Here is a 56,522-nt window from a genome sequence, read left to right as displayed (position 1 = left end):
ACCAGGTCTTCATGATCGGGCCGGGTGCTGCACAGTTCAGCGAAGACCTGCTGCGGACTCTGGCCCAGGCGTTCGTCATCGAAGTCATCGGCATCCACCAACCCCGCCTCGACCCGTGCCTGCGCGGCTTGCAGTCGCAAGTGCAGTCGCTGGTCAAACGGACAGGCTGCCAGCGGCAACGCATGCAGCCCGCGCAGCGCGTCGGCCAGCAGTTCCACCAGCTGCTGCGGCGCGAGTTCCGGCGACGAAGCCAGGTCGCGGCCGGGCAGCGCGCTCATCAGCAACCAGCGCCGGCCCGCTTCTTCGGCGGTGGCAATTACCGTTGGTGCCGGTTGTCCCTGTTCCTGCAGCCAGCGCAGGCGCGCGATCTCATCACCGAGCTCACTGAAGGCGTCGATCACTTCCGACTTCACGAAGGCATCGGGCTGGCCTGGTCGCTGCACACGGGCTACATCCGCGCGCGACACGCCGATCGACTGCCGCTCGACGCGCGCATCGGCCAACGCTTCCTGCCATGCCCACGGTAGCGGCATGCCATCAGTGAAAGGATTGGGTGCTTCCATGCCGGGGTGTTCCTGTTGCCGGTGACCCCACCGATTCTCGCTCATCCTGCACGGACCGCGGCCAACAGCAGCGCGGGAAGGTACATGCCCACGCCGAACACGCTGTGCGCCACCAGGCTGCGCAGGCGCGCCTTGCCCGGCGCCGGGGTCTTCGAAGCGGCAATGCCGGCACCCATGCCCGGCTGCAGGATGAGGAACGGCGCGGCAACGCTGAGGATGCCGAAGGCCAGCGCCGGCCACAGGGTAGGTGCCTGCACCCAATCGCTCCCGACCACGACCAGCAACAACGTGGCGAACACCACACCGATCACGTAATGCGCGGTCCAGCCCAGCGCGCGCTCGCCACCGACCGCTGCCGAGCGGCCGATGCCATCGCGACGGAAGCGCCCGCGTGGTAGGTGCCCCAGCCAACGCCCGACCATCGCAAAATCCAACGAGGGAATGCCGAACAGCCGCCGCTGCACCACCGCCCACAGGTCCATTACTGCGGTCGCTCCCACGCCGACTACCACCGCATCCATCACGAATGTCGCCTGGCCAGACATATCGCACACCTTCAATTATTTGCTTGAATGATAGAGCGATGCTAGCGTGTCCCGCATGAACGCTGCAACAGAGCCACCACCCTCACCGCTGGAGGCCTTGGCCGAGATCGCCCGCACGCTCGGCCATGCCCATCGCCTGGCCCTGCTGGAGCACATCGCCCAGGGCGAGCGCGCCGTGGAACGCCTGGCTGAACTGACCGGCCTGTCGGTGGCCAATACCTCCCAGCACCTGCAGCAGCTGCGCCGTGCCGGCCTGGTACAGACCCGCCGTGACGGCAAGCGCATCCTCTACCGCAGCGGTGATGGCCCGCTGGGCAACCTGCTGGCCGCACTGCGCGACTATGCCGACCACCAACGCAGCGAAATGCACGGCGTGATCCACGACAGCCTGCAGCGCCGCGACGCGCTGGAAGGACTGACCGTGGAGCAGCTGCTGGAACAACGCAGCAGCGTGGTGCTGCTGGATGTGCGGCCGCGCGAGGAATTCGATCTTGGCCACCTGCCCGGCGCGCTGAACATTCCCGTTACGGAACTGCGTGCACGGATGGACGAACTGCCGCGTGCCGTCCACATTGTCGCGTACTGCCGCGGTCCCTACTGCGTGCTGTCCAACGATGCGGTGGCGATGCTGCGCGAGGCCGGACTGACCGCGCAGCGGCTCGCCGCCGGTTACCCCGAATGGAAGGCCGCCGGCCTGCAGGTGGACCTGCCCCGGCACTGAGCGAGACACCGGTCATGGATGATGTGTTTGCCCCGTTGATCGATGCGACCTGGCGCGGCGTGTTCTCCGGGCAGCGCACGCTGCGGGATGATCCACAGCTGCAGTTGGCGTGCAGCGATGATTTCGATGAGGGCGAGGACGGCATGCTGCTGCAGCCGGTCGTGGGCCCCGCTCGCGCACTGTTGCGCCCTGCCCTGGCGACTCGCCTGCACCTGCACGCGCAACCGCACTGGACGCTGGCACAGCTGCAACAGCGCCTGCAGCAGCTCGGCCAGCGCACGCATGGTGCGGATCGTGTCTTCTACTTCCCTGCCGCAGAACTTGCGGCCCTGGCCGCGCGCCCTGCACCACCACTTATCCGCCGTCTCGACCCGGCCGACGCCGCCGCGTTCGAGGTGTTCCAGGCCAGCGCCAGCGAAGAGGATCTCGATGCCGCCTGGGTTGAACTGGATCACTGGCAGGTGTTCGGCGCCTTCGATGGCGAGCGGCTGGTTGCCGCGGGAAGCATGTACCCGTGGAGCCTGGATCCAGCCCTGGCCGACATGGGCGTGCTGACCCTGCCCGAGGCCCGCGGTCGCGGGCACGCGCGCCAGCTGGTACACGCCATGGCCGTGTCCGCGCAGGCGGCCGGGCTGCAGCCTCAGTACCGTTGTCAGCTCGACAACACCGCCTCCATCATTACCGCCGAGCGCAGCGGCCTGCGTGCGTTCGCCGACTGGGACACCGTTCTGGCAGCCGATTGAGGCTGCCGCAGTACAACAAGGAAGCAACATGAAATTGATGGTCATCGGCGCCAGCAGGGGCCTGGGTCGGGCGTTCGTGGAAGGCCTGTGCAGTGCGGGCGACACCGTCATCGGCGTTTCGCGCAGCCGTCCGCGCGACCTTGAATGCCCCGAGGGTGTCACCCTGCAGTGGATCAAGGCCGATCTCTCCCAACCCACCCTGGCTGCCAATCACATCGCAGCGCAGGCACCGGCCGATCTGGATGTGCTGATCCACAACCTGGGCATCTGGGAAGAGACCGCCTTCAGCGACGAGTACGCCTTCCTCGACGAGAGCGATGCCGCGCTCACCCAGCTGGTCGACGTCAACATCACCGCGACCCTGGTGCTGCTGCAGCGCCTGCTGCCGCGGGTGCTGGGCGCGCCACGCCCGCAGCTGGTGCTGACCGGCTCGACCTCGGCACTGCCGCGCAGCGGCCGCCCGGAAGTGGCGTTCGGTGCATCCAAGTTCGCACTCAACGGCATCGCCGATGCACTGCGTGAGGGTTTCCGCGATCGCCGCCTGGCGGTGACCAGCCTGCAGCTGGGCTACCTCAACACCGACGATGCGCTGTCGGTTCCGGTGGCAGAGGCCGCAGGGCGCGGCGACGGCGAGCTGGTGCCGGTGCACGACGTCGTTGCGATGGTGCGCGCGCTGCTGCAGTTGTCACCGTCCGGCTTCGTGCGCGAACTGGTGCTGCCGGCCATCGCCGACCCGCGCTACTGACTGCCCCTGCTCAGGCCGGGCTCGACCTCTTCGCGCAACAGGTACCCAAGCACGATGGCGGTCAGCACGGTCGCCATCGCCAGGACAAACAGCTGGCCACGGACGGCCTCCACGTATGCCTGGGCAAGCGCCGTTCTCGAAAGGCCGGGCAATGCCTCCACCGCTCCGCCAAGGTCGCCCATGGACAGCCTGTGCACGGCGGCACGGGCCACGACGCCGGCCTCCAGCATCATGTTCCCGCCAATCCAGGCCGAGAGCATGATGCCGACAAGCGCGAGGGCAATGGAATCGCCTGCCAGTCGCATCGCATTGAAGATGCCAGCGGCCATGCCGGCCTGTTCCTTGCCGACCACGCTGACCGCCAGGCCATCCATCATCCCCCAGGGAAGGCCGATGCCGATTCCGATGACCAGCATCGGCATCCAGCGCACCGACGGGAACTGGAACACCTGCGCCAGCCATGCCAGCCCAAGCGCACCGATCAGCAGGCCCGCACAGCACAGCGTCCGCGCCGGAATCCAGCGCAGCAGGTAGCCGGCAACCAGGGGAACAGCCAGCAAGGGTGCAGACAGCGCTGCCATCGCCAGTCCAGCCTCGGTGGGTCGCAGTCCTTCAACACCGATGAAGCCAGCCGGCAGCACGACCAGAAGGACGACGTAGGAGAACGCAGGGGCAGCGGCCAGAATCTGCACGCCAACAAAACGCCGGTTGCGGAACAGCCCGAGATCCAGCAGCGGTGTTCGATGGGAGCGCTCAACGGCAATGAACACGCCCAGCAGCACCACCGAGAGCGCCAGCAGTACCAGCGTCTGCGGATGCAGCAGGCCACGTTCCGGCAGCACGATCATGGCGTAGGTGAGTGAGCCCAGCGCCAGCATGAAGGTGATGGCCCCCAGCCAATCCAGGCGTGGCGAACCGGCGTTTCTCGATTCGGCGGATGACAGGGCGACCAGCGGTACGGTCAGGGCCGCCAGCAACGCAGGCAGGAAGAACACCCATTCCCAGCCCAGCGCATCGATCAACCCGCCCGCCAGCAGCGGACCGCCTGCGGCCCCTGCACCAAAAGTGGTGCCGATCAGGCTGAACACCCTTGCCCGCGCCTGGCCGTCGAACACTTGCGCCAGCGACGCCATCGCGCCGGCAAACGCTGCCGACGCCGCCATCCCCTGAAGCAGTCTCAGGACATTGATCCACGCCACATCGGGCATCAAGGGAATCAGGCCGGTGACGAGTGCAAACAACGCGCCGCCCAGAATCCAGATCCGGCGCCTGCCATGCAGATCGGCCAGTCCACCGGCCACCAGCGTGGTGCAGCCGTAGGTCAACAGATAGGCGTTGATGATCCAGGACAACGCCGCAGGGGAACCGCCCAGCGCGTCCCGGATGGCAGGAATGCCCACGGCAGGGCTGGCAATGCTCAAGGGAATGTTGAGCGCCGTCAGACAGCCTGCCAGCACCACGCCAAAGCGTGATGATCCGGCCGTCTCAGCAGAGGCAACAGACATGTCGATGAAACTCGAGCGTGGCCAAGCGCCACCGCATTGATGCTATCGACGACGCTATTGCGTAAGAATCCGTCATTCGCTCCATGCTTTAATGACACAAACGTCATCAATGGTCACGTCATGGACAGCTTTGCCGGTCTCAGCCTCTTCGTTCTGGTCGCCGAGGCACGCAGCTTCGCGGCCGCAGCACGACAGCGTGGCATCACCCCTTCGGCCGCAAGCAAGACCATCGCCCGGCTGGAAGAGCGCCTGGGCGCCCGCCTGCTGAATCGCAATACCCGCAGCGTCAGCCTGACTGCCGAAGGCGAGCAGTTCCTTGAACGCTGCCGCCGCATCATGATCGAGGTCGCTGCGGCAGAACGCGAACTGACCGATGCCCAGGCCGCGCCCAGCGGTCGCCTGAAGGTCAGTCTTCCACTCGCCAGCGGTCTGATGCTGCCGGTGCTTTCGGCGTTTGCGCAGCGCTTCCCCGCCATCGAACTCGACCTGCACTTCAGCGACCGCCTGGTCGATGTCATCGAGGAAGGCTTCGATGCCGTCGTCCGCACAGGCAGCCCCGCCGACTCCCGGCTGCACGGCCGCAACCTCGGCAGTACCCGCCTGCTGTGCGTGGGCGCCCCTGCGTACTTCGCCCAGCGCGGCACGCCGCAGCACCCGGACGAGCTGAGCGGCCACGCATGCCTTCTCCATCGCTTTCCCGGCACCGGCCTGATCGAACGCTGGCCACTGCCCGCACGTGAGGGAGGCGCTGAAACCCGGCTGACTGCCGCAATGACCGCCAATCATCTTGAGACGATCCTGCACATGGCCATCGATGGCCATGGCATTGCGTGCCTGCCCGACTTCGCCACGCGTGATGCGCTGGACCGCGGTTCGCTCGTCAGCGTTCTGGACCCATGGAGCACTGAGCGAAGCACCTTCTGGGCCCTCTGGCCAAGCCATCGCCATCAGCAGCCGCGTGTGCGCGCGTTTGTCGATTTCATGGCCGAACACCTCCTGCCCGAACGCAGCCAGCGCAATTGAACCTGCGCGCTGCTGCGACTACGCTGCTCGTCACTGGCCGTCGGTCACAGGCGGGAACCTGCTATGGATGCGCTTTCACGGGTCTCGGCCCAGGTCCTGGACAGCGCCCTGCCCAGCCTGCCGCTGTACCTGCTGCAGGCCACGGCGGTGATCGGCATGATCGGCGTGCTGCTGATCGCCACCCGCCGCGCCGGCCACGCCATTGAAGGCCGCCGCCTGTATGTGGGCGTGGCGCTGGGCCTGATCTACCTGTTCAATTCCTGGTTCGTGGCCCGCTACAGCCAGGGCGTGGTCAAGCTCCACCTGGGTTTCGACATCCTGCTGGTCAGCGGCCTGCTCGGCGGCTGGCGCGGTGGCCTGGCCTGCCTGGGCGCCAGCCTGCTGGCCCGCTACCAGTTCGCCGGCACCCAGTATTTCCTGCCTGCCGGCCTCGAGGCCACGCTGCAGATGCTGGCCGGCGTCTGGCTGCGCAGGTGCCTGCACCCGCGCATGCTCAATGAACTCTCGCTGCGCCTGATCCTGCAGGCCTGGGGCGTTCGTATCGTCGTCACTGCGTTGGGCCTGGCACTGGGGGTAGCAATCATCGGCGTCCATCAGCTACCCGTGGAGGAGTTGGCAATCCAGCGCCTGCTGGCACTGCCACTCTCACTGCTGATGCTCGGCGCGGTGTTCGCACTGGTCTACAACGATGCGCAGATCGATGCACAACGCCAGCGCGAACAGGCCTGGCTGCGCATCGATCCGATCAGTGGCCTGCCCAACATGCGTGCGCTCGGCGAACGCCTGCAGCACTACTGGCGCGACAACGACGGCATCGGCAAGGCCTGCCTGATCGTGGCCGAGATGGGCAACCTGCGCGATCTGCGCCTACGCTATGGTCCGCTGCAGGACAACGGTATCTGGCAGCGCGACAGCACCGAAGAAGTACATCGGCTGCTGCCCTCGCTGCCGTCCGCGCAACTGGAGATCTACCAGTTCGGCGATGCCGCGCTGGCGATCCTGGTGCGCGACCTGACCTTGTCCGAACTGCGCACGCAGCCCCAGATCACCGAGCTGGCCAGCAACCTGGCCGAGCAGGTCGGCCGCGATTGGCCCGGTTTCCGGCCGCTGTTCCGCTGTGCAGTAGTCGAATTGAAGCCCCCCGTAGATGCCGACGAAGGACATCTTCCGTTCCGTGCGATCACCGTAGCACTGAGTGCGATCGAATCCGGCGTCGTGTTCTTCGACGACCCGATCCAGCGCGACAGCGAGATCGACGCCCTGATCGAAGTCGCTCTCGAACGTTGGCTGCAGCAGGGCGACGCACCGCTGTGCTACCAGCCCAAGCATCGCCTGCAGGATCGTCAACTGGTCGGCGCCGAAGCACTGCTGCGCATGCGCGACGGCGAGGGCCGGCTGATCGCGCCGATGCGGGTGATCTCCCTGCTGCGCCGGCAGGGGCGATTGGCTGAACTGGAATGGGCCACGCTGCAGTCGGCCATCCACTTCCTGCAGCAGTGCCGACGCGATGGCTGGCAGCTGAAGATCGCAGTGAACGTTTCGGCCGAGTCACTGCGCCTGCCCGACTTCGGCCTGCGCCTGCAGGAACTGCTGCAGCTGCACGATGTGCCTGGCGTGATGTTGCGCCTGGAGATCGTCGAATGGACCGAGATCGTCGAGCGCGACGTGGTAGATGCCAACATCGCACAGCTGCTGGCGGCAGAGGTCACCCTGTCGCTGGATGATTTCGGCGCTGGCTATTCAACCCTGATCCTGCTCTCGCAGCTGGCCATCGCCGAGGTCAAGATCGAACAGGCGCTGATCGCCACACTGTCCGACGCCAAGTCGCAGTCGATCGTGCGCTTCATCGTCGAGGTTGCGCACCGCTGCGGCGCGATCGTGGTGGCCGAAGGTACCGAAACCCTGGCGCAGGAGCAGAAGCTGCGGGCCCTGGGCGTGGATGTCGGCCAAGGCTATCTGTACTCGGCGGCGCTGCCGGCCGACGAGTTCCTCCGCTTCGCCGCCAGCTAGACCGCGTAGAAACCCAGGAACATCGCCACCGCCGATTCGGCCACGCGTGCACGCTCCTGTGCGTTCAACGGCGCCTGCCCCATCGTAACTTGGGGCCAGAACGCAAAGCTCTTCACCAGCCCGTGCAGCTGGTGGCCAGCAAATTCCGGATCGACCTCGCGCAACCGGCCATCAGCGATGGCCGCGCGGATCCATGCACTCTCGCCGCTTTCCTTTTCACCCATGCGGCAGACGATGGCCTGCGCACGCTCCGGTGAGTGGATGATCTCGGCCATCGCCACCCGCGCAAGGTCGATGAAGTTGGCATCGCTGAGCAATTCCAGCTTCTGCCCCAGCAACTGCAGCAGCTGCGCCTGCAGCGGCTGGTCGGCGCGGTACGGCAATGTGTCGCTGGCCACGCTGCGCTCCCACAGCTCCTCCAGGATCATCGAGAACAGCGCTTCCTTGCTCGAGAAGTGGTTGTAGACGGTGCGCTTGGAGACCCCGGCCGCCTCGGCAATGCGGTCCATGCTGGTCGCCTCGTAGCCCGCGGCACGGAACTCCTCCACCGCCGCGCGCACGATGGCTTCGCGTTTGCGGTCGGTCAGGCGTTGCGGGGCACGGGGCATGGCGGGAACCGGATAACTGAACGGATGCCTCCATTTTACACTCGGCAGTGTACTTTTGGAAAATCCGAAACTACACTGTGCAGTGTACTCAGCGGACGTCACCCATGAAGCGCCTGCTCCTTGTCCTCCTGCTTGGAATCCTCGCCGTGACCGCCTACACCTTCTGCAAGTCCTGGTCCCTCCCCGACTTTCCCGAGTCGCCGCAGTACCGTGATGGCAAGTTCCGCAATGCCCTGCCCCGTCCAGCGATGGGCCTGCGCGACGGCCTGGAGATCTGGTGGACGTTCCTGTTCAACAAGCCCAAGGGCACCGTCCCGGCCCACCCCATTCCGGTGCAGCCGCTGGACCGCGCCACCCTGGACGCCGCGCCGGACCGCAGCCTGTTCCGGCTGGGGCACTCCACGATCCTGCTGAAGCTGCGCGGCCAGTACTGGCTGACCGACCCGGTGTTCTCCGAGCGCGCCTCGCCGGTGCAGTGGATGGGCCCGGCGCGCTTCCATGCGCCGCCGATCAGCATCGACGATCTGCCGCCGATCGCCGGCGTGATCCTCTCGCACAACCACTACGACCACCTCGACCATGCAGCGGTGATGCAGCTGGCCGGCAAGACCGCGCGCTTCATTGCACCGCTCGGCGTCGGCGACCAGTTGATCGCCTGGGGCATGGACGCCAGCAAGGTCGAACAGCTGGACTGGTGGCAATCGACCGAGGCCAATGGCCTGCGCCTGACCGCCACCCCCGGCCAGCATTTCTCCGGCCGCGGACTGGGCGACAGTGATCGTAGCCTGTGGGCGTCATGGGTGATCCAGGACGATGATTTCCGCATTTTCTTCAGCGGTGACACCGGCTACTTCGATGGCTTCAAGGCCATCGGCGAAAAATACGGTCCGTTCGACCTGACCATGATCGAGACCGGTGCCTACGATCCGCGCTGGGCGTTCGTGCACATGCAGCCGGAACAGACGCTGCAGGCGCACCTGGACCTGCGCGGCAAGTGGCTGCTGCCGATCCACAACGGCACCTTCGACCTGGCCCTGCACGAATGGCAGCAGCCGTTCGAGCGCATCACGGCATTGGCGGCCGCAAAGAATGTGCCGGTGGCCACGCCGATGATGGGCGAAGCACTGGACATGCAGGCGCCGCAGGCGGGTACGCGATGGTGGGAGACGGTGGAGCTGTAACGGCATGACGGGGTGTCATGTGCTCCAAGGCCCGGTAGAGCCGTGCCATGCTCGGCTGCGCCTACAACAGAATCGGCCTGCGGCGCTGCAGTGCGTCATGTAACCGGTTACAGCCCTTGCTAGCGTAGCGCTCGCCCGATTCCGGTCGATCCTGCGAGGCTGCCAGTAATGACGTTGCGCGCCGAACGCTCCAAGGTCTCTACCCCGCTTTTCCCGTTGCGCCCTGCCGCGGCCCTGCTGTTGGCCGCCCTCGCCTCCAGCGCACAGGCACAGACCCTCCCCCCGCGCAGCCAATGGCAGGCCAGCAGTTCCTCGCAGCAGGTGCCGGCGATGGCAATCGGCCACCTGATCGACGGCGACCCGAAGACCGTGACCGGCGGCGCCTTCAGCCCCGGCCACTGGTTCCAGATCGACCTGGGCGCGCCCACCCTGCTGGTCGGCGCGCGCCTCACCTGGGATGTCTCCAATCCGGAAGGCTATTCGCTGCAGACCTCACTGGATGGCACGCAGTGGCAGACCGCGTACACGATGGCCGATTCACTGGGCGATGTGGAAACGCTCTACTTCGCGCCGCGGCAGGCGCGCTACCTGCGGCTGGCCAGTCCGCAGCGCACTTCCGACTGGGGCGTGTCGATCTTCGAGATGGAGCCGCTGGACAGCACGCTCAGCGCACGCATCAGCGGTATCGATGCAACGCAGGCAGCAGCGCTCTGGCAAGGCGGCGGCACCGTCCCGATTCCGGCCGGGACAAATGGATCCCATGCGTTAGAGATCACGCTGCCGCAGGCTCAATCGACGGCTGGTCTGGTGGTCGACTGGGCTGATGGCAGCCGCGGCCCTGCCCGATTGCAGGTTCAGGATGCACAGGGCCGGTGGCAGGACCTCGCGCACGATGCGCAGGCGGCCAGCCACCGCCAGAGCTGGCTGGCCGCCAATTCCGCACAGGCCGTGCGTGCATTCCGCCTGAGCGTGGATGGATCTGCACCAAAGGTGGCACGCCTGCGCCTGCTCGGCCCGAAAGCCGTGATGACGCCAATGAAGCAGTACCAGATTGCCGCCAGTGGTGCGCAGCGCGCGTTGTTCCCGGCCTCGCTGCAGATGCAGCAGACTTACTGGACCGCCGTCGGCGTGCATGCCGGGCGACAGAAATCGATCTTCGACGAGTACGGCAATCTGGAAGCATTCAAGGGCGCGCCGCTGGTGCAGCCGATCTGGCGCAGCGCCGATGGGAGCACTGCGGGTGCGGCCGGGCAGAACGTGCAGCATGCATTGCGGGACGGCTGGAAGCCGATGCCCTCCGCTACCTGGTCACCGCAACCCGGCCTGGAGCTGCGCAGTGAAGTGTTCGCCATCGAGCGCAACGGCCAGCCGGTAACGTTCCTGCGTCATCGCCTGCGCAACACCGGCGGCACCAGGATCGACGGCACGCTCAGCCTGATCGTGCGCCCGATGCAGATGAATCCACCGTGGCAGAACGGCGGGCTGTCACCCATCCGCGATGTGGCGATCGATGGACAGGCCGTGCGCATCAATGGACGCACGCTGCTGCAGTCGCTCACGCCGGTGACTGCGTCCGGCGCGGCGCCGTTTGGCAGGGATGGCGCAACGGAAATCACCGCGACCCTCGCTGCCGGCCAGCTGCCCTCCACGCAACAGGCGCGCGACGACGAGGGTCTTGCCTCGGCTGCGTTGAACTACCGCGTCTCGTTGGCGCCGGGAACCAGCGATGCCATCGTGGTCGCGTTCCCGCTGGGTACTGCCACCGCCGATAGCAAGGGCGCACTGCCCGAGGCGCCCGCGCTCGATCTGGCCACGCTGCCCCGCGATGCCAATACGGCGTTCGATTCCCTGGCCACGCAGGCCTCCGCGGACTGGCAGGCACGGCTGGGCCAGGTCGGGCTGCGCCTGCCCGATCCTTCGCTGGTCGACATGCTGCGCGCGCAGGCCGCCTACATGCTGATCAACCAGACCGGCCCTGCCATGCAGCCCGGGCCCCGCAACTACAACCGCTCTTTCATCCGCGACGGCATGGCCACCTCGGCGGTGCTGCTGCGCATGGGCGAAGCACGCGTCGCGCGAGACTACCTGGCCTGGTACAGCGAACACGGCGTGCATGCCAACGGCCTGGTCTCGCCGATCCTCAACGACGATGGCAGTGTCAACACCGGCTTTGGTTCGGACATCGAGTACGACAGCCAGGGCCAGTACGTGGCGTTGGTGGCCGATGTCGCGCGCCTGGATGGCGGGCCCGAGTCGGTACGTGCCTATCTGCCGAAAGTGAAAGCGGCGCTGCGCTTCCTGCAGGAACTGCGCGAGCGCACGCTGCTGCCCGGCTACAAGGCCGACCAACCGGCGCCGGAGCGATTCGCGGGCATCCTTGCGCCGTCGATCAGCCATGAGGGCTATCCGTCGCCCACCCACAGCTACTGGGATGACTACTGGGGACTGAAGGGCTGGCACGACGGCGCGTGGCTGGCCGAGTCGCTGGGCGACCATGAAACCGCCCGTTGGGCGCGCGAACAGTACACGCTGCTCTACGACGCGCTGCACGCCTCTATCCGGGCGACGATGGCGTGGAAGGGCATCGACTTCATTCCCTCCTCGGCCGACCTGGGCGATGGCGATCCAACCGGCGTATCGATCGCACTGGACCCCACCGGTGCGCAGAGCGTGCTGCCCGCCGAGGCACTGCGGACCACCTTCGCGCGTTATCTGGAGGATGTGCGCAAGCGCAGCCAGCCCGATGCGCTGTACGCCTATACGCCGTATGAGATCCGCAACGTGCTGAGCTATGTGCACCTGGGCCAACCGCAGGTTGCCGATGAGCTGCTGCAGGGACTGCTGCATGATCGGCGCCCGCTTGAGTGGCAGGTACTGGCCGAGGTCGTGCACTCGCGGCTGCGTTTCCCCCGCTACCTGGGCGACATGCCGCATACCTGGATTGGTGCCGAGTACGGCCGCACGCTGTTCAGCATGCTGATGCGCGAAGACGATGATGCGTTGTCATTGCTGCCGGGCACGCCGCCGTCGTGGGTGGCGGGCGATGGGTTGGCGGTGGAGCGGCTGCCGACCGCGTATGGCACGTTGCAGATGCAGGCGCGGCAGCGCGACGGCACGCTGACGGTCACGCTGGGCAAGGGGTTGCGCAGCGGGACGGCAGTGAAAGTCTGGTGGCCGGCGCGCACCATGCCGAAGACGGTGCGTGTGGATGGGCATAGCGTTTCCGACTTCGATGCCGAGGGTGTGCGGCTGGCGAAACCGTTCAAAACGCTGGAGGCGCGCTGGTAAAGCAGCCGAGCAAGGCTTGGCTCTACAAAGCGGGGGGTCACCCGGGCCACGCCCGGTGTCATTGCAACGTTGGCAACCCCGGCGGATTGGTCTGCGACTGCGGCACGGCCTCCTCGGCCACGTTCCATCGCTTCAGCGCCTGCGCATAGGTACCACTGGCAATCTGCGTGTTCAGCGCCTGCGTCACCGCATCAGCCAGGCCGCTGCCCTTGCGGGTGGTCACCGAGATCGCCGCAGCGTTCGGCCATCCGCCGGGGAACAGGCCCACGCGCCGCACCTTGCCGTCGCGTGCCGAGTACGCGCCGGTGGCATTGGGCTCGAACGAGACATCGGCCCGCCCGGTGATCACCGCCAACCGGCCGACCACCGCGTCATCGAAGTACTGGTACTCCACCGGCTTCAAGCCGGCAGCGATGTTCTGCTGGTCCCACTGCCGCAGGATCTGGTCCTGGTTGGTGCTGGCACCGACCACCACCTTCAGCCCGGCAACGTCGGCCGGCTTTTCGATCTTCTGGATCGGCCCATCAGTGCGCGTGTAGATGCCCAGCAGGTCGTAACGGTAGCTGGAGAAATCGAACTTCTTCTTTCGCTCCTCGGTGACCGTCACGTTCGACAGCACCGCATCGTACTTGCCCGATTCCAGCCCCAGCGGCCAGTCGGCCCACGCCACCGGCACGATCACCAGCTTCAGGCCCAGCGCATCGGCGATCAGCCGCGCGATGTCCGGCTCGATGCCGACTACGTCCTTGCTGTCGGCGCCGTAGTCGGCCAGCGGCAGCTGCCCCGGATGGGTCGCCACGGTGAACGCCCCCGGCGTGACGAAGCGGTAGCCAGCCGGAATCAAGGCCTGCGCCTTCGGGTCGAGCGTGCCCTTCAGGATGGCGGTGTTCGCGCCGGCCAGGCTGGTCGCGGCCACGGCGCCGGCATCCGGGGCCTGGCGCACGCGCGAATAGACGATGCCGGCGATGCCGATGACCAGCACGCCTGCGATCAACAAGGTGCTGCGTGAGGGGCGACGGGGTGCTGCAGGGCTCATGGCATTCCTTGAGGGTTACAGGGTCTTGGCCAGGAAATCGGCGGTGCGTTGCTGCCGCGGGCGCTCGAACAGGGCCTCGGGCGTGCCCTGCTCGATCACCCGGCCCTGGTCCATCATCACCACGTGGTCGGCCACGCGGCGGGCGAAGCTCAGCTCATGGGTGACGATCACCAGCGTGGTACCCGAACGGGCCAGTTCTTCGATCACGCTCAGCACTTCAGCCACCAGCTCCGGGTCCAGCGCCGAGGTCGGCTCATCGAACAGCAGTACCTTCGGCTGCAACGCCAGCGCGCGGGCAATCGCAATGCGCTGCTGCTGGCCACCGGACAGCTGGCGCGGGAACGCATCGGCCTTGTCGGCCAGGCCGACCCGTTCCAGCAGCGTGCGCGCCTGCTGCTCGGCCTGCGGTCGCGGCACGCCGCGCACCGCGATCGGCGCCTCGATGATGTTCTCCAGCGCGGTAAGGTGCGGGAACAGGTTGAAGCCCTGGAACACCATGCCCACTTCGGCACGACGGCGACGGATCTCGCGCTCGGGCAGTTCGTACAGGGTGTCGCCATCGCGGCGGTAGCCGATCAGCTGGCCGCCCACGGTCACATAGCCGCTGTCGGCGCGTTCCAGATGATTGATCAGCCGCAGCAGCGTGGACTTGCCGGCGCCCGAAGGGCCGATCAGCACCGTCACGCTTCCAGCGCGCAGGTCCAGGTTCACGTCGTCCAGCACCGGCTGATCGCCGAACACCTTGCCCACACCATGCAGCGACACCGCAGCGCCCTCGCCCGCTTCAACCTGGGTGGCGATGCGCGGGCGGTTGGCCACGCGCTGCGCGGCATCGCTCTGCACACGCGGAGGCGATGACACCCGCGACACCGAGCGCTCGCGCTGCAGTTGGCCGCGCGCGAAGCGCTGTTCCACGCGCCGCTGAAGCAGCGACAACACGGTCAGGATCACCAGGTACCAGACCGTGGCCACCATCAGCAGCGGCACCACTTCCAGGTTGCGGCGGTAGATCACCTGCACGGTGTAGAACAGCTCCGGCAGCGCCAGCACGTAGACCACCGAGGTGCTCTTGGCCAGGCCAATCACATCGTTGAACGCGGCCGGCAGGATCGAACGCATTGCCTGCGGCAGGATGATGCGGCGCACCTGGCGACCGCGCGGCAGGCCGAGTGCGGCCGCGGCCTCGTACTGGCCGTGGTCGACCGAGAGGATGCCACCGCGGATCACCTCGGCCGAGAACGCGGCCTGGTTCAGGGTCAGGCCCAGCACCGCGGCGGTGAACACACCGATCAGCTGCGTGGTCGGGTACGAGAACAGGCTGATGCCGGTGAACGGCACGCCCAGCTCGATGGTGCTGTACAGATAGCCCAAGTTGTTCAGCAGCAGCAACAGCACCAGCAGCGGGATCGAGCGGAACAACCACACGTAGCCCCACGACACCGCCGACAGCAGCGGCGAACCAGAGACGCGGGCCAGCGCAAGCAAGGTGCCCAGCGCGAAACCGAGACCGGTACCGAGCGCGGTCAGCAGCAGCGTGCGGCCCAGGCCCTCGAGCACCGGGCGTGCGAAGAACCACTCAGCGAACGTGCCCCAGCCCCAGCGCGGATTACCCAGTACGGACTGCAACCCGATCAGGATCAGCGCCAGTGCCAGTACTGTGCCGAACACCTGCAGCGGATGCCGGGCCGGCACGATCTTCAACGCGGGCGCTGGCGCGGGCCGGGTTGCAATGCCATTCAGCGCGGTCGAAGGCGTGCTCACGCGTGGGCTCCTTGCAGCTGGGTCTGCGCAGGCACGATGACGGGCGCCGCTGCCCGCAGGTGCTTTTCGAACGGCAGGTGCGCAATGGTTTCGGGATCCGCATCCAGATCGAACAGCGCGGTGTAACCATGGCTGAGGTACAGGCCAACCGCTTCAGGCTGGCGGAAGCCGGTGGTCAGGAACACCCGCCGGTATCCTTGCCGCGCCGCCTGGTCTTCCAGCTCCTGCAGCACGCGCCGCGCGATGCCCTGGCGGCGCAGCCCGGGCAGCGTCCAGATCCGCTTGAACTCGGCGGTATCCGGATCGCGGTGCGGCATGAACGCGCCGCCGGAGATCGCCACGCCATCGCGCAGCAGCAGCACGAAGGCACCTACCGGGGCAGCAAAGGCCTGCGCCGGGTAGCGCTGCAGTTCCTCGCGGGCGCTGCCGCCGATGCGTCGGCGCACGTCGGCGTAGCGGCTGTCGTACTCCTGTTCCAGGCCATCGAACAGAGGCCGTGCCAGCGGATCATTCACCGAGGTGTAGAAGAAGCGTTCGTTGCTGCTCATGCCACCTCCTTCACCAGATAGTCTTCGGCCAGCCGTGCCCACAGGCTGGCGGCGGGTGCGATTGCGGCGTCGTTGAACACGTAGCGCGGGCTGTGCAGCGGCGCGCTGTCGCCGTTGCCGACGAACACGAAACTGCCCGGCCGCGCCTGCAGCAGGAAGGCGAAATCCTCGCTGGCGGTGCGCGGCGCGAATTCGGGCACTACGTGTTCACTGCCGAAGCCCTGCAGCGCCACCTCGCGGATGTAGGCAGTCTGCTGCGGGTGGTTGATCACGCTGGGGAAACCGCGCGGGAACTCGATCTCGGCGCGCGCACCGAACGCGGCAGCGGTCTGCTCGGCAATCCCGGTGACCCGGCGCCGCAGGGTGTCGCGTACCTCCGGCAGGTAGGCGCGCACGGTCAGTTTCAGCTCCACCACGTCCGGAATCACATTGGCGGCCTGCCCGCCGTGGATCGAGCCGACGGTGACCACACCCATCTGCCGTGGATCGACGTTGCGTGACACCACGCTCTGCAGCGCAGTGATGATGTGCGCGGCGACCAGAATCGGATCCACGCTGCCCTGCGGCTCGGCACCGTGGCCACCCTTTCCGATCACCTTCAGCCGTGCCCAGTCCAACGACGCCATCGCCGGGCCATCGACAAAGCCGAAGTGGCCCACCGGCACGCCCGGCCAGTTGTGCAGGCCATAGATCGCGTCCACCGGGAAGCGCTCGAACAGGCCGTCGGCAATCATCTTCGATGCGCCCGAACCCGTCTCCTCGGCCGGCTGGAACACCAGCTGCAGGGTGCCGTCGATATTGCCGTGATGGGCCAGGTAATGCGCGGCGGACAGCAGGATGGCGGTATGCCCATCGTGGCCACAGGCATGCATCAGCCCTTCGTTCTGGCTGGCGTAGGCCAGCCCCGAGTCTTCGTGGATCGGCAGTGCATCGATGTCGGCGCGCAGGCCGAGACGACGGCCGCCCTGCCCGCGTTGCAGCGTGCCGACAACGCCTGTGCCACCGAGCCCGGTGGTGACCTCATAGCCCCACTGTTGCAGCAGCTCGGCCACACGGGCGCTGGTGCGATGCTCCTCGAAGGCCAGCTCCGGATGCCGGTGCAGGTCATGGCGGATCGCGATGGCCGCCTCGGCGCGTGCCGCGATTTCGGGCAGCACGCCGATTGACGCGGGGTCTCGCCGGGCATGGCCGGGCGCTACCGAATTCTCTCCGCTCATCGCCCTACCCCGCCTTCCGCGCCGGTTCGGCATCGGCCGCATACCGGCTGGCCTTGTACGGCAGTCCCAGATGCTCACGCAGGGTCTGCCCCTGCAGCTCACGCTGGTGGTAGCCGCGGGCCTGCAGGATCGGCAGCACCTGGGTCACGAAATCATCCAGGCCTTCGCGCTGTGCGGCAAAGCCGAGAATGAAGCCGTCGCTGGCACCGGCGTCGAACCAACGGATCAGCTCATCGGCCACGTGCTCCGGCGTGCCGATGAAGTTTGGTCGCGGGCTCACCGCTTCAAGCGCCACCTGGCGCAGGCTCAGCCCCTTCTCACGCGCATCCTGCTTGATGCGGTCGGTGGTGGAACGGAATGAGTTACTGCCGATGTCACCCAGCTCCGGGAAAGGTGCATCCGGATCGTACTGGCTGAAATCGTGGTGATCGAAGAAGCGCCCCAGGTACGCCAGTGCATCCTCCAGCGTAGCCAGTGCGGCGATCGCCTGATACTTGGCTTCGGCCTCCTCGGCCGTGCGGCCGACGATGGGACCGATACCCGGGAAGATCTTCACGTCATTGCCGCTGCGGCCGTGCGCGATCGCCGAGTTCTTCACCTTCTGGGTGAACGCGCGGGTTTCTTCCAGCGATGGCGAATGGGTGAACACCGCATCGGCGTACTTGCCGGCCAGCGCGATGCCATCATCAGACGAACCGGCCTGGAAGATCACCGGCTGTCCCTGCGGCGAACGCTGGATGTTGAGCGGGCCTTCCACCTGGAAGAAGCGGCCTTTGTGGTCGAGCCGGCGGAACTTCTCCGGCGCAAAGAACGTGCCGCTGTCGCGCTCGCGCACGAAGGCGTCGTCATCCCAGGAATCCCACAGTCCCTGCACCACCTCCAGGTACTCGTCGGCGATCTGGTAGCGCAGCGCATGCTCCGGGTGCGGCCGGCCATAGTTGCGACCCGAACCTTCCAACGGTGAGGTCACCACGTTCCAGCCAGCACGACCGCCACTGAGCAGATCCAGCGAGGCGAACTGGCGGGCCACCGTGAACGGGTCGCTGTAGGAGGTCGACAGCGTGCCGGCCAGGCCGATCTTCTTCGTTGCCGTGGCCAGTGCCGACAGCAGCGAGATCGGCTCGAAGCGGTTGAGGAAGTGCGGAATCGACTTCTCGTTGATGTACAGGCCGTCGGCAACGAAGCCGAAGGCGATGCCGTTGTCCTCGGCGGTGCGCGCAATGTCGATGTAGAACTGCAGGTTGACGCTGGCATCGGCCGGGTTGGACGGATGCTTCCAGGCATGCATATGGCTGCCGGGGCCCTGCAGCATGATGCCGAACGGAATGTGGCGCGGAGTGGTGCTCATGGAATCGCTCCTGCAGGTCAGGCCACCGCCGCGCGCGGCGCGGGCGACAGCAGTTCAAGGGATGTCAGGCGTGCGTCGAGGTCGGCCACCGGCGCATCGAGGATGAATTCACCCACGCCGAAGCGCCGGTGCAGCGCGTCCAGTTCGCCGCGCACGTGCTGCGCATCGCCGGACAACACGCTCGGACGTGTTTCCTCGATGCGGAAGTCGGCCACGCCCACCTGGCGTGCGTACTCGGCAGCCGCCTCTGGGCTGGGCAGGTTCACGGTCTGCCCGGGACCGAGGTGCAGCTTGTAGACGCGCAGCGCACCAATATGACGCGCAGCGGCTTCGGCAGTCGGCGCGGCGAAGGCCACCGTAGCCAGCAGCGGTGGCTGCGAGGAGACGCTGCGGTAGGCGTCGAACGCGGCCTCGATGTGCTTCGGGTCGCCGTCGAAGTGCGCGGCGTAGACGAAACGCCAGCCCAGCTCGGCCGCCTGCCGTGCACTCTGCGGGCTGGCACCGAGCAGGAAGCGCTCCGGCGCCTGCTGCGGAATCGGCCGCGCCAGCACATCGGCTTCGGCGCCGGACAGATAGCCCTCAAGATCGCGCAGTTGCTGGTCGAAGTCGGCAAACGCCGGCCGCCCCGCTGCCAATGCAGCGGTAGATGCCGGCAGGCCGCCGGGCGCCTTGCCCACGCCCAGATCCACGCGCCCTGGCGCCAGCGCCGCCAGCAGGTTGAAGTTCTCCGCCACCTTGTACGGCGCGTAGTGGCGCAGCATCACCCCGCCACTGCCGATGCGGATGCGCCGGGTCTGCGCCAGCACCCAGGCCGCCAGAACTTCCGGTGCGGGGCTGGCCAACGTCGGCGCGGCGTGGTGCTCGGCAAACCAGTAGCGGTGATAGCCCAGCTGTTCGGCGCGCTGCGCCAGCTGCAGGCTGTTGCGCAGCGCCTGCTCCGGCGAGGCGCCTTCGGCCACCGGGCTCTTGTCCAACACGCTGATCTGATAGCTCATGGTCGCGTCCTCGCTCAGGGATGGGCCACGGGGATGCCGAGCAACCCGTTCAGCGCGGCCAGGATCGGTTCGGCACCGGAGATGTACTGGCGGTCCTGGTGCACGCCACTCGCGAGGTCACTGCGCACGCCCTGCGGCAGCACCAGCTTCGGCAGCGACTGGTCCTGCTCGCCGATTTCGGCGATCACCTCCCGGCGCGGCCGTGCGAAACCGATGCGGCGCACGTCCAGCTGCGCGTCCAGGCCGTCGATGCTCGACAGCGCACCTTCCAGCAACAGGCTGTGCCGGCAGAAGAAGCGCTGGCCGGGAATCTGTCCGTCCTCGAACTCACGGTCGAGCAGGAACAGGATGGGCTTGTCGGTTGCGTCCAGACTCACGGGGTCGTCCTCATCGGGGGGCGGCAATGCGATGCCGCTTCGATATCGATGCTAGAGATGACGGCGGTCGGCACGGCGATGCCAGGCGACAATCGGCGGTCAGATCCGGCCATGCAGATGCGCCTTGGCCATAAGCAAAGCGCCGCCGGTTATGCCGTCAGGCGATCCTTCGCAGCGGCGCCGGTACCGCCAGCGCCTGCGAAGCCAGATGCCCTGCCGCGCGCTCGGCCGCCAGTGCGATGCGCGCCTGCAAGGCTGCACTGTTGATCTGCTCGCCATCGAAGTCGGCAGGCGTGGCATACACCCCGATCGGCAGCGTGTGCGCCTGCAGGAAACTGAACAACGGCCGCAACTGGTGGTCGATCACCAACGCATGGCGCTCGCTGCCACCGGTCGCCGCCAGCAGCACCGGCGTATCCACCAGCGCTTCCAGCCCGATGAAATCGACCAGGTGCTTGAACAACCCGGGATAGGAACCGCGATACACCGGTGCCGCGACCACCAGCAGACCGGCCGCCTCGATTGCCTGCAGTGCCTGCTCTACGGCTGGCTCCGCTTCATCGCGCGACAGCGACTGCCCCAGCGAACGCGCGATCGGCGCCAGCTCCACCAGCTCCACGCTGGCATGCACCCGCTGCTGCAACGACGCCAACAAGTGCCGCACCAGCAGCAACGTGCGCGACGTCGCCGAGCTGGTCGGTGATCCCACCACTGCCACCACCTTCAATGCAGAAGACATGAAATGCTCCTCGATGATGCCGAACCACGTCCGGCCGCCTTTGGCGTGAACCTCAGAACCGGTAACTGACCCGCCCGTACCAGTACGCGCCGACGTTGCTCAACACGTCGCCGTTGTCCCAGGTCGTCTCGATGCTCGCCACATCGGTGGCACTGCGCGCGTACTCCGGCACCTTGCGCGTGCGCTTGTCGAACACGTTGTTGATGCCCAGCGCCGCACTCCAGCCTGCGCCCAGTTCCACGCCACCGGAGAGATTGGTCACCAGCACCGGCGGCTGCTTGTACTCCACGCCGTTGTTCAAGCGCTTGATCGGGCCGTAGTAGGTGAAGTCGACGTTCGAGCGCCAGCGCCCGTTCTGCCAGCCCAACCCCGCCACCTGCGTGTAGCTGGGCGTGCGGAAGCGCAGCGCGTACTCGCTGCTCTTGGTCAGCAGGTTGATGTTCGGCAGCCCCTGCAGCGCCGCCGGAATGTCGCTGACCTTCTGGATGGTGGTGCGCCCCACGTTGGCCGCGTAGCTCCAGCGCAGCTTGCCCCAGGCCGTTTCCTGGTTCGCTTCCACGGTCAGCTCGACACCGCGCGTGCGGGTGTTGCCCACGTTGGTGAAGTAGCTGGCGTAGAACGCATCACCCGGCAGGATGCTGATGCCGGCCGAACCCAACAGCGCATCGATGGTGTTCTTCTGCGCCGCAGTCAGCACCGTGCCGCTGTTGTCGGTGACGCGTGCAGGATCCTGCGCGTTGTAGCCGATCTGGCTGGACTGGCCGAGCTGGCCGCGGATGTCGATCTGGTAGGCATCCACGGCCAGGTGGAACGCCGGGCTCGGGTCCCAGGTCACGCCCAGGCTGTAGTTGGTGGCTTTCTCGGGCTTCAGCGGCGTAGCACCCAGCGCAACCGCTGCCGGCGAAGACACCTGCGCCACCAGCGTGGTACCGCACGGGCAGCTGCCAGTGGCCTGGTAGAACTGCGCGCCCAGGCTGGGCGCGTGGAAACCGTTGCTGACCGTGGCACGCACGCCCAGCGCATCGGTGAAGTCGAAGCGCGTGGTCAGGCGGCCGGTGGAGACACTGCCGAAGTCGGAATGGTCTTCCCAGCGCGCCGCCGCATCCAGATACCAGCGCGAGGTGATGTTGCTGGCCGCGCCCACATAGACCGCCTTGCTGTTGCGCGTCGCCTTCACCGCATCGGCGGTGGAGTAGCCCACGAACGCCGCGGCACCAAAGCCGGTGTACGACTCCCACTGCCCTGCCCCACGCTCGTATTGTTCGTGCTGGTACTCGGCGCCCGCGCTCACCTCCAGCGGCGACGCAAACGCCGCCACCTCGAAGCCACGGCGCAGGTCCAGGTTGGCGATGCCCTGCTGGTAGTCCAGCTTGCCGTCATAGAAGTCAGTGGGCGATCCGGGGTACGGCAACGAGTAGTTCACCGAGTTGCGGGTATAGGTGCGCACCGTGCTGCGGTTGCCGGTAAGGCTTGCGTCGTAGTCCCAGCCTGCGATCTGGCCTTTCACGCCCGCGGTGCCGGTGTACTGCTTCTCCTTGGTTTCCAGCACGGGCAGGAAGCCATCGGGAAACACGCTCAGCACCCCGGGCGCCTTGTAGGTGGTGAAGATGGTCGCCGGCAGGCGGAAGTTCTGGATTGCCTGCGCGGTGCGATCGCTGGCCGTGGCGTTGGCGTAGAACTGCGCGCTCTCGCCCAGGCCACGGCCCACGTTCACCGCGAACGCCTTCAGCGCATACGACGGGGAGCTGAGGATGGTGTTGGCCTCGGCATTGCGGCTGGCTTCGGCCGGGTTCGGCGATGCGCCGGCCGGCAACCGGTTGTTCGGGCGCAGTGCGACCAGATTGCCGCTACCATCCACCGCCGGGTAGCTCAGATAGCCATCGATGTAGCGGCGGGTGCGGATCGCATGATGCTGGCGGGTGGTCTCGCCGGAGAGGTTGACGAAGCCATCGGCACCCCACGGCAGGCCCACGTTGGCACGCACGCTGGTGCGCGAGCCATCCCCATCGATGCTCTGCCCGCTCTCCACCGACACATCGCCACCGTGGGCCTGCGACTTCAGGATCACGTTGACCACACCGGTAATCGCATCGGAGCCATAGATGGCCGACGCACCATCACGCAGCACTTCCACGTGGTCGATGGCCGACACCGGAATCAACGCCAGGTCCGCCCACGCATGGCCTGGGAAGCCGCCCCCATTGGCACCGCTTACATAGGCACTGGCATTGCGGCGCTTGCCGTTCACCAGCACCAGCGTGTAGCCCGGTGACAGGTTGCGCAGCTGGTAGCCACGGATCAGGCTCTCCTGGTCGCTCTGGTAGCCGCCGATCTGGCTCAGCGACGGCAGGCTGCGCTGCAGCGCTTCCAGCAGGTTGCCCTGCCCGGTCGCGGCAAGGTCTTCGGCGGAGATCACATCGATAGGCGTGGAGCTGTTCTTCACCGTGCGCGTGCTGGTGCGCGAGCCGGTCACCACCACCGCATCCAGCGTGGACGCGGCCACGTTGGCCGTCGCAGCGGCGGCAGCAGGATCCGCATCGGCTTCAGCCGCATGGCTGGGTGAAGCGGCAAGGACGGCTGTGATCAGAACAGCGAGAGTGCTCAGGACAGGGGTGTGGGCGGCAGGCATGGGGGCTCGTGGGGGTGGGCCGGAAACACGCTTCCATTCAAGGGCCTGTTCACCCACGGCAACAGGCGGGATCGCGTCACCCAGCCGTAACATCCGGCCACCCACATGACTGCTGGTAATGACGTTAGGCAGCCCTGCGCACCACGCCCATGGGATGGCGATGGGCAATCGACGCTGGATGATGTGCGGCGGGCGGCGGGCGGTGGGTGATGGGTGATGGGTGATGGGTGATGGGCGGCGGGCGGCGGGCGGCGGGCGGCGGGCGGCGGGCGGCAACCTACGGGGGTAGAGTCGACTGTCAGTCGACTATCGCGCGCAGCGCGGGCTTCCAGGCGGTATCGCCAACAGCAGTCGACTAACAGTCGACTCTACCCCGTCGGGTGCCCCAGGCCAGACGAATGCCCCCGTGCACATGCTCCACAGGCATCACCTCATGCCCTCGCACCACGCAGCGCACCGCATCTGCATCCGTAGCATCAAGCCATGCCCAGCCCACCCGCCGATCCCAGCGCACCGCTCGTCGCCATCGTTGCCTGCCACGGCCAGGGCCTGTTCGAGTTCGGCTGTGCGGTTGGCCTGTTCGCGCCGGTGCGGCCGGAACTCGGCGTGGCCTGGTATCGCACCCAGCTGTGCGCGGGTGAACCTGGTGCGCTGCGCATGCTTGGCGGAACGCAGGTGCAGCTTCCCTATGACCTCAGCACAGTCGACGACGCCGACATCATCGTCATTCCCGGTTGGCGCGAGCCCAGCGAGCGCCCGCCTCAGGCGCTGCTTGATGCACTCATCCGTGCCCACGGCCGTGGCGCGCGCATCGCTTCGATCTGCTCCGGTGCCTTCGTGCTGGCCTGGGCCGGGCTGCTCGATGGCCGCCAGGCCACCACCCACTGGCGCCTCACCGACGCGCTCGCACGCGAGTTCCCGCGCATCGATGTGCGCGAAGATGCACTGTATGTGGATACCGGCAGCATCATCACCTCGGCCGGCTCGGCGACCGGCATGGACATGATGCTGCACATGGTGCGCAAGGATTACGGCGCGCGCGTGGCCAACCTGGTGGCCGAGCGACTGGTACTGGCGCCATGGCGTGATGCCGAACGCAGCCAGCGCGTCAGCCGCGCCATTCCCCATGGCGAGCCCACGCGCCTGGCAAAGCTGATGGAATGGATGCGCCGCAACCTGCGCGAGCCACACTCACTGGGCAGCCTCGCCGAGCAGGCCGCACTCAGCCAGCGCACCCTGCAGCGGCAGTTCCTGGAGGCCACCGGCCTGTCGCCCATCGATTGGCTGATCCGCGAGCGCGTGGCCTACGCCCGCGAGCTGCTGGAAACCACCGACCGGCCGCTGCAGTGGATCGCAGAACAGGCTGGCTTTGGTTCGCAGGAATCGTTCCGTCGTCACTTCCGTGGCCAGGTCGATGCGAGCCCTACCGAGTACCGCAACCAGCACCGCAGCGGTCTCGGTGCCGACCGCCTGGTGGGCTGTTGACCCAGTGCGCGGTGCCAGGCGTGGCGTGAGCAAAGCCTCACGACGGTGCGAGCTTGCGTGCGTATAGTGACGTGCGTCACACGAAGCCCCTTCCATGCTCCACGCATTTGCTTACTCCAGCCACATGTCGGCTGGGCTTTCCGATGAAACCCTCCGCCAGATCGTCTCCGGCTCTGCCGCGTTCAATCGCCGGGTGGACGTTACCGGAGCGCTGCTCGTCGACGGGCAGCGGTTTTTCCAGTACATCGAAGGCCCGCCCGACGGCCTGGAGGCGGTCAGGCGCCGCATCCAGGACAGTCGTTCGCACGCCGCCGTCACCCCGGTACTGGACATGGCAATCGGCGCACGCGCCGTACCCTACTGGGCGATGACCCGCATCGAGACCGGGCAGATCGTCGTGTCCGGGCTGGTCAATGCGCGATGGGACGAATTTGGCCATTCCGTTCCAGGCATGGATCAGCTCGTTGGCCTGCTGCGTCCGCATTTCCCACGCATCGGCACCGTCGAGCCGCCACGCGCCCCCGCCTGATACAGACTGAACCGACGCCTTGCGTGCGCCTGCCGACGCGGCCGTGCGCTACGTTCGGGCGTCATCATCAGGATCCTCCTTCCCGCTGTCTTCGCCACGCCCATCGCATGCCAGTACCCGCCCCACCTGCAATGGAAAAACGCGCATCGCCCGCCGACCTGTTCGAGATCGTGATCGTGCGTGCAGGCACCGCCCTGTTCGCGATCGACATCCAGGCTGCCGTCGAAATTCGCGGCCTGGAGGCATTCGGCCCTGCAGACCGCAACGGCAGGCCGACCCTGGAAGTCCGTGGGCAGCCATTACCCGTGGTCGATCTGCGCCGCATGAGCGGCCAAGCGGCATTCGACGGTGGCAGCCCGGCCATGCTGTTGATCAATGCCGGTACCGCAACGCTGGCGCTGGCCGTGGATGAGGTGCTGGAGATTGAGACACCGGACGCGAGCGCACGCGTCCCCGAGCGTGCCGCAGGCCGATCGTTCGGCTTCTGCAGCCGGCACATTCAACTTGACCCGGCGCGCTCGGCTGCACTGATCGAACCGGTGGCACTGCTGGGCGCACTTGCCGCGCCGGAGTGACCGGCGGCGTCTCAGGATCGTCCTGCCAAGGCACGGTTTCGCAGCCTCCAGCACTGCGCGGCCACGCCGATCACGAACACCACCAGGCAAACCAGCAGCGTGTGCAGCACCACCGGGGCCATCGGCGCGGCAGCAATCGGATGCGCTGCCGGCACGCGGGTCAGCGTTTCGTTGACGCCGGGCACCAACGACAGCAGGAAGCTGAAAGACAGCGCAAACGTCGATGCATAAGGTGCTGCGCGCCCCAGCCAGCGCAGCCGCGCGGCCAGCACGCCGCCGAATGCCACCAGCAGCACGATCACCCCGAATGCGTGGCCGGGGTTGATCCCGCCCGTGCTGGACACGGTGAACGAGGTGGCCACCGACAGCACCAGCCCCACCAGGTACAGCTTGCCCGCGCGCGTGGCGGGATCGATTGCGCGATGGCGAATGAAGGCATACAGGCCACTCAACACCGGGATCAGGCTGACAGCGGTATGGATCACGCCAAGCGTGGACAGAGGGTGGGACATGGGACATCTCCAGGGATAGAATGAACCTACTAGTAGGTAGGCATTGGACTCAAAAAGAAGGCCCGCGTCGCCGCAGGCCCACCACACATCTCTCAGAGCGCCGCACTCACCCGCGCGATCGCCAACCGTGCCAGTGCCGCGAAGGTCGCCGCGTCACCAAAACCGCGCGCGGCCAGCATCGCGCCGTGCACCGAGGACATGAACGCCCTGGCCTCGTCCGCAGGGGAACCCTGCAGGCGCAACTGGCCCAGCGCCGCGCCCTTCTCCAGCGTCACCGTCAGCCACCCGCTCAGATCCTCGAAATGCCCGCGCACTTCATCGGCAATCTCCGCAGGGATCATCGGCGCCTCCGCTGCCAGCATCGCGCAGATGCAGAACGACGACGTCCCCCCTGCAATGCAGCTGGACCAGTACTCCACATAGGCGTTGAGCTCCTGCAGCGGGTCGTCCAGCTGCCGGTCCAGCAGCGCCAGGCCTTCGCGCGCCTCGGCCCGGTACAGTTCAACCACCGTGCGCACCAGGTCCGCCTTGCTGGGGAAGTGGTGATGGATGCTGGCCTTGCTGATGTTCACCCGCGCGGACACGTCGGCGTAGCTGAAACCGTTGTAGCCACCGGCCTCCAGCAGCGAACGGGCATGGGTCAGGATCTCCTGGGCCTTGGGCGAGAGCGACTCTTTCATGTCACCAACCTACTAGTAGGTTGAAACGCTGTCAACTACCCGCTGCCGGGCTCGCCGGGCATGGCCCGGCGCTACCCACGCCCCGCTCAGTCCTCCTGCACCAGCTTGAACTCGCGCAGCAGACCACCGATCTGGGTCTTGTCCAGCTTGTTCATCAGCAGGTTGCGCAGGAACGCTGGCCCGGGAATGTCCAGTTCCTTGCCATCACGCAGGCGCCCGGTCGCGGCCAGCAGCGAGCGCACGTCATACGTGGAATTGAACACCTCCGGCACGCCACGCTCGATCCCCAGCAAGGTGTACACCGCCTCCATCGGCGTGCGCACCGAGTACTCGGTGGTGAAGATGCAGTCGCGCTGCTTCGATTCGGCGAACTGGCCGATGAAAGCGAAGTTCACCGCACCTTCCGGCACCACGTCCGGGCGGTCACCTGCCTGGCGTGGCATGAAGAACGCCGTGATGTACGGCATCATCACCGGCACTGTCTTCGCGCCGGTCGCGGCCAGCTCATCGATCTCTTCCACCGGCACGCCCAGGTGATACAGCCATTCGCGCGTGATCTCCTCGCCGGTGCAGTCCTGCATCGGCTTCTTCACGTAGTCGCCGGGCGTATCCACGAACAACGAATACACCCAGACCACGATCTGGTCCTTGGGCTGGTTCTTGAAATGTGGCTGGCGATTCACCGTCCAGCTCATCAGCCAGCGCGAGTCGCGCACGCTGACGATGCCGCCGGTCACCACTTTGCCGCTGAAGGGATCGCGCTTGGCGATCTTCTGGATGTAGGCCGGAATGCGCGCATCCAGCGTGGTCACCGTTGCCGATTCCCACTTGGTTTCTGGAATGTGCGCGCCGAACACATCCGGACGCCCGAACGCGTCATCCTTCGCGGCAATGCGGCGCCACAGGTCCCAGGCAGGCGCCGGGCCTTCGTTCAGGCGTGCCGCAGTGTGGTGGTCGCCATTATCCGAGTTCTCGGTCAGCGAACCGATGGTCATGAACAGCAGATCATCCGCGCCGAGTTCCACGCCACCGGCTACACCGTCATGCATCCAATGGATGCGCGTGGCCTGCTTGCGGTCCGGCTGCAGATCAAAGTCGACGTCGGTCACCTCGGTACCGTACTGGAACACCACGCCCTGGTCCTGCAACCACTTCACCAGCGGCAGCACCAGCGATTCGTACTGGTTGTACTTCGTGAACTTCAGCGCCGAGAAATCCGGCAGGCCGCCGATATGGTGGATGAAGCGATGCAGGTACAGCTTCATCTCCAGCGCCGAATGCCACTCTTCGAACGCGAACATGGTTCGCCAGTACAGCCAGAAGTTGCTGTCCAGGAAATCACGGCCCAGTACTTCGTTGATGCGCTTGTTCTCCATCTCCTGACGGGTGGCCAGGAACAGCGCGACGATGTCCCTCTGTGCCTGCTCGGTCAGCGTGAACAGGCCATCGGTGTGTGCATCCTCGCCGCGATTGATGGTGGCGCGCTGCAGCGAATAGTTCGGGTCGTCCTTGTTCAACCAGTAGAACTCGTCCAGCACGCTGGCATCTTCGATCTCCAGCGACGGTATCGAGCGGAACAGGTCCCACAGGCACTCGAAATGATCTTCCATCTCGCGGCCACCACGGATCACGAAACCCTTTTCCGGCACTTTCAGGCCGTCCAGCGCGCCGCCCGGAATCTGCTGCTGCTCAAGGATGGTGATGCACTCACCGGCCATGTGGCCGTCGCGCACCAGGAACGCGGCACCGGCCAACGAGGCCAGGCCCGAACCGACGAACCATGCACGCTTGCCATCCACACCGGCGGGCTTGCGCGGGCGCGCGAAGGCTTCGTAATTGCCACTGCTGTAGTACATGCGCTGCTCCTTCCCGGAGGGGATCATCAGGAACCCGCAGTGGAATGACACAGCCATTCCATGCAGGTCATGGCCCTACTCTAGCACCGAACCGATGTACCGTTTCCTGCACGCACGCTGCGACCGAATGACGCAGCCACTTCAGAGCTGGCGGCCCAGCAGCATGCCTGGCCAGCCGTCCATGTTGAACGGCGCAATTCGCGTGTAGCCGCAGGACTCGTAGAAGCGCACCAGATCACCGCTGCCTCCGCCATAGCAGTCCACGCGCAGATGGTCGAGGCCGGCAGCGCGCGCCTGCTCATCGGCAAACGCCATCAGGCGACGGCCAATGCCGCGCACGCGCGCATCACGCGAGGCCACCAATACCCGCACGTACAGCTCCGGCCCATCGGGCGCCGGCACATAGGGCATCGACTCGCCCAGCGCCAGGAACGCACGCACCTCACCCTGCTCGTTCTGAGCCACCCATGCGCCAGGCAGCGCGCACGCATCGGTCACCTGGGTGATCCGGCGTGGCACCGTGGACCATGGCTCGCTGCCCCATTGCTGCAGATTGCCGATCGACACGAACCATTCGATCACCTCGTCGAACAGCGCCAGCACCGCAGGGGCATCTGCCGCACTGGCGCGGCGGATGGTCAAGGTGTCCTTTCCTGTTTCAGTCATGCACGTACTCCTGTCAACGCGTCAATCAGCTGTCACGAGGATGCCGGCCAGCGGCCAGCACTACCAGGGTCGGAAGTCCCTGGGCCGGATTTGACATGCAGGCATTTACCTGCATATAGTCCATCCCAAGGGCGGCGCCTGCCGGCCCATCGCGAGGAACCTGCAATGGTGGATATCGCACACAGGGTCGGCATCAAGGCCCCCGCAAGCCAGGTGTACCAGGCCCTGGCCACGCCCGAAGGCGTCGCCGCCTGGTGGGCCGAAGACACCCGGGGCGACCGTGAGGTCGGCGGCACGGTCAAGGCGCGTTTCACCAACAACGGCCAGGAGATCGGCGCGATGGAAATGAAGCTGGAACAGCTCATTCCAGGCGAGCTCGTGCTCTGGCGGTTCATCGCCGGTCCCGCCGAATGGATCGGCACCCACGCGCGCTTCGTGCTGAAGCAGGAAGGCGATTACTGCATCGTCCTGTTCACCCATGAAGGCTGGAAGGAGCGCGTCGAGTTCACCTCCCACTGCAGCACAAAGTGGGCGGTGTTCCTGATGAGCCTGAAGGCACTGCTGGAGACCGGCAAGGGCCAGCCCAACCCACACGACGTCAGGATCGACAACTGGAACTGAAGACACCCCGCATGAATGCAGACAAGGTGTTCAAGGCCTTGGCCGACCCCACGCGCAGGACGCTGCTCGACCTGCTCTGCGAGGACAACGGCCAGACCCTGGGCCAGCTGTGCGAGCACCTGGACATGGCCCGGCAATCGGTCACTCAGCACCTTGGCCTTCTGGAAGACGCCAACCTGATCAGCACTGTGCGCCGTGGTCGCGAGAAGCTGCACTTCATCAACCCGGTGCCGCTGCATGAAGTCTACGAGCGCTGGGTACGCAAGTTCGAGCAGCAGCGCCTGAGCCTGCTGCATGACCTGAAACGCGAACTGGAAGGAGAATGACGATGTCCGCAGAGTCAACCCGCTTCATCCACGTGATCTACATCGCGTCCACGCCACAGAAGGTGTTCGAGGCCATCACCCGCCCCGAGATCGCCAGCCGCTATTGGGGCCACGAGAACGTATCGGACTGGAAGCCCGGCTCGCGCTGGCAGCACGTGCGTGCCAACGAAACGCGCTCGGTCGAGCTGGTCGGTGAAGTGGTGGAAAGCACCCCGCCCTCGCGCCTGGTCATCACCTGGGCCGCCGCCTCGCAGGCCGACAACCCGGATGCTTACAGCCGCGTCACCTTCGACATCGTGCCCTATCAGGACATGGTGCGGCTGACGGTTACCCATGAGGAGCTGGAACCGGGCAGCGGCATGGATACCGGCATCCGCCAGGGCTGGCCGATCGTGCTGTCGAGCCTGAAGTCGCTGCTGGAAACCGGCAAGGGATTGGACGTATTTGCGAAGCCGAACTGAGTCGTGCCGCAATCGGCGGCGGAGCGCCATCCGCCGCTGGCGCTCCCCATCCGGTCAATCGCTCAATCTGCGCGCACGTCCATAACTGCCGTGCACATCCTGCTTGATCCAATCGGCCAGCAGGCGAAGATAGCCGTCGGTGATCCGCGTCGACACCCGGTTGCCCTCGGCATCGGTGCGGAACTCGACCATGCCGTGGTCGGTATCCGGGAACAGGTAGGTGTCGATCGGTTGCCCCGACGCGCGCAGGCGCGACAGGATCGAACGCGTGGCGGCAATCGGCGCGGCGCGGTCCTGCTCGGCCAGCACCCACAGCAACGGCACCTTCAGGCGGCGCAGCGCGGCCTCGGCGTCGTAGTCCCAGATCAGCTCCAGGTTGTCGAATCGCGCGCGGCCGATCCGGCGCAGGTCGGCTTCACTCATGCGCAGCATGTCGCCGCTGTATTCGCCGCTGATGTTCTTTGCCCACGGTGCGGCACCGATCTGCGTACGCACCTTCGCCAGCGCCTCGAACCCTTCATTGAAATGCGTGCGCATCAACTGCGCGGTCGCGTCTGAAAGCTGGCCGACCTGCTTCATCGCCGTTGCATCCAGCTGCATGCGGCGTGCCTCGTCGAACAGCTGCTCGCGGTCCTCCTCGATGGGTGACACCACCAGGCCGAAACCGATCGCCACGAAATCCGCCTGCGAGCGCGTCGCCGCCAGCGGCGCGATCCACCCGCCCTGGCTGCCACCGAAGTAGCCGGCCCGACCGAAACGCCCCGCCGCCAGCTCACGTGCCTTGGCAAGCGCCGCCGCTGCATCGTCAGCCAGCAGCTCAAAGTTCTGGGTGTACTCGCCTTCCGAATCGCCGGTGCCACGCTTCTGGTAGGCGAACACCGAAATGCCCTGGGCCACCAGCATGCGCTGGTAGATCGCCGCCACCGCCATCGTGCGTTCCGAGCCGTGCACCAGCACCACCAGCGGCCGCGTCGGGTCGGCCGGCCCTGCCGGCTCGATCAACTGCCCAACCAGCGTGGTTCCCGCGCTGATGAACGTTGCATCGGTATCGCGGGTCGGCAGTCGCCGCCAGCGCTGCGTGGCTCCCGCAGGCGTCCTGAAGCTGACCACGTCGCCGCTGCAGCTCACCGGTGCGTTGGCATCGCCGGTGGCGCCACGTCGCCCGTCCAGCATCAGATAGCGCTGGCCCGTGGCCGGCACCGCAGCGGGTGCGCCCAGCACCGCCAGGTTGCCCTGCCCGTCACCGTAGGCACTGACCGTGCACAGCTCGGCGGCTGCAACCGGCAGGCCAGAACACACCAGCGCCGCGCTCAACAACGAACGACTCCTCCACCCTGCCATGCCCTTCCCCGGTATCGTGAACCCGCCTCGTGCGGCCGCCCGGCGCAGCCTAGCGCGTTCGCTTGCCAGATTCATGCTGCATCTGCTTACTGTTGGCCTCTCCCATGGCCATACTGGGCGGACGATACGAACTTCAGAGCGCACGATGCACACACATGTCGAACAGATCGGCAGCACCCGCGTCCTGCGCAGCGCCGATACAGGCCCGCTTCTGGATGGCAACGCCCTGCGCGACCTGGTCGGCGATGCCCTTGGGCATCAGGCCGAGTGGATCGCCGTGCCGGTGCAGCGCCTATCGGCAGACTTCTTCGAGCTGCGCTCCGGCATGGCCGGGCAATGGCTGCAGATGCTGGTGAACTACCGTCTGCACTTCGCCGTCCTGGGCGATGTCAGCGGCTACCGCGCACAGAGCGAATCGCTGGACGCGTGGATCACCGAGTGCAACCGTGGGCACAACGGCTGCTTCGTGGCCGACTGGGACGCCCTGCTGGCACGCCTGCCGGCCCCCGCCAGCAACGGCTGAACGCCGCCCCCACGCTCACCCTCACCGAACCCGGTTCCGACCGCGCTCTGACGCCCGCCGCCACAGCATCGCCCACAGGCATCCCTGGCGACGTTCGATGCGTGCTTCAGACGCAGATTCCCTGCACAGCAAAGTGGCGGCGGTCACCCTCGGCTTCTGGGTGATGAAGATCGCCGCCACCACCCTCGGCGAGACCGCCGGCGACCTGCTGTCGATGACGCTCAACCTGGGCTACGTGGCCAGCTCGGCCATCCTGCTGGCGATCTTCGCCGGCCTGCTGGGCATGCAGTTGTCGGCGCGGCGCTTCCACCCGGTGCTGTTCTGGTCGGTGGTGCTGGCCACCAGCACCGCCGGCACCACCCTGTCTGACCTGATCGACCGCACCCTGGGGCTGGGCTACGCCACCGGCGCCAGCCTGCTGGCCGGCTGCCTGGCGCTGGTGCTGCTGGCCTGGCGCATGTCGGAGAAGTCGATCTCGGTCAGCAACATCGAATCACGCCGCGCCGAAGGCTTCTACTGGACCGCCGTGCTGTTCTCCAACACCCTCGGCACCGCGCTGGGTGATTTCCTCGCCGACGATTCCGGGCTGGGCTTCACCGGCGGCGCACTGCTGATCGGCAGCCTCATCGCGCTCACCGCACTGGCCAGCCGCATCACGGGCATCAACCGGGTCATCCTGTTCTGGATCGCCTTCGTGCTCACCCGCCCGTTCGGCGCCACCTTCGGCGATCTGCTCACCAAGCCGCTGGAAAAGGGCGGCCTGGGCTTCGGCACGGTGGGCTCGTCGCTGGTGCTGTTCACCATTCTCGCCACGCTGGTGGCATTGCCCATGCTGCAGCGTAAAGCACAGCCAGCCAGCTAGCGCGCCGTCCAGCCCCCATCCACCGGCAGCGCCGTGCCGGTAATCTGCGCAGCGGCGTCCGAGGCCAGGAACACCACCATTTCTCCCAGCTGCTCAGGCGTCACGAACTGCAACGACGGCTGCTTTTCAGCCAGCAGCGCACGCGCGGCGGTCTCCTGATCCGTGCCTTCGCGCTCGGCCAACGCGGTGATCTGCTGCTCGACCAGCGCCGTCCGCACCCAGCCCGGGCAGATCGCATTGGCGGTGATTCCCGTGCCCGCATTCTCCAGCGAGGTCACCTTGGTGAACCCCACCACGCCATGCTTGGCCGCCACATAGGCCGACTTGTTCACCGAGCCCACCAACCCGTGCACCGACGCAATGTTGATGATGCGGCCGGCGCGCTGCTGCTTCATGTGCGGCAAGGCCGCCGCCGTTGCATGGAACACCGCCGAGAGATTCAGCGCCAGGATCGCATCCCACTTGTCGACCGGAAATTCCTCGATCGGCGCGGTGTGCTGGATGCCCGCGTTGTTTACCAGGATGTCGATGCGGCCCATCGTCGCGACGGCATGCTCAATCATCCGGCGCACTGCCTCGCCACGGGAAAGATCGGCGCCGTCATGCGCCACGCGCACGCCGAACTCGGTTTCCAGCTTGGAACGGATGCGTTCGATCTCCGCCGCATCGCCGAAGCCGTTCAGCACGATATCGGCACCTTGCCGCGCCAGGGCTATGGCAATGCCAAGACCGATACCGCTGGTGGAGCCGGTTACCACCGCAACTTTTCCACTGAACATGGGCGAGCTTCCATCGGGGTAGGCCGCCAGTGTAGCGCCACCGGCCGCCGCACCCACTTCCTACGCGTCCACGTTCAATGAATACGCCAGCAGGAATTCCCTGGCGTACTCATTCCCAGCCTGCGCCGAAGCGCGGATCAGGTACACCGCACGTGGCACGTCGCTGGCGACACCCTTGCCATGGAACAACGCCAGGCCAAACTCGTACATGGCCGACGGATAGCCGGCCTCCGATGCCCGCTCAAAATGCGCGGCCGCACGCATGACGTCCTGCTCGACGCGGTCACCGGTCAGCAGGCACAGCCCTATCGCATGGATTGCCGGGATATAACCCTTCTCTGCGGCCTGCTTGAGGGTCGCGAAGCTGTCCGCCTCGGCATGTGCGTCGTCCTCCCCCACAGGCATCGAAGAAGAGAGGAACAACGCTTCAGCACAGCCGCGTGCAAGCTGCGGGGCCAACAGCCGCCGCGCCTCGGCAATGTCACCACCGTCGAGCATCGCATCGAAGTCGGTCGTGAGCTGGGTTGGCATGTTCGTCATGGCGCAGGCGTCCGTCCTGTTCGCGGGCATCCGTTCGCCCCGCTGGCATTATGCCTGCACCAGGCCAGGGCATTGCACCAGCCCCACAAGGCCGGGTGACCAGAAGACTCTCCGCGTCCATCGATGTTGGCCCTATAGTCAACGCCATCCACCCAAGGATGGCCCAATGAACCCCTGCACCGCCCTGCTGCCTGCCGCCCTGACCGCACTGCTCGCCCCCGCCACCAGCGTGGCCGCGCCGACCGCGCAGGCGGCCACGCCGCTCACCACCGGCAGCGTGCGGCTGGATATTGCCAGCGGCCGCGTCGAAGGCAATGTCTGCGTGTCCAACCTCCCAGCCGAATCAAGGGGCGCGTTCGTACTCAACGCCGGCCTGAACGTCGCGCGGGTCACCGACGGTGACGGCAAGCCGGTAGGGTTCGATGGCTGGTACGACCCGGGCGTGGATGGCGAGGCGCGCGTCTACACCCTGGCCGAGCCCACCGCCACGCTCTGCGTGCAGTACGTGGGCGCGTTCCCGCTGTACCCGAAGCACGATGCCATGGGCGACTTCAAGGGCATGATGGCCTTCAACGGCGACAGCGCCCGCTTCACCGAACAGTCCGCATGGCTGCCGCAGGCATTCGACCCCAAGGCCCGCGTGCGCAGCAACGAAAGCCGCTACGACCTGCAGGTGGACTGCGCCGGCTGCCGCATTCTGTATCTCAACGGCAGCCCGGCCATCGAAGGCGCGCAGGGGCGATTCCGCAGCGACAACGCACGGCCGATCCTGCTGTTCGGCGGCGGCGGCCCGATCACCCGCACCGCGCAGGTCACGATCCTTAACGAGACCCTGCCCTCGGCCAAGGTCCAGGCACTGTCCAGCACACTGCAGAAGGTAGCCGATGTGCACAGCCGCTACATGGGCATGCCGCTGGCCGACCGCCCCACTTTCCTGCGCATGGTCACGCTCAACCAGATCGAGCGCGACCGCGAAGGCAGCGAGTGGGGCTTTGCCACCTGGCCCACCATCGCCATGAGCGGCAGCATCGGCAATGTGGCCGACTCCCTGCTGGCTGGTGGCGAACATGCTGAACGGCGCGTGCAGTACATCGCACACGAAATGGGCCATTACTACTTCGGCACGCTGAACCGTCCGCAGGGCCCCTACTTCTGGGTTCTGCTGGAGTCCAGCGCCGAGTTCCTGTCGATCAAGGCGCTGCGTGAGATCAGTGGCGATGCCGCGGCCGATCGCTATATTGCGCGACTGCAATCGGCCATCGACACGCAGGACACGCCGCTGCCGGCATTCGATGCCATCGACAGCAACTCCGATCTGGGCGAGATGTATCGCTACGTCTATGCCCCCTTGCTGTTGCTCTCGCTGGAGAAACAGGTGGGCGAAGCGAAGATGCAGGCCTTCATGCGCGGGCTGCTGGCCGCACCGTCGCCGAGGAACTGGGCCGAGCTGCAGGGCATTGCGCTGAAGGCCGGCATCGATGGCAAGGCCTGGGAGAATTGGCGAGCCAGCTGTGTGGCAGGTGGGAAGACAAGCTGTAGATCCACACCACGCGTGGATTCACCGCCTCAACGCCCACACATCTGAATCATCCAGCACCGTATCCAAGGCAACGGTGCCACCTTACCCCAACCAACTAGAGCAGCAGCTGGAAAATCTTAGAAGAACAGACCTGCCTGATCGACGGTTGCCAGTGGATTGGCCTTCCGCACCGCCTCCAGGAACAGCAGGAAGTCGCGGTTGAACAGCGTCAGGTTGTTGGTGAACGTCACGCATTTTCTGCCCGATGCCTTGCTGAAGCACACCTGCCAGACATAGCGCCCGTAGATCCTGTCGGACGTTCGTGTGACCGAGGTGATCTGCGAGAGCGGAACGGCCGTAGGCACCGGGCCCCGCCGCAGGTAGAAGGATTCTGTATCAAAGAAGTAGTGCTCCCGATCCTCTTTCCCATCCACCATCACCAGGGTCATGGACTTACCGGAAATCCGGCGAGGGGGATTCAAACGCAGCCCTGATCCCAATGCAGAACGTGCGGTCGCTGACATTCGCCGAAGAATGAACCAGAGGATCACCAACGGAAGTGCCGCGAGGACAATGAAGCCTACGGTCTTCAGAACAGTTTCCAGCGTACTTGGCACACAGATCTCCAACATGAACGTTCAGGCATTGGCGATGCCCAAGTAGATCCACGCCATGCGTGGATGCTCTGGCTTCAACGCCTTTTCACTTCCAATGATCCGGCCCCAGGAACGGCAGGCTTAGCACAAACACCGGCACCGCCACAGGGATCAGCGCCGCGCCGAGCACCTTGCCCGCCGCCGAACCCGCACCCGGCTTGTCCTCCCTCTCCGGCAGGATCCGCTGCGCCCGCGCATTGAGCGGCTGTGCAAGCTTCCCTTTCTCCGCCAGCGCCGCAGCATCCGACAACTGCACTCGTTCGCCGTCGCCCTCGAACAGCGCGCTGTAATAGCTGCCGCCCTTCCTTGAAAGACTGCAGGCGCGGTCAAACGCCAGCGCGTAACGGGTCCGGTCCATCGGCAGGTAGTAGCGCGCCCGCTCCTCCACGGCCTTGGCCTCACGCGGGAGCACTTCAATCCGCTCCAGCTTGAACTGTCCGGCCAGCTCTGCCGTCACCTGCTCCGGCCGCAGCAGCAGCGCATAGCTGCCGTGCACCTTGGCCTTGTTGGCCGGGTCGCGCCTGTCCTCATGGAAGTACATCTGCGCGCAGACCACCGCCTCGCGCAGCGGGCTGTCCATCAGCGCGCGGTACTCGCGGAACGGCGCGGCATTGAAGCGCATCGGCTCGTCATAGCGCGGCAACAGGTACAGCTGGCCGTCGTCGGCCACGAACGCACTGGTTATCTCGCGGCTGGAAGCGTGCTCCTCCGGGCCACTGGCACAGCCGGACAGTAGGCCAAGGCACAGGGCGGAGAGAATGAAAAAAGACGTTCGCATGTCGTGTTCGAGGGCTTCCCTGGGAAAACGGCCCCGCCCGGAAGGACGAGGCCAGCCCATCATGGTGCCACGGCACCGCATGCGATGCAGAACCCGCCCTACTTCAACCGCTCAACCAACCGCTGCCCCACCTCCAGCGCCGAGGCCGGGTTCTGCCCGGTAATCAGCTCGCGATCCACCACCACATGCCCGGTCCACGGCGTAGCGTTGCTGCTGAACCGCGCACCCGCCTGCTGTAGCGCCGTCTGCGGGTAGAACTTCATCTCACCGCCCCCCAGCAGCGGCTTGGCCTGCTCTTCCTCCTGGTTGCTGATCACCGTCATCTGGTAACCGCTGTAGATCCACTTCGGCGTAGCGGGCATCGCACCCACCTCCAGCTTCGCCACGAACCCAGCCGCATCCGGCAGCGTGGACAGCAGCGCGATCGATCCGTGGCAGACCAGCGCGGTGGTCTTGTTGCGCTGGTGGAAGTCGGCCAGCAGCCGGCCCAGCGCCGGGCTCTTCAGCAGGTCCTGCATCGGCGCGTGGCCGCCGGGAATGTAGACCGCATCGAAGCGCGCGTAGCCCTGCTGCTCGACCCGCGCCAGGCTGACCACCGGCGAGGCGGTCGGCGAGGTCAGCGCCAGTTTCTCCAGAAGGTCCTTGTGCAGTTTCAGCTGCGCGGCATCGTTGCCGAAGTACGCCGGCGTCACCGAAGACGCGTCCACCGTTGGCGCCCGCCCGTGCGGCGTGGCGAAGGTCACCTCGTGGCCCGCGTCCAGCAGCAGCTTGACCGGCTGCATCAGCTCGTTGAGATAGAAGCCGGTGGACAGCACCTTGCCGTCCTTCAGGTCCAGGTGGTTTTCGTCGGACAGCACCACCAGCACGTTGGCCGCATGCGCGCCGGTTGCGGCCAGGGTCAGGGCCAGCGCTGCGGCCAGCCGGGTCATCAGTTTCATGGGGAACTCCTATCGGGGAATGGCGGCCACTTTATTCATCGCCGCAGCGGCGATAAATTGGCCTCATCGCAAAACATCTGTTCCCCGGAGAGCAAAATGAGCCGCAAGTTCGACTACCTGGGCGATGTGGAGGTGTTCCTGGCAGTGGTCGAGCACGGCTCGTTCACGGCCGGGGCGGTGGCGCTGTCCACCACGCCCTCGGTGCTGAGCCGCGCGGTCACCCGCCTGGAAGCGCGGCTGGGCCGCCAGCTGCTGCAGCGGACCACCCGCCGCGTGGGCCTGACCGACGCCGGGCGGCTCTATCTGGAACAGGTGCGCACCGCCTTCGGCCTGCTGGACGACGCCGAGCGCGACGTACTGGCCCAGGACGGTGCGCTGGCCGGCCGCGTGCGCCTGAGTGTGCCCACCACCTATGGCCACTACCGGCTGCCGCCCGTGCTGGCGCGCTTTGCGCAGCAGTACCCGCAGGTGCAGGTGGAACTGAACATCACCAACCGCAACGTGGACCTGGTGGCCGAGGGCTTCGACCTGGCCATCCGCCTGGGCCAGCTGCCGGACAGCGGGCTGGTGGCACGAAAGCTGGAGGACGCTCCGCTGGTGCTGGTGGCCGCACCGGACTACCTGCAGCGACGCGGCACACCGCAGACGCTGGACGACCTGCAGCAGCACCTGTGCCTGCCCTTCGTCATGCCGCGTACAGGGCGGCTGGCGCCATGGGTGTTTCGGGATGTCGGGCGGGATGTGGATTGGGTGCCGCGTTCGTCGATTGAGACTTCGGACGATGTGCTGGGCGTGGTGTCGCTGGCCGAACAGGGCATCGGCATCTGCCAGAGCTACGAGTTCATCGTGCGCGAGCGGCTGCAGCGTGGGGAGCTGGTGGAGGTGCTGCCGCAGTTGCGCGGGAGATCGCGCCCGTTCTCGGTGATCTATGCGCCGCATCGGCGGCAGTCGGCGGCGGCGCGGGCGATGATTGAGTTGCTGGTGGGAAATGCGGCTGAGCCTGGCGTTGTTTGAAGCTGCGAGCTTGTTAACAGTGTCGGGTTTGAACCGATTTTCGGGGTGTGTAGCTGATCGCGCGCCGTTGCTTGGCGAGGCGAACTAAGAACTGTTGCAAAGAAGGCCGTCGCGCTATTCGCTTGTGGCATGGGCGATTGCGCCACTTTGATTCGCCATCAGCAGAGCAGCTGCGCGAATGCGTCGACTGGCGTCGCGTGCTGCACGAAGGGTGCGTGCAACAATAGTTCTTCGCTCTCGGATTCTGCGATTCCTTCGCGAATTTCTATTGGCATTCGAAGCGGGTGCGTAAACACCATGGCGCGCCACCGAAAACGGGTGGCTCGGGTCTGCAAACCCGAAGAAAGCGATGTCTGTAGTTTGCGCTTGCCCGTCGGCACCGTCCTTAACCGGTGCCGGCGGGCAATCCGTCGGCCTTTCTGGCGGGCGGTGCGTGGGGGCTTTCGGGCCCACCGGTTTATGACATCGCTTCTTCCGGTTTGCAGCCACGCATCGTCCGCCACCTCTTCGCGGTGGCGCTGTTAAGCACAGCCACGGAAGCCGAAGCCATGAACGAATCCGACAGCTTTTCCTCGTACACCATTGTTGAACCCATCAACGACGACACTCCCCTGCCCGACCTGAACTCCCTGCTCGGCATCCTCAAGCGCATGCGCGGCTGCGAGGGCGCTGATGGGCACCCTTGGCCGGAAACCGATGTGTCACCCGGCCGCCGTGTGAGCCTGGCGCGGAGCGAGCGTGCGTTGGTCGGGCTGCTAACGGTGCTGGAGGTGCTCCACTCGGCGGACCGCTGCCGGGTGGCAGCGGACCCGGAGCGGCATTTGGATGAGGGGGTGGTTGATGGGTTGTTTCTGGCTTGCCGGGGGTTGGTTGAGTGGGCTTGCCACGAAGTCAGACCGGAGTGACGAACTCACAGACAAACATCAGCCGCGCAGTAATCCCGCCCCCCCTCCCACCCCCAAAGAAGAACTCCCGTCGTCCAAGCCCTCTCCTTCTGCCGAAAGCTGCCTACAACCATCTCTTCCGGGTCCACCTCGCTAGCTGATGGGCCGCACGCTGCCCCGCCTCAAGGATGACGCCACGAAGTGACCCCATAAGTACTTGCTCAAACGAGCCTGAATGAACACCTTGTTTCCTAATCGTCAGCAGCCTGAGTTCAATGACACTCAATTGCGTACTGCCCACCAATTCAAGAGCATGGCGTTGCAGAAGATCGCAGATACGATCTCCACTACCCGGCAGCTTTTCTCGGCAGGCAGGCAAGACCCGCGCCCGCGTTAGCGACAAGACGTTACGAATTCTCTCGGGCCGTACTACCTTGCGGGATGCCTTCGTCATCAACACGCGTAGTGTCTTGGAAGAGTTTTGGGGTCGTGACGGTTCGCCTAGATCGCGGATGATTCGCCCTGATTGCCACATCAGCCCTGGAAGGTGCATCCCAGCGCTAGTCAAAAATTTGACGGAAGACTTCAAGCGACTTACAGAAGAAGAACTTTGGAATGAACTTGAGTTACCCTATGACGAAGTTAACAAGTAACGCGATCATCCTTGGAGGACACGTACTGATGACACCAGTGGCTAGATACAAGCCTTCGTTAAAAGTCCCCAGATCAATAAAATGTGCGACAGAGCCTTTAAAATTTAAAATCACCCCGCATGCATCAAAATGGCACCGCTAGCCTAGTGGTTCAAACTTATCGACTACGCCAACGGGGATCAAGTAATTGGCGCGCAGAGCACTATGCGCGAAGGCACAGAATCAATCGGGATCACTCATGACAAATGCCATGATGCTGGCTTCAACCTATATCCTCCTTGCCGGAAGCATCTCGAACACCACCGAGAATGAGCTCATCGATAGAGCGCACGCTTTTGTCGATACCCTTGTTGAGGAAGTCCTTAAAGCTGGTGGCGGCTTTGTCGTTTACGTCGCAGCCGAGCCGATCAATGGAGATGGGAAGGCGCTCTTGTTCGACTGGACGGTCGCTAAAGCGGTAGACAGATTAACGCCCGGCAACAGCTCTGACGCTCGTCTAAAAATCGTGGCTTCGCAGGAACGCCTTCAAGTCAAGGCGAATCCTGAGCAACGTAAGTTGCTCATGGGCATGGTCGCACGAGGAGTCGCAGAACTCGTCCCACTGGAAGAGGAGGTGCTGACAGGCGGCAACGTCGGCGATGAGCAAGTTGAGCATGCTACTGCGATGGTGGCCCTGGGCGGTGGCAAGGGTGTACTGGATCGCGCGCGCAAAATGACCAAGAAGCTCTTGCCTGTTCTACCGCTTGATTTGCAGTTGGGTGCAAATAGCGAGGACGGTCTGGGTGCGATTGGTGTCCTTAAGAATTTCCAAGCCAACCCTCTGACATACATGCCGAATAGTGGAAATAGGGTTGTCAAATTTCTTCCCGCTCTTTCTTTGCAAGAGCCCGTACTTACATTGTCAGAAATATGCACTCGTATCGTAAGTGTTTTCTATGAGGAAGAACTAGCCAGAATTGATGCCCTTCCTCCTGATGTATTAGTGCTAACTGCTCTAGACGTGGAGTTGGCCGCCGCCAAGCAAGCTTTTGGTATTGCGGAGGATGCTGAACACATCACTACTGAGAACGGTCTTCACGTTTGGAAAGCACCTGTTGCCAAGCGTGGTGGAACGACAGCAAGCTGCGCTTTAGCTTGCTTCGCGGGTGCAGGCAACGTAGATGCAGCGTCAGTAACTAGCATGCTGTTAAGTAATCTGCGACCTGGCAGCGTGATCATGCTGGGCATTGCGGCTGGTCTGCGAGAAAAATGTGCGCTGGGAGAAGTGGTTCTGGCAGAACGTATCGTCGCCTATGAGGGCGCGGGACTTGTTGAAGGCGGCCAGAGTGAGGCACGGCCAGAGATCACTAGGCTTACGATGCGTGTTCGCCAAGACGTTAGCTCCTATTTATCCAACAGGGCAGGCCTTGAAACTCGCCTCTTGAAGAGTTACCAAGCTCTAGGCATCGAATTCCCCGAAAAAGTTGAGGCTGGTCCTGTCGCCAAAGGCGTCATACCTAAGACGGCGACGGTCGCCAGCGGCGAAAAACTCCTTCGTGATCCAGAAAAATTTCTAGGGATGCGAGAGATTCACGGAAAAATAGAGGTCGCCGAAATGGAAGGCGCAGGCTTATTTGCTGCATGCGCTAATTTTGGCAAGCCGGTACTGATGGTGCGCGGCATTAGTGATTTTGGTGACTCAAAAAAAGATAATAGATTTCATCTACTGGCCGCACAAGCAGCCGCCGCCGTCACTGTTGATTACATTGCAAATGGCATGACATTATAGGAATGAGAGAAGTCGATTTTCTAAAAACCAGGAAAAAAAATGCCGCTAGCAAATTCAGATCTTGAATACTTCGACCACAACGTACTGCGTCTTCCAGGCGAGAAGCGCAAAGAGTATCACGCCCAGGTGGACAATCTTGTTTCTGAGCTAAAGAAACGCATCACCGACAAGTCAAAGATAAAGGTCACAAAGGTCGTTAAGGCTGGTTCGTTTGCAAAGTACACAATTCTTCGAAGGGTTGATGACTATCCTACGGATGTTGATGTTGTCTTTTATGTCACAGGCGTCGATGAAGACGGAAAATCGTACGAAAGCCTTTGCAATAAAATATACGATCTTTTAATAGACATTTATCCGACAAAGAAAGTTGAGGACTTCGAGATTCAGCGTCGCGCAGCAAAGGTGACTTTCGTCAAAAGTGGCCTAGAGGTAGACGTTGTACCTGTTCTTCAAGATAGTTTTGATGCTGACCACGGCTGGCAGTTCGACATTCAGAGCGGCGCAAAAAATCTCACTTGTGCGCCGTGCCACATTCAGTTTGTCAAAACCAGGAAGGATAAGGATAAACACTTTAGGACGTTGGTCCGTTTAGCATAACGGTGGAAACACTTTCACGACGTTCCAGGCCTAAAGTCCTTCCATATCGAACTAATCTTCGGCTACCTACTTGATAGAGATGGTCCCGCCGAGTCTATTGAGAAACGCTTCAGAGAATTCTTAGGGTATATCGCCAGTACAAAACTTGGGGAACGCATTGACTTTCCAGAAAATTGTGGAAAGCCAACTAGCAATTTTGACACCCCTGTAATTATTGTTGACCCTGTGAGTCCAGAGAACAACGTAGCATCCCGCATTACTAAGGATGAGCAGATCCTTATAGCCAAGGCAGCCGAATCCGCTTTGGATACGGCAACATATGCATCTGTCGAAAATGATAACGAAGTATGGAAAGAGATTTTTGGCGGTCGCTTCAAGACCAAGGACTAAAAATTGAGCACTTATTCGAGCACTAGTAGCTACATAGTTGCAGATGTTGAAAAGGTCATGCGCAGCGTCAAAGCCGACTTGATCATCATTGCAACCACCACCAAGGCTATGACCGAAGATGAGGCATCAAACTATGCTCACGACATAGAACTATTGGCGAAGAAGGATTATCTCGAATATGCTGACGTGACGCTCATGAATGGCACATCAGAAGTGCGCGCCATCAAATATGAATTCCAGAAAGAGGGCGCCACGGAAACCGAGCGGCCTGGCGGCGTAACATGGCCTCTGACACCAAAGGACAAAGGAGGGTGGATTCGAATTCATTTACGCTATACCGATTCGTCATCCTCGGACAAGCGCGCGAGTCTCCCCCTAAAGATTTCATGGGTACCTTCGTCTACGGACACCAGTCACAAAGGCCTAACCTCTTCCGCGGGGCGCGGATACAGCAGCAATGGCTTTGGCACCAACAGGAAGGATTTTTCATGAGCAGCTCATCCGTATTCGAGGTAAAGACAAACCTTCCGACGACGCAGCTTGATATCCTATCCAAGAAACTACTAGGCTTTGAAGGGCGTTACCAGCGCATACAAAAGCGCCTCCAGCTAATTCTGCAATCTAATGAACTTGAGCGATGGAGTCAAAAGCATCATGACAAGAAGCTCGCGGTCATTGAACTACTAAATGAACAGTATCCATTAGCTATTTTCCATGGCGATGTGGGAACGGGGAAAACTGCAAATGCAGAGGCGATCGCAAATCGCCTTGCTCGCGACGCTAAAATTGAAGACGCAATTCTCTACAAGCTGAGCAACAAAGTTCGCGGAACCGGCAAGGTGGGTGAGATGGGAACACTCATCACCCAAGCATTCGAAGATATTTCCAGATCTATTGGGCCGGGAAAGGGTCGAGCCTTCCTCATTATTGACGAAGGTGACTCTTTAGGGGCATCCCGCAGCCAACATCACAGTCACCATGAAGACAAGGTCGGCGTGAACACCCTGATTCAATCTATAGACGGTATTCGGAAGCATGGCGGGCGCATCTTCGCCATCCTTTGCACAAACCGATTGGCAGCTCTTGATGCAGCAGTCATTCGACGTGCGTCGATTGTTGAGGAGTTTACACGCCCCACTGATGAAGAGCGAAATGAACTGTTCACAAGCGATTTGGGGGACATGGGTCTTTCGGCAACCGAAATAAAGAAGTTGGTCGAGGCGACATCCGCAAGTGAAAATCGACCCGCTTGGACTTATTCTGATATTCGTACACGCTTGTATCCGGCAGCTGTATCCATGGCGTTTCCAAACTCCGCACTAAAGGCCGAACACTTTTATCAGGCTGCTGCAGAATTGGAGCCACCCCCTGTCATGGCCGGCTGAATAAAAACCGATTACCGGATGAGAAAATGAACAAGAAACCTGAAGTTTTTATATCGGTTGACATTGAAACTGCTGGCCCTGTTGTCGGAGAGCACAGCATGCTTACTGTGGGCGCCTGCCTGGTGTACCAGCCAGAAATATCATTTTCGGCATCGTTAAAACCAATTAGTGATAAGTCGGTTGCAGAAGCGCTGGCGATCACAGGCCTTACTTTGGAGCAGGCCGAGAATATAGGGGTAACTCCAACTGAAGCCATGACGGAATTTTCATCCTGGATCACCACAAATACCCCCAAGGGCAGCATTCCAGTTTTTGTTGGATTAAATGCCCCATTTGATTGGGGATTTGTAAATTACTATTTCCTGAAATATCTTGGATATAATCCATTCGGCTTTACGGCCCTAGACATCAAGGCGCTCTTTATGGGCGCTACGGGTTGCTCATGGTACGAAACCAGATCAAGCGCTATTGATAAAGTTGTGCATCCCAAGAAAAAGGGAGATCATGATGCTCTTCACGACGCAGAATATCAGGCCGAGCTATTTAGATTGGTTCGCTCCCTGACTGAAAGCAGTGACTAATCCGAGTAAACATAAATAATCTTAATCAGATGCCTGGTGCTGGATAAATAAAAGTGGGCGAAAACTCCAATACTAGATCAGTCCTTGCTCGGCGAATGAGCCCCCCTCCTCCTGGCGCACCTTGACCAGCCACCCCTGCGCCATCGTCCGCACCTCATCGACCGCCCGTTCGCCCTACTAGCTCCGTGGCGGGTTTGCAACACTCGCTTGCGTTCGTGCGCTACTGGAAGATGAATACGACCCGTTGGATTGAGCTTGCACAAGAAGCCCGCCGCCACAGTGTGCTGCAGCTCAATGGCCCTGTCTTGGGGGTAGTGCCGCATCGACTGCCGACGTGGTGAGCTTGATTTTCGCCATGATGACTCCTCGGAAGACGCGGTTTCCAAGAGTCCCATGTGAGCCCCGCAGGGGAAGCCAGGTCATGCCTCGGAAAGCACCGACATATATTGAACTCGCCCAAGAAATTGATAAACCTGCGATATAGAGCCGTGGCGTAGTCCAGCGAATTGCGGCACTGGAGTCATCGTGAAAGAACGCTACCATGACTGCTGAGCACCACACCCATGCTCTTCCGAGTGTCGGTAAAGATTTCAATGTCTTGCAGTGGGATCATTTGGACTCTCTCGCTGAAAGGAAGTGAGTGGTTGATGAGCCACTGAAGAGGATTTGCCCTGCTTATCCAAAAAGCAGTGTATAGCGCCCCGCTCCAGAATAGAGCGCGGCGTTGTGGCAGCCGAATCGGACCAGACGCATGTAGTGACTTGAGACGTCAATATCGATCGAAATGGAGAGGTGATAGATTCTATAAAAATAGAGAGCGCCTCTCGGCGCCCTCGTTCTTTCAACTCATTCCCACTCAATAGTCGCCGGCGGCTTCCCCGAGATGTCATAGACAACCCTTGAAACCCCCCGCAACTCATTGATGATCCGGTTGCTCACCGTCCCCAGGAACTCATACGGCAGATGCGCCCAATGTGCGGTCATGAAGTCGATCGTCTCCACCGCGCGCAGCGCAATCACCCACTCATACGCCCGCGCATCGCCCACCACGCCCACCGACTTCACCGGCAGGAACACGGCAAACGCTTGGCTGGTCTTGTCGTACAGGTCGGCCTTGCGCAGCTCATCAATGAAGATGGCATCGGCCTTGGCCAGCAGTTCGGCGTATTCCGGCTTTACCTCGCCCAGGATGCGCACGCCCAAGCCCGGGCCCGGGAACGGATGGCGGTAGACCATGGTGCGCGGCAGGCCGAGCTCAACGCCCAGGCGGCGCACTTCGTCCTTGAACAGCTCGCGCAGCGGCTCCACCAGGCCCAGCTTCATGTGCTCCGGCAGGCCGCCCACGTTGTGGTGGCTCTTGATCACATGCGCCTTGCCGGTCTTGCTGCCGGCCGACTCGATCACGTCCGGGTAGATGGTGCCCTGCGCCAGCCACTTGGCGTTCTTCAGCTTGCTGGACTCTTCGTCGAAGATCTCAACGAACAGGTTGCCGATGATCTTGCGCTTGGCTTCCGGGTCGCTCACGCCTTCCAGCGCGGCGAAATAACGGTCGGCGGCGTTCACGCGCACCACCTTCACGCCCATGTGCTCGGCAAACATCGCCATCACCTGGTCGCCTTCCTGCCAGCGCAGCAGGCCGGTGTCCACGAACACGCAGGTCAGCTTCTCGCCGATGGCCTTGTGCAGCAGCGCAGCGACCACGGACGAATCGACGCCGCCGGACAGGCCCAGGATCACTTCGTCATCGCCCACCTGTTCGCGCACGCGGGCGATCTGGTCGTCGATGATGTTGGCGGCGGTCCACAGGGTCTGGCAGCCGCACACATCCACCACGAAGCGGCGCAGCAGCGCCTGGCCCTGCAGGGTGTGGGTCACTTCCGGGTGGAACTGCACGCCGTACCAGCGCTTTTCTTCGTTGGCCATGGCGGCCACCGGAATGCGGTCGGTGGTGGCGGTGATGGTGAAGCCCGGCGGTGCAACGGAGACGTGGTCGCCGTGGCTCATCCAGACATTCAGCTTCGGCTCGCCGCCGTGGTCGCTCAGACCCTTGAACAGTGCATCCGGGTTGATCACGTTCACTTCGGCGTGGCCGAATTCGCGCTGGTCAGCGGCTTCGGTGGCACCGCCCAGCTGTGCGGCCAGGGTCTGCATGCCGTAGCAGATGCCGAAGATCGGCAGGCCACTGTCGAACACTTCCTGCGGCGCGGCCGGGGCGCCCGGCAGCGTGGTCGATTCCGGGCCACCCGACAGGATGATGCCCTTGGCGCCGAACGCGGCGATCTCGGCCGGGTTGTGGTCCCACGCCCAGATTTCGCAGTAGACGCCCAGCTCGCGGATGCGGCGGGCGATCAGCTGCGTGTACTGCGCGCCGAAATCGAGAATCAGGATCTTGTCGTTATGGATGTTGGTCATGGCGCCCTGGCAATGCAGTAGGGAAAACGAACTCGGAATTTGCGGCGGCAGATGGAGAAAGAGGAACGGGAATCAGCTTCCTCGTTCCTCTTTGCTCGGCCCGCGTCAGGCGCGGTAGTTCGGCGGCTCTTTGGTGATCGTCACGTCGTGGACGTGGCTCTCACGCTGGCCGGCGCCGCTGATCTTCACGAACTTGGGCTTGCTGCGCATGTCTTCGATGGTGGCGCAGCCCACGTAGCCCATGGTGGCGCGCAGGCCGCCCATCAGCTGGTGGATGATGCCGCCCACCGGGCCGCGGTACGGCACGCGGCCTTCGATGCCTTCCGGCACCAGCTTGTCGGCGGTGGCGGCGTCCTGGAAGTAGCGGTCCTTCGACCCCTTCTCCATGGCAGCCAGCGAACCCATGCCGCGGTAGCTCTTGTACGAACGGCCCTGGTACAGCTCGGTCTCGCCCGGCGATTCCTCGGTACCGGCCAGCAGGCCGCCGACCATGATGGTCGAGGCACCGGCGGCCAGCGCCTTGCCGATGTCGCCCGAGTAGCGGATGCCACCGTCGGCGATCAGCGGGATGCGGTCCTGCAGGGCCTCGGCCACCAGATCAATAGCGGTGACCTGCGGCACGCCGACGCCGGCGACGACGCGGGTGGTGCAGATCGAGCCCGGGCCGATGCCGACCTTGACTGCGTCCGCACCGCTGTCCAGCAGCGCCAGTGCGGCTTCGCCGGTGCAGATGTTGCCACCGATGACCTGCACGTTCGGGAAGTTCTTCTTGACCCAGCTGACGCGGTCCAGCACGCCCTGCGAGTGGCCGTGCGCGGTATCGACCACGATCACGTCCACGCCGGCGGCGACCAGCGCTTCCACGCGGCGATCGGTATCGCCACCCACGCCGACGGCAGCGCCGACCAGCAGGCGGGTCGACAGATCCTTGGCAGCGTTCGGGAAGTCGGTGTTCTTCTGGATGTCCTTGACGGTGATCAGGCCACGCAGTTCGAACGAATCATTGACCACCAGCACCTTCTCGATGCGGTTGCGGTGCAGCAGCTGCAGCACTTCGTCAGACGCGGCGCCTTCCTTGACCGTGATCAGGCGATCCTTCTTGGTCATGATGTGGCGGACCGGATCGTCCAGCTCGGTCTCGAAGCGCATGTCGCGGTGGGTCACGATGCCGGCCAGCAGGCCGTCGCTGCCCACCACCGGCACGCCGGAGATGTTGTGCGCCTGGGTCAGGGCCAGCACGTCGCGGATGGTGGTTTCCGGGCCGACGGTGATCGGGTCGCGGATGACACCGGCCTCGAACTTCTTGACCTTGGCCACTTCTGCGGCCTGCTGTTCCAGGCTGAGATTCTTGTGGATGGTGCCCATGCCGCCGAGCTGTGCCATGGCGATGGCCAGGCGGGCTTCGGTGACGGTATCCATGGCTGCGGACAGGATCGGAAGCTTCAGCTTCAGGTCTCGGGTCAACCGCGTTTCGAGGTTGACGTCCTTGGGCAGGATGGTCGAGTGGGCGGGGACGAGCGAGACGTCGTCGTAAGTGAGTGCTTCAGCCTGGATGCGCAGCATCGGCATACCCGAGATGTGGGGAAGCGCGACATTTTACCCCTTTTTCGCGCCGCGTGGCAGGGGGTAGATGCGACGCAGTGTCGCGCGGGCGGTGATTGGCTCAGGGGGCCATCCGGGCCGGCGGCATACTGCCTTTGGTAAGTGCCAACCTTGGTTGGCGCCTACCAGGAGCGAGTCACCGGCCTGCCTTTGGTGGGTGCGGACCGTTGGTCCGCACTACCCTTCAGACACCTGTGCTCCTGCATTGTGCCGACCAACGGTCGGCACCCACCTTAAGAGGATCACTCGGGCCAGTCCTGGAGCGCCTTTGGTAGGTGCCAACTTTGGTTGGCACAAACAGCCAGAGGCCTTCACCCCACCTGGGGTCCAGGTGCCGGACGGATCGTGCCAACCAAGGTTGGCACCTACCAGGAGCGGGTCATCCGCCTGCCCCGGCATTGTGCCGACCAACGGTCGGCACCCAACAACAGCAGTTCTCCCCAATCGCAGGTCAGCTCAGCGCTTCCGCCGCTTCCAGGGTGTTCTGCATCAACGTGGCCACGGTCATCGGGCCGACACCACCCGGCACCGGGGTGATCCAGCTGGCCCGCTGGGCAGCGGCCTCAAACCCGACATCGCCCACCAACCGGCCGTCATCCAGCCGGTTGATACCCACGTCGATCACCACCGCGCCCGGCTTCACCCACTCGCCCGGCACGATGCCCGGGCGGCCCACCGCCACCACCAGAATGTCGGCGTTGCGCACGGCCTGCTCCAGCACGTCCTTGGGGGTGAACTTGTGGCAACTGGTCACGGTGCAGCCGGCAATCAGCAGCTCCAGGCCCATCGGCCGGCCGACATGGTTGCTCACGCCAACGATGGTGGCGTTGCGGCCGCGTACCGGCTGGTCGGTGTGGCCCAGCAGCGTGGTGATGCCGCGCGGGGTGCACGGGCGCAGGCCGAACTCGCGCAGGGCCAGGTGGCCGACGTTTTCCGGGTGGAAGCCGTCCACGTCCTTGCGCGGGTCGATGCGCTGGATCAGCCGGCGCGCGTCGGGGATGCCCGGCAGCGGCAGCTGGATCAGGATGCCGTTGATCTTCGGATCGGCGTTGAGCTGGTCGATCAGGTCGAGCAGCTCGGCCTCGGTGGTACCGGCCGGCAGATCGTAGTCGTGCGCCTCGATGCCGACCTTCTCGGCGGCACGGCGCTTGTTGCGCACGTACACCGTCGAGGCCGGGTCGCCACCGACCAGCACCACAGCCAGGCCCGGACGGCTGCCGCCAGCGGCGACGCGGGCGTCGACGCGCACCTTCAGGCTGTCGAGCAGGGCCTCGGCGATACGGCGGCCATCGAGGATGCGGGCAGGATGCTGGGGGGCGGAATCGGTCATCGGGAGCGGGCGTGGGGCGGCGGGGACGCTATTGTCCCTGATTCAGGCCCCCTCGCCCACCGCCGCGCGCCGACACCGCGCACCGGTAGTGCCGGCCGCTGGCCGGCAACTCCATGACGTCGGAACGTTTCCGTATCTGCCGGCCAGCGGCCGGCACTACCAACCAAAGGCTTCGGCAATTCCCCACACGGGTAGTGCCGGCCGCTGGCCGGCAACCTCATGACGTCGGAACGATTCCGTATTTGCCGGCCAGCGGCCGGCACTACCAACCACCGGCTTCGGCAATTCCCCGCACGGTAGTGCCGGCCGCTGGCCGGCAACCCCACGACGTCGGAACGTTTCCGTATCTGCCGGCCAGCGGCCGGCACGACCAACCACCGGCTTCGGCAATTCCTCACACGGTAGTGCCGGCCGCTGGCCGGCAACCCCATGACGTCGAAACGTTTCCGTATCTGCCGGCCAGCGGCCGGCACGACCAACCACCGGCTTCGGCAATTCCCCACCCGGCAGTGCCGGTCGCTGGCCGGCAACCTCATGACGTCGGAACGTTTGCGCATCTGCCGGCCAGCGGCCGGCACGACCAACCGCCGGCTTGGGTAATCCCCACACGGTAGTGCCGGCCGCTGGCCGGCAACCTCATGACGCCGGAACGCTTCCATATCTGCCGGCCAGCGGCCGGCACGACCGGGCTTTACTCTTCCTCTTCCGGCACGTCCTGCGGGTTCAACGTCTTGCTTGCCCGCTTCGGCGCGGTGAACGGCGTCGGCGTCGGTACGCCCTGGCCGGAGTTGCCAAACACCATCTTGGCGCCGGCATTCAGACCACCACCGGCAATCTCCAGCTCGAAACGCTCGGCATCGCGGCGACGGATCTGCTCGGCAATCTCGATCGCGTCGTCCTCATCCGCACCCAGCTCCACCAGCGCGGCCTGGCCGAACAACACTGCCGATTCAAACGTCTCGCGGATCTGGAAATCGACACCGGCATGGATCAGCCGCAGCGAATGTTCGCGGTCGAACGAGCGCACCATCAGCTTGGCCTGCGGGAACTCGTGTGCCACCAGTTCAACGATGCGGTCGGCGGCCTCGGCCTTGTCCACGCACACCGCAATCGCACGTGCGGTGGCCGCGCCCGAGGCATGCAGCACGTCCAGTCGCGTACCGTCGCCGTAGTAGATCTTGAAACCGAAACGCGAGGCGCTCTGGATCATCTCCACATCGTTGTCGATGATGGTCACGTCCACGTCGCGCGCCAGCAGCGACTGGCTGGCGACCTGGCCGAAGCGGCCGAAGCCGATCAGCAGCACACTGCCGGACAGGCCCTCGGCCTCGTCCACGCCGTCCATGTTCACCGTCGGCTTCGGCGCGATGCGCTTGTAGACCAGCACCACCAGCGGGGTCAGCGCCATCGACAGCACCACCACGGCGGTGAAGTTGGCATTGATTTCCAGATTGATCACGCCGGCCGATGCGGCGGCAGAGAACAGCACGAAGGCAAACTCGCCGCCCTGCGCCATCAGCACGCCGCGATCCAGCGCCTGCGCGTGGTCGCTGCCCATGATGCGCGCCACCACGTAGATGCACAGCGCCTTGGCTGCCATCAACGCCAGCACCAGGCCGAGGATCAGCTGCCAGTTGCCGGCCACCACGCTCAGGTCCAGCGCCATGCCCACGCTGAGGAAGAACAGGCCCAGCAGGATGCCGCGGAACGGCTCGATGTCCGCTTCGATCTGGTGGCGGAAGGTCGATTCACTCAGCAGCACGCCAGCCAGGAATGCGCCCATCGCCATCGACAGGCCGGACAGCTGCATCAGCAGTGCCGCACCCAGCACCACCAGCAGCGCGGCGGCGGTCATCACCTCGCGCGCCTTCGACTCGGCCAGTACGCGGAACAGCGGGTTGAGCAGGAAGCGGCCGACCAGCACCAGGCCGACGATGGCACCCACGCCGATCGCCACCGACAGCCAGCGCGAACCCCCGCCATCGGCGCTGCCCGCGCTCGGGCCCATCCACGCCACCAGCGCCAGCAACGGCACGATCAGCAGGTCTTCGAACAGCAGGATGGAGACGATCTTCTGCCCTGACGGCAGCGCGATGTCACCGCGCTCGGCCAGCAGCTGCATCACCACCGCGGTGGAGGTGAGCACGAAGCCGGTGGCACCGATGAAGGCCACCTGCCAAGGCAGGCCGAACAACTTGGCAATGCTGGTCAGCACCACCGCACAGGTAACGATCTGCAGCGTGCCCAGCCCGAAGATCTCCTTGCGCAGGCTCCACAGGTGCGAGGGCCGCATTTCCAGGCCGATCACGAACAGGAACATCACCACGCCGAGCTCGGCGGTATGCAGGATCGCCTGGGGGTCGGAGAACCAGCCCAGCCCGAACGGTCCGATCGCCAGGCCAGCGGCGAAGTAGCCCAGCACCGAGCCCAGGCCGGCCCGGCGGAACAAAGGCACCATCACCACCGCCGCGCCCAACAGGGCCACGACCTTGACCAGCTCGCTGGTCGCTGCTTCTACCGCCATTCGGTGTGTTCCCCAAGATCCAGAATCGGGTTCAACAATAGAGCAATGCCGATGACGGCAATAGCACGCATGTTGCGCCGGATTGTCTTGGAGGTGGAACGATGTAGGGAGCGACCCCCAGCATCATCCCGAAACCATGCATCCGCGTCGGTGGGTGCCAACCATGCACCCGCTTCGGTAGGTGCCAACCTTGGTTGGCACGAAAACGCGGACCAAGGTCGGCATCTACCAAGGCATTCCCCGGCCAGCCTCACCCACCCCGGCAGAACGCGGCGTAATCGATATACCCCGGGAATGGCACGCCCGGCGCGCACACCGGGCACTGCGGGTCCGGCCGGATGCCGGTCTCGCGGAAGCGCATGCCCAGCGCATCGAAGCGCAGTAGGCGGCCGACCAGCGGCTCGCCGATGCCCAGCAGCAGCTTCAGCACCTCGGTCGCTTGCAGCACGCCGGCCAACCCAGGCAGCACGCCCAGCACACCGGCCTCGGAGCAGTTCGGCGCGAACTCCGGCGGCGGCGGCTCGGGGAACAGGCAGCGGTAGCACGGCGCCACGCCACGCTGGCGGCCGGCGTCAAACACGCTTACCTGGCCATCAAAGCGCTCGATGGCGGCATACACCAGCGGCGTGGCGTGCTTGATGCAGGCGTCGTTGAGCAGGTAGCGCAGCGGGAAGTTGTCCGAGCCGTCCAGCACCACGTCCACGCCGTCCAACAGCGCATCCACGTTCTCGGAGGTGACCCGCTCCGGCACCGCCTCGACCTTGATCGAGGGGTTGAGCGCCAGCAGCCGCTCACGCGCCGAATCGACCTTGAGCTGGCCCACGCTGGCTTCGGTATGCACGATCTGCCGGTGCAGGTTGCTGCGCTCCACGCGGTCGTGGTCGGCGAAGCGCAGGTGCCCTACCCCGGCGGCGGCCAGGTAGAACCCAGCCGGTGCGCCCAGCCCACCCGCGCCCAGCACCAGCACGCGCGACTGCTGCAGCCGGCGCTGGCCGGCCTCGCCCACCTGCGGCAGCAGCAGGTGGCGCGAATAGCGGTCGTAGAAGTCGCGGTCGGCGGCGCTGGCCAGCGGCTGCACCAGCGGCAGCGACTGCTCGCGCCAGGCCACGGTACCGCCCGTCACGGAAGCGACGTTTGTGTAGCCGGCCTGCAGCAGGAACTGCGCGGCATCGGCCGAGCGCTTGCCGCTCTGGCAGATCAGCAGGATCTCCTGGTCGTGCCGCGGCAGGTGTGCGGCCGGGTCGGCCTGCAGCTCGCCCTTGGCCACGCCGCGCGCGCCCTCGGCCATCCCGCCGGCCCGTTCGTGCGCCTCGCGCACATCGATCAGCACCGCGCCATGGGCCAGGCGCTCGCGTGCCCGCGCGGGGGAAAGCTCTTGGATGCTCATGGCCGCATTATCGCGCAGACATCCTCGACGCGCCCTGCCCCGAACATGGCACCATGCGGGCGTTGCCCCCTGCACCCCGGAACCGCTGCATGCGCTCTGCCACCGAATTCTGGCGTGACCCGCGCATGCCCTTCGTCGAAAGCCGACGGGCGTGCGACAGCCGCGCCTGCCATCGCCCGCACAGCCATGACACCTTCTCGATCGGCGCCGTGGACGCCGGCAGCAGCCTGTTCACCGGCGCCGCGAAAGGGCCGCGTCTGCTGCAGCCCGGCAGTCTGGTCGGCGTGCCCGCAGGCCGCGTGCACGCCTGCAACCCCCTGCCCGGCCAGGTCTGGAGCTACCAGATGCTGCATCTGGACCCGCGCTGGATGGCCGAGGTCCGCGCCGAGTATGACGACCTGCCCGAACCCGACTGGCAGCAGGAACCGATCCGGATCTCCAACCATCGCCCGCGCTACCAGCAGTACTGCCAGCTCAACGAGACGCTGTTCTCCGACGATCCGGTCAGCGTCAAGGAAGCGGCCCTGATCGCGTTCGTCGGCGATCTGGATGAACACGATGGTGTAGCCGTCGCCGGCCCGCTTGAAGATGCCGCGTTACAGCAGCGCTTGCAGCCGGTGATGGACGTTCTGCGCCAGCGGCTCGAACACACCCCGGCCCTGCAGGAGCTGGCATCGCTGGCAGGCATGAGCCGCTACCAGCTGATCCGCGCCTTCCGACGCGCCACGGGCCTGACACCGCACGCTTGGCAGATTGACCAGCGCAT

At 64.6% G+C, this 56,522-nt stretch carries 53 protein-coding genes and 1 pseudogene (2 of these 54 cut by a window edge); 26 read left to right on the top strand and 28 right to left on the bottom strand.

Annotation, left to right across the window (positions count from 1 at the left end):
* Positions 1-563, bottom strand: a pseudogene (locus CKW06_RS10935) (APH(3')-II family aminoglycoside O-phosphotransferase); it reaches 240 nt to the left of the window's first position.
* 41 nt (positions 564-604) lie between these two features.
* Positions 605-1,108: a DUF2938 domain-containing protein gene (locus CKW06_RS10930; protein WP_024956903.1), complete on the bottom strand. Its 504-nt coding sequence runs from the start codon at positions 1,106-1,108 to the stop codon at positions 605-607.
* Between the two features lie 55 nt (positions 1,109-1,163).
* Here CKW06_RS10930 and CKW06_RS10925 point away from each other — a divergent pair, with 55 nt between their 5' ends.
* Genes CKW06_RS10925 through CKW06_RS10915 form a run of 3 tightly spaced genes read left to right on the top strand, consistent with a single transcriptional unit; the run spans position 1,164 to position 3,317 of the window.
* On the top strand, positions 1,164-1,829 hold the full coding sequence (locus tag CKW06_RS10925; RefSeq protein WP_005409356.1) for an ArsR/SmtB family transcription factor: 666 nt from the start codon (positions 1,164-1,166) through the stop codon (positions 1,827-1,829).
* 14 nt (positions 1,830-1,843) lie between these two features.
* The gene (locus CKW06_RS10920) at positions 1,844-2,572 is read left to right on the top strand and encodes a GNAT family N-acetyltransferase (RefSeq protein WP_024956904.1); all 729 of its coding nucleotides are present in this window, start codon (positions 1,844-1,846) and stop codon (positions 2,570-2,572) included.
* 28 nt (positions 2,573-2,600) lie between these two features.
* Entirely contained in the window at positions 2,601-3,317 is a 717-nt protein-coding gene (locus tag CKW06_RS10915) for an SDR family NAD(P)-dependent oxidoreductase (protein ID WP_024956905.1), read from the top strand.
* Here CKW06_RS10915 and CKW06_RS10910 read toward each other — a convergent pair.
* Positions 3,311-4,822 carry an MFS transporter gene (locus CKW06_RS10910; protein ID WP_024956906.1) on the bottom strand — a complete coding sequence of 504 codons (1,512 nt, stop codon included), beginning with the start codon at positions 4,820-4,822 and terminating at the stop codon, positions 3,311-3,313. The genes CKW06_RS10915 and CKW06_RS10910 overlap by 7 nt on opposite strands.
* Positions 4,823-4,861: 39 nt before the next feature.
* Here CKW06_RS10910 and CKW06_RS10905 point away from each other — a divergent pair, with 39 nt between their 5' ends.
* Both CKW06_RS10905 and CKW06_RS10900 read left to right on the top strand, forming a co-directional pair.
* The gene (locus CKW06_RS10905; RefSeq protein ID WP_414489718.1) at positions 4,862-5,845 is read left to right on the top strand and encodes a LysR substrate-binding domain-containing protein; all 984 of its coding nucleotides are present in this window, start codon (positions 4,862-4,864) and stop codon (positions 5,843-5,845) included.
* 63 nt (positions 5,846-5,908) lie between these two features.
* Positions 5,909-7,855, top strand: a complete 1,947-nt coding sequence (locus CKW06_RS10900) for an EAL domain-containing protein (protein WP_024956908.1) — start codon at positions 5,909-5,911, stop codon at positions 7,853-7,855.
* Here CKW06_RS10900 and CKW06_RS10895 read toward each other — a convergent pair.
* Positions 7,852-8,463 (bottom strand): TetR/AcrR family transcriptional regulator, encoded by a 612-nt coding sequence (locus tag CKW06_RS10895; protein ID WP_024956909.1) that lies wholly within the window; start codon positions 8,461-8,463, stop codon positions 7,852-7,854. The genes CKW06_RS10900 and CKW06_RS10895 overlap by 4 nt on opposite strands.
* Positions 8,464-8,567: 104 nt before the next feature.
* Here CKW06_RS10895 and CKW06_RS10890 point away from each other — a divergent pair, with 104 nt between their 5' ends.
* On the top strand, positions 8,568-9,644 hold the full coding sequence (locus CKW06_RS10890) for an MBL fold metallo-hydrolase (RefSeq protein ID WP_024956910.1): 1,077 nt from the start codon (positions 8,568-8,570) through the stop codon (positions 9,642-9,644).
* 168 nt (positions 9,645-9,812) lie between these two features.
* Positions 9,813-12,932: a discoidin domain-containing protein gene (locus tag CKW06_RS10885; RefSeq protein ID WP_024956911.1), complete on the top strand. Its 3,120-nt coding sequence runs from the start codon at positions 9,813-9,815 to the stop codon at positions 12,930-12,932.
* Between the two features lie 58 nt (positions 12,933-12,990).
* On the opposite strand, the gene CKW06_RS10880 is transcribed toward CKW06_RS10885, so the two are convergent.
* From CKW06_RS10880 to CKW06_RS10840, 9 genes are all read right to left on the bottom strand, one after another.
* Positions 12,991-13,968 (bottom strand): ABC transporter substrate-binding protein, encoded by a 978-nt coding sequence (locus CKW06_RS10880; RefSeq protein ID WP_024956912.1) that lies wholly within the window; start codon positions 13,966-13,968, stop codon positions 12,991-12,993.
* Positions 13,969-13,983: 15 nt separating this feature from the next.
* Entirely contained in the window at positions 13,984-15,729 is a 1,746-nt protein-coding gene (locus CKW06_RS24085) for an amino acid ABC transporter permease/ATP-binding protein (protein WP_024956913.1), read from the bottom strand.
* A complete protein-coding gene (locus CKW06_RS10870; protein ID WP_024956914.1) occupies positions 15,726-16,277 on the bottom strand; it encodes a GNAT family N-acetyltransferase in 552 nt (183 codons plus the stop codon). The genes CKW06_RS24085 and CKW06_RS10870 overlap by 4 nt, the downstream gene beginning before the upstream one ends.
* Complete coding sequence (locus CKW06_RS10865) at positions 16,274-17,494, bottom strand: M20 aminoacylase family protein (protein ID WP_024956915.1); 1,221 nt, start codon at positions 17,492-17,494, stop codon at positions 16,274-16,276. Before CKW06_RS10865 ends, CKW06_RS10870 begins: the two co-directional genes overlap by 4 nt.
* Before the next feature lie 4 nt (positions 17,495-17,498).
* Positions 17,499-18,842, bottom strand: a complete 1,344-nt coding sequence (locus CKW06_RS10860; RefSeq protein WP_005409343.1) for an LLM class flavin-dependent oxidoreductase — start codon at positions 18,840-18,842, stop codon at positions 17,499-17,501.
* A 17-nt stretch (positions 18,843-18,859) separates the two neighbouring features.
* Positions 18,860-19,837, bottom strand: a complete 978-nt coding sequence (locus tag CKW06_RS10855; protein WP_005409342.1) for an MsnO8 family LLM class oxidoreductase — start codon at positions 19,835-19,837, stop codon at positions 18,860-18,862.
* 14 nt (positions 19,838-19,851) lie between these two features.
* Entirely contained in the window at positions 19,852-20,214 is a 363-nt protein-coding gene (locus CKW06_RS10850; protein ID WP_005409341.1) for a DUF3088 family protein, read from the bottom strand.
* A gap of 157 nt (positions 20,215-20,371) precedes the next feature.
* A complete protein-coding gene (gene msuE, locus CKW06_RS10845) occupies positions 20,372-20,953 on the bottom strand; it encodes an FMN reductase (protein WP_024956916.1) in 582 nt (193 codons plus the stop codon).
* A gap of 52 nt (positions 20,954-21,005) precedes the next feature.
* Entirely contained in the window at positions 21,006-23,582 is a 2,577-nt protein-coding gene (locus tag CKW06_RS10840; protein WP_038645913.1) for a TonB-dependent receptor plug domain-containing protein, read from the bottom strand.
* Between the two features lie 483 nt (positions 23,583-24,065).
* Between CKW06_RS10840 and ftrA the strand changes: the two genes are divergently transcribed.
* The 3 genes from ftrA (at position 24,066) to CKW06_RS10825 (ending at position 26,171) form a co-directional block, all read left to right on the top strand.
* Positions 24,066-25,067, top strand: coding sequence for a transcriptional regulator FtrA (gene ftrA, locus CKW06_RS10835; RefSeq protein WP_005413045.1), 1,002 nt, complete (start codon positions 24,066-24,068; stop codon positions 25,065-25,067).
* Positions 25,068-25,161: 94 nt separating this feature from the next.
* Complete coding sequence (locus CKW06_RS10830; RefSeq protein ID WP_012479978.1) at positions 25,162-25,596, top strand: BLUF domain-containing protein; 435 nt, start codon at positions 25,162-25,164, stop codon at positions 25,594-25,596.
* Between the two features lie 23 nt (positions 25,597-25,619).
* Entirely contained in the window at positions 25,620-26,171 is a 552-nt protein-coding gene (locus CKW06_RS10825) for a chemotaxis protein CheW (protein WP_224481844.1), read from the top strand.
* A gap of 11 nt (positions 26,172-26,182) precedes the next feature.
* On the opposite strand, the gene CKW06_RS10820 is transcribed toward CKW06_RS10825, so the two are convergent.
* From CKW06_RS10820 to CKW06_RS10805, 4 genes are all read right to left on the bottom strand, one after another.
* Complete coding sequence (locus CKW06_RS10820; protein ID WP_005413048.1) at positions 26,183-26,683, bottom strand: hypothetical protein; 501 nt, start codon at positions 26,681-26,683, stop codon at positions 26,183-26,185.
* Between the two features lie 92 nt (positions 26,684-26,775).
* The gene (locus CKW06_RS10815) at positions 26,776-27,363 is read right to left on the bottom strand and encodes a TetR/AcrR family transcriptional regulator (RefSeq protein ID WP_024958136.1); all 588 of its coding nucleotides are present in this window, start codon (positions 27,361-27,363) and stop codon (positions 26,776-26,778) included.
* An 86-nt stretch (positions 27,364-27,449) separates the two neighbouring features.
* Complete coding sequence (locus tag CKW06_RS10810) at positions 27,450-29,219, bottom strand: oleate hydratase (RefSeq protein ID WP_024958135.1); 1,770 nt, start codon at positions 29,217-29,219, stop codon at positions 27,450-27,452.
* Between the two features lie 141 nt (positions 29,220-29,360).
* Positions 29,361-29,885 (bottom strand): GNAT family N-acetyltransferase, encoded by a 525-nt coding sequence (locus CKW06_RS10805; RefSeq protein WP_024958134.1) that lies wholly within the window; start codon positions 29,883-29,885, stop codon positions 29,361-29,363.
* Positions 29,886-30,050: 165 nt separating this feature from the next.
* Between CKW06_RS10805 and CKW06_RS10800 the strand changes: the two genes are divergently transcribed.
* Genes CKW06_RS10800 through CKW06_RS10790 form a run of 3 tightly spaced genes read left to right on the top strand, consistent with a single transcriptional unit; the run spans position 30,051 to position 31,293 of the window.
* Positions 30,051-30,506, top strand: a complete 456-nt coding sequence (locus tag CKW06_RS10800; protein WP_024958133.1) for an SRPBCC family protein — start codon at positions 30,051-30,053, stop codon at positions 30,504-30,506.
* 11 nt (positions 30,507-30,517) lie between these two features.
* Entirely contained in the window at positions 30,518-30,832 is a 315-nt protein-coding gene (locus tag CKW06_RS10795; RefSeq protein ID WP_005416268.1) for an ArsR/SmtB family transcription factor, read from the top strand.
* 2 nt (positions 30,833-30,834) lie between these two features.
* Positions 30,835-31,293 (top strand): SRPBCC family protein, encoded by a 459-nt coding sequence (locus CKW06_RS10790; RefSeq protein WP_005409329.1) that lies wholly within the window; start codon positions 30,835-30,837, stop codon positions 31,291-31,293.
* A 54-nt stretch (positions 31,294-31,347) separates the two neighbouring features.
* On the opposite strand, the gene CKW06_RS10785 is transcribed toward CKW06_RS10790, so the two are convergent.
* Positions 31,348-32,607, bottom strand: a complete 1,260-nt coding sequence (locus tag CKW06_RS10785) for an alpha/beta hydrolase family protein (RefSeq protein ID WP_231910933.1) — start codon at positions 32,605-32,607, stop codon at positions 31,348-31,350.
* Positions 32,608-32,779: 172 nt separating this feature from the next.
* Between CKW06_RS10785 and CKW06_RS10780 the strand changes: the two genes are divergently transcribed.
* Positions 32,780-33,157, top strand: coding sequence for a DUF4180 domain-containing protein (locus CKW06_RS10780; RefSeq protein ID WP_024958131.1), 378 nt, complete (start codon positions 32,780-32,782; stop codon positions 33,155-33,157).
* Between the two features lie 97 nt (positions 33,158-33,254).
* On the top strand, positions 33,255-34,019 hold the full coding sequence (locus tag CKW06_RS10775) for a COG4705 family protein (protein ID WP_024958130.1): 765 nt from the start codon (positions 33,255-33,257) through the stop codon (positions 34,017-34,019).
* Here CKW06_RS10775 and CKW06_RS10770 read toward each other — a convergent pair.
* Together CKW06_RS10770 and CKW06_RS10765 are read right to left on the bottom strand one after the other, a co-directional pair.
* Positions 34,016-34,798, bottom strand: a complete 783-nt coding sequence (locus CKW06_RS10770; RefSeq protein ID WP_024958129.1) for a 3-hydroxybutyrate dehydrogenase — start codon at positions 34,796-34,798, stop codon at positions 34,016-34,018. The two genes, CKW06_RS10775 and CKW06_RS10770, sit on opposite strands and share 4 nt — an antisense overlap.
* A 60-nt stretch (positions 34,799-34,858) precedes the next feature.
* Positions 34,859-35,338: a tetratricopeptide repeat protein gene (locus CKW06_RS10765; protein WP_158079765.1), complete on the bottom strand. Its 480-nt coding sequence runs from the start codon at positions 35,336-35,338 to the stop codon at positions 34,859-34,861.
* A 166-nt stretch (positions 35,339-35,504) separates the two neighbouring features.
* Here CKW06_RS10765 and CKW06_RS10760 point away from each other — a divergent pair, with 166 nt between their 5' ends.
* Positions 35,505-36,923, top strand: a complete 1,419-nt coding sequence (locus CKW06_RS10760; RefSeq protein WP_024958127.1) for a hypothetical protein — start codon at positions 35,505-35,507, stop codon at positions 36,921-36,923.
* A gap of 71 nt (positions 36,924-36,994) precedes the next feature.
* On the opposite strand, the gene CKW06_RS10755 is transcribed toward CKW06_RS10760, so the two are convergent.
* From CKW06_RS10755 to CKW06_RS10745, 3 genes are all read right to left on the bottom strand, one after another.
* Positions 36,995-37,474: a hypothetical protein gene (locus tag CKW06_RS10755; protein WP_231910930.1), complete on the bottom strand. Its 480-nt coding sequence runs from the start codon at positions 37,472-37,474 to the stop codon at positions 36,995-36,997.
* Positions 37,475-37,559: 85 nt separating this feature from the next.
* Positions 37,560-38,291, bottom strand: coding sequence for a hypothetical protein (locus CKW06_RS10750; RefSeq protein WP_024958126.1), 732 nt, complete (start codon positions 38,289-38,291; stop codon positions 37,560-37,562).
* 98 nt (positions 38,292-38,389) lie between these two features.
* Complete coding sequence (locus CKW06_RS10745) at positions 38,390-39,229, bottom strand: type 1 glutamine amidotransferase domain-containing protein (RefSeq protein ID WP_024958125.1); 840 nt, start codon at positions 39,227-39,229, stop codon at positions 38,390-38,392.
* A gap of 96 nt (positions 39,230-39,325) precedes the next feature.
* Between CKW06_RS10745 and CKW06_RS10740 the strand changes: the two genes are divergently transcribed.
* The 9 genes from CKW06_RS10740 to CKW06_RS10710 all read left to right on the top strand — a co-directional run bounded on the left by CKW06_RS10740 (position 39,326) and on the right by CKW06_RS10710 (position 46,501).
* Positions 39,326-40,243 carry a LysR family transcriptional regulator gene (locus tag CKW06_RS10740; RefSeq protein ID WP_024958124.1) on the top strand — a complete coding sequence of 306 codons (918 nt, stop codon included), beginning with the start codon at positions 39,326-39,328 and terminating at the stop codon, positions 40,241-40,243.
* A gap of 548 nt (positions 40,244-40,791) precedes the next feature.
* Positions 40,792-41,148 (top strand): hypothetical protein, encoded by a 357-nt coding sequence (locus CKW06_RS10735; RefSeq protein WP_024958123.1) that lies wholly within the window; start codon positions 40,792-40,794, stop codon positions 41,146-41,148.
* A 214-nt stretch (positions 41,149-41,362) separates the two neighbouring features.
* Positions 41,363-41,524, top strand: a complete 162-nt coding sequence (locus tag CKW06_RS23570) for a hypothetical protein (protein WP_154699831.1) — start codon at positions 41,363-41,365, stop codon at positions 41,522-41,524.
* Between the two features lie 494 nt (positions 41,525-42,018).
* Positions 42,019-43,548 (top strand): phosphorylase family protein, encoded by a 1,530-nt coding sequence (locus CKW06_RS10730; protein ID WP_076738306.1) that lies wholly within the window; start codon positions 42,019-42,021, stop codon positions 43,546-43,548.
* A 39-nt stretch (positions 43,549-43,587) separates the two neighbouring features.
* On the top strand, positions 43,588-44,145 hold the full coding sequence (locus tag CKW06_RS23815) for a CBASS oligonucleotide cyclase (protein ID WP_197697523.1): 558 nt from the start codon (positions 43,588-43,590) through the stop codon (positions 44,143-44,145).
* Between the two features lie 45 nt (positions 44,146-44,190).
* Positions 44,191-44,535 carry a hypothetical protein gene (locus CKW06_RS24195; protein WP_197697524.1) on the top strand — a complete coding sequence of 115 codons (345 nt, stop codon included), beginning with the start codon at positions 44,191-44,193 and terminating at the stop codon, positions 44,533-44,535.
* Between the two features lie 3 nt (positions 44,536-44,538).
* Positions 44,539-45,027, top strand: coding sequence for an HORMA-1 domain-containing protein (locus CKW06_RS10720; RefSeq protein ID WP_076738307.1), 489 nt, complete (start codon positions 44,539-44,541; stop codon positions 45,025-45,027).
* Positions 45,024-45,920 (top strand): AAA family ATPase, encoded by an 897-nt coding sequence (locus tag CKW06_RS10715; protein ID WP_076738308.1) that lies wholly within the window; start codon positions 45,024-45,026, stop codon positions 45,918-45,920. Before CKW06_RS10720 ends, CKW06_RS10715 begins: the two co-directional genes overlap by 4 nt.
* Positions 45,921-45,946: 26 nt before the next feature.
* Positions 45,947-46,501 carry a 3'-5' exonuclease gene (locus CKW06_RS10710; RefSeq protein WP_076738309.1) on the top strand — a complete coding sequence of 185 codons (555 nt, stop codon included), beginning with the start codon at positions 45,947-45,949 and terminating at the stop codon, positions 46,499-46,501.
* Positions 46,502-47,347: 846 nt separating this feature from the next.
* Here the strand turns inward: CKW06_RS10710 and guaA are convergent.
* From guaA to moeB, 5 genes are all read right to left on the bottom strand, one after another.
* Positions 47,348-48,913: a glutamine-hydrolyzing GMP synthase gene (gene guaA / locus CKW06_RS10705; protein WP_005416250.1), complete on the bottom strand. Its 1,566-nt coding sequence runs from the start codon at positions 48,911-48,913 to the stop codon at positions 47,348-47,350.
* Between the two features lie 105 nt (positions 48,914-49,018).
* Positions 49,019-50,476: an IMP dehydrogenase gene (gene guaB, locus CKW06_RS10700; RefSeq protein WP_024958548.1), complete on the bottom strand. Its 1,458-nt coding sequence runs from the start codon at positions 50,474-50,476 to the stop codon at positions 49,019-49,021.
* 490 nt (positions 50,477-50,966) lie between these two features.
* Positions 50,967-51,845 carry a bifunctional methylenetetrahydrofolate dehydrogenase/methenyltetrahydrofolate cyclohydrolase FolD gene (gene folD / locus CKW06_RS10695; RefSeq protein ID WP_024958549.1) on the bottom strand — a complete coding sequence of 293 codons (879 nt, stop codon included), beginning with the start codon at positions 51,843-51,845 and terminating at the stop codon, positions 50,967-50,969.
* A 691-nt stretch (positions 51,846-52,536) separates the two neighbouring features.
* The gene (locus CKW06_RS10690) at positions 52,537-54,369 is read right to left on the bottom strand and encodes a monovalent cation:proton antiporter-2 (CPA2) family protein (protein ID WP_024956135.1); all 1,833 of its coding nucleotides are present in this window, start codon (positions 54,367-54,369) and stop codon (positions 52,537-52,539) included.
* Between the two features lie 250 nt (positions 54,370-54,619).
* Entirely contained in the window at positions 54,620-55,756 is a 1,137-nt protein-coding gene (moeB, locus tag CKW06_RS10685) for a molybdopterin-synthase adenylyltransferase MoeB (RefSeq protein WP_024956136.1), read from the bottom strand.
* Positions 55,757-55,845: 89 nt separating this feature from the next.
* On the opposite strand from moeB, the gene CKW06_RS10680 reads away from it, so the two are divergent.
* A protein-coding gene (locus tag CKW06_RS10680) for a helix-turn-helix domain-containing protein (protein WP_024956137.1) crosses the window boundary here: on the top strand, positions 55,846-56,522 show its 5' portion. 139 nt of this gene lie beyond the right edge of the window; 677 of the gene's 816 nt are visible here — the first part of the coding sequence; its start codon is at positions 55,846-55,848; its stop codon lies beyond the right edge, outside the window.

Origin of the sequence: Stenotrophomonas maltophilia, from assembly GCF_900186865.1 — a bacterium.
Classification (GTDB): domain Bacteria; phylum Pseudomonadota; class Gammaproteobacteria; order Xanthomonadales; family Xanthomonadaceae; genus Stenotrophomonas; species Stenotrophomonas maltophilia.
This window is presented reverse-complemented; position numbering and strand designations above follow the sequence as displayed.

Bases quoted from the DNA above. Each gene is read 5' to 3' on its own strand.
- CKW06_RS10930 (WP_024956903.1), bottom strand. From the start codon at position 1,108: ATGTCTGGCCAGGCGACATTCGTGATGGATGCGGTGGTAGTCGGCGTG.
- CKW06_RS10925 (WP_005409356.1), top strand. From the start codon at position 1,164: ATGAACGCTGCAACAGAGCCACCACCCTCACCGCTGGAGGCCTTGGCC.
- CKW06_RS10920 (WP_024956904.1), top strand. From the start codon at position 1,844: ATGGATGATGTGTTTGCCCCGTTGATCGATGCGACCTGGCGCGGCGTG.
- CKW06_RS10915 (WP_024956905.1), top strand. From the start codon at position 2,601: ATGAAATTGATGGTCATCGGCGCCAGCAGGGGCCTGGGTCGGGCGTTC.
- CKW06_RS10910 (WP_024956906.1), bottom strand. From the start codon at position 4,822: ATGTCTGTTGCCTCTGCTGAGACGGCCGGATCATCACGCTTTGGCGTG.
- CKW06_RS10905 (WP_414489718.1), top strand. From the start codon at position 4,862: ATGCTATCGACGACGCTATTGCGTAAGAATCCGTCATTCGCTCCATGC.
- CKW06_RS10900 (WP_024956908.1), top strand. From the start codon at position 5,909: ATGGATGCGCTTTCACGGGTCTCGGCCCAGGTCCTGGACAGCGCCCTG.
- CKW06_RS10895 (WP_024956909.1), bottom strand. From the start codon at position 8,463: ATGCCCCGTGCCCCGCAACGCCTGACCGACCGCAAACGCGAAGCCATC.
- CKW06_RS10890 (WP_024956910.1), top strand. From the start codon at position 8,568: ATGAAGCGCCTGCTCCTTGTCCTCCTGCTTGGAATCCTCGCCGTGACC.
- CKW06_RS10885 (WP_024956911.1), top strand. From the start codon at position 9,813: ATGACGTTGCGCGCCGAACGCTCCAAGGTCTCTACCCCGCTTTTCCCG.
- CKW06_RS10880 (WP_024956912.1), bottom strand. From the start codon at position 13,968: ATGAGCCCTGCAGCACCCCGTCGCCCCTCACGCAGCACCTTGTTGATC.
- CKW06_RS10870 (WP_024956914.1), bottom strand. From the start codon at position 16,277: ATGAGCAGCAACGAACGCTTCTTCTACACCTCGGTGAATGATCCGCTG.
- CKW06_RS10865 (WP_024956915.1), bottom strand. From the start codon at position 17,494: ATGAGCGGAGAGAATTCGGTAGCGCCCGGCCATGCCCGGCGAGACCCC.
- CKW06_RS10860 (WP_005409343.1), bottom strand. From the start codon at position 18,842: ATGAGCACCACTCCGCGCCACATTCCGTTCGGCATCATGCTGCAGGGC.
- CKW06_RS10855 (WP_005409342.1), bottom strand. From the start codon at position 19,837: ATGAGCTATCAGATCAGCGTGTTGGACAAGAGCCCGGTGGCCGAAGGC.
- msuE (WP_024956916.1), bottom strand. From the start codon at position 20,953: ATGTCTTCTGCATTGAAGGTGGTGGCAGTGGTGGGATCACCGACCAGC.
- CKW06_RS10840 (WP_038645913.1), bottom strand. From the start codon at position 23,582: ATGCCTGCCGCCCACACCCCTGTCCTGAGCACTCTCGCTGTTCTGATC.
- ftrA (WP_005413045.1), top strand. From the start codon at position 24,066: ATGCCCAGCCCACCCGCCGATCCCAGCGCACCGCTCGTCGCCATCGTT.
- CKW06_RS10830 (WP_012479978.1), top strand. From the start codon at position 25,162: ATGCTCCACGCATTTGCTTACTCCAGCCACATGTCGGCTGGGCTTTCC.
- CKW06_RS10820 (WP_005413048.1), bottom strand. From the start codon at position 26,683: ATGTCCCACCCTCTGTCCACGCTTGGCGTGATCCATACCGCTGTCAGC.
- CKW06_RS10815 (WP_024958136.1), bottom strand. From the start codon at position 27,363: ATGAAAGAGTCGCTCTCGCCCAAGGCCCAGGAGATCCTGACCCATGCC.
- CKW06_RS10810 (WP_024958135.1), bottom strand. From the start codon at position 29,219: ATGTACTACAGCAGTGGCAATTACGAAGCCTTCGCGCGCCCGCGCAAG.
- CKW06_RS10805 (WP_024958134.1), bottom strand. From the start codon at position 29,885: ATGACTGAAACAGGAAAGGACACCTTGACCATCCGCCGCGCCAGTGCG.
- CKW06_RS10800 (WP_024958133.1), top strand. From the start codon at position 30,051: ATGGTGGATATCGCACACAGGGTCGGCATCAAGGCCCCCGCAAGCCAG.
- CKW06_RS10795 (WP_005416268.1), top strand. From the start codon at position 30,518: ATGAATGCAGACAAGGTGTTCAAGGCCTTGGCCGACCCCACGCGCAGG.
- CKW06_RS10790 (WP_005409329.1), top strand. From the start codon at position 30,835: ATGTCCGCAGAGTCAACCCGCTTCATCCACGTGATCTACATCGCGTCC.
- CKW06_RS10780 (WP_024958131.1), top strand. From the start codon at position 32,780: ATGCACACACATGTCGAACAGATCGGCAGCACCCGCGTCCTGCGCAGC.
- CKW06_RS10775 (WP_024958130.1), top strand. From the start codon at position 33,255: ATGCGTGCTTCAGACGCAGATTCCCTGCACAGCAAAGTGGCGGCGGTC.
- CKW06_RS10770 (WP_024958129.1), bottom strand. From the start codon at position 34,798: ATGTTCAGTGGAAAAGTTGCGGTGGTAACCGGCTCCACCAGCGGTATC.
- CKW06_RS10765 (WP_158079765.1), bottom strand. From the start codon at position 35,338: ATGACGAACATGCCAACCCAGCTCACGACCGACTTCGATGCGATGCTC.
- CKW06_RS10760 (WP_024958127.1), top strand. From the start codon at position 35,505: ATGAACCCCTGCACCGCCCTGCTGCCTGCCGCCCTGACCGCACTGCTC.
- CKW06_RS10750 (WP_024958126.1), bottom strand. From the start codon at position 38,291: ATGCGAACGTCTTTTTTCATTCTCTCCGCCCTGTGCCTTGGCCTACTG.
- CKW06_RS10745 (WP_024958125.1), bottom strand. From the start codon at position 39,229: ATGAAACTGATGACCCGGCTGGCCGCAGCGCTGGCCCTGACCCTGGCC.
- CKW06_RS10740 (WP_024958124.1), top strand. From the start codon at position 39,326: ATGAGCCGCAAGTTCGACTACCTGGGCGATGTGGAGGTGTTCCTGGCA.
- CKW06_RS10735 (WP_024958123.1), top strand. From the start codon at position 40,792: ATGAACGAATCCGACAGCTTTTCCTCGTACACCATTGTTGAACCCATC.
- CKW06_RS23570 (WP_154699831.1), top strand. From the start codon at position 41,363: ATGAACACCTTGTTTCCTAATCGTCAGCAGCCTGAGTTCAATGACACT.
- CKW06_RS10730 (WP_076738306.1), top strand. From the start codon at position 42,019: ATGACAAATGCCATGATGCTGGCTTCAACCTATATCCTCCTTGCCGGA.
- CKW06_RS23815 (WP_197697523.1), top strand. From the start codon at position 43,588: ATGCCGCTAGCAAATTCAGATCTTGAATACTTCGACCACAACGTACTG.
- CKW06_RS10715 (WP_076738308.1), top strand. From the start codon at position 45,024: ATGAGCAGCTCATCCGTATTCGAGGTAAAGACAAACCTTCCGACGACG.
- CKW06_RS10710 (WP_076738309.1), top strand. From the start codon at position 45,947: ATGAACAAGAAACCTGAAGTTTTTATATCGGTTGACATTGAAACTGCT.
- guaA (WP_005416250.1), bottom strand. From the start codon at position 48,913: ATGACCAACATCCATAACGACAAGATCCTGATTCTCGATTTCGGCGCG.
- guaB (WP_024958548.1), bottom strand. From the start codon at position 50,476: ATGCTGCGCATCCAGGCTGAAGCACTCACTTACGACGACGTCTCGCTC.
- folD (WP_024958549.1), bottom strand. From the start codon at position 51,845: ATGACCGATTCCGCCCCCCAGCATCCTGCCCGCATCCTCGATGGCCGC.
- CKW06_RS10690 (WP_024956135.1), bottom strand. From the start codon at position 54,369: ATGGCGGTAGAAGCAGCGACCAGCGAGCTGGTCAAGGTCGTGGCCCTG.
- moeB (WP_024956136.1), bottom strand. From the start codon at position 55,756: ATGAGCATCCAAGAGCTTTCCCCCGCGCGGGCACGCGAGCGCCTGGCC.